Origin of the sequence: Kitasatospora indigofera (genome assembly GCF_014655955.1) — a bacterium.
Lineage (GTDB): Bacteria > Actinomycetota > Actinomycetes > Streptomycetales > Streptomycetaceae > Kitasatospora > Kitasatospora indigofera.
Genome location: NZ_BNBO01000016.1, coordinates 1 through 56391 on the forward strand (window position 1 = coordinate 1; position 56391 = coordinate 56391).

Here is a 56391-nt window from a genome sequence, read left to right on the forward strand (position 1 = left end):
CACCACCATGGTCGACGCCTCCAGCTGGAAGAGCGCCGGAGTCACCTGCAGCTGACACCGCCCCGAACCGGGCCGGTGCGGTGAGAACCTCCCGGACACACCGCACCGGCCCACCGGTCCGCCCATGCCCTCCCCGCGTCGCCGTGCCGCCGTGCCGCCGCCTCCGGGGAGACCCCCTGACCGCACCCGATCCCCGAGCCGGCCTGTCCGTCGCGGGAGTCGACAAGCCTTTCGGAGGCCTTCGGCCGCTCGACGGCGTCACCGGGCGGGTGCTCCGCGGGAGCGGGCCACGGCCACCTTGGAATGTCGCCGTCGCCCCGCGCCGGACGTGCCCGGCCCGTCCGCGGTCCGACCCGGCGGGACGTCCGGAGGACACCGGCCGCCCCGAGGTCGTCGGGCGCCGCCCCGGACGACGCGGCGGGCCGGGCCGGCAGGTCGCCGGTACCGGACCTGCCGGTCGCCGGGGGTTCCGTCACGACACTCCGCGCGCGGAGAGGAGTTCCAGCACCTCGCATCCCGCGGCGGTGAACCGCCGGACGAGGCCGCGCGCCTCGCTGTCGTCCAGGGAGAAGACGAACGGCCCCGGGACCAGCACCGTGCGGTAACCGCCGTCGGCGGTCAGGCGCAACAGGTGTTCCAGTGCCGGCAACGGCGCGTGCGAGCGGAACCCGTTGTCCAGGTAGAGGTGGGGCCGGGCGAGCCCGAGCCGGACGGCCTGGCCGAGCAGAGCCTCGTGGTGGCAGGCCATGCGCCAGGTGTCGTACGGGTAGCAGCGCAGGTACATCGCGGTGGCGCCGGTGTCCCGCGTGCGGCCCGCCGTCCGGTCCTCCTCGTGCGGGACCCCGCCGGGGCGGGCGACGGGCCCGGACCGGGGGCTCCCGGGGGCGGCCCGGGACGACAGGCCGGCCCGGATCACGTCCTCGTCCTTCCCGGCTCGGTCCGCCGGTCGGCGTCCGGCGGCGCGGATCCTCCCCCGCCGGGCGGGGGCAGCGTCAGGATGCGCCGGCAACCGGCAGCGGTGAGCAGGCGCACCGCGAGCCGCGCCTTCGCGTCGTCGACGGAGAAGACCCACGGCCCGGGCACGATGAGCACCCGGTGGACGCCGTCCAGCACGGCCCGGGCCAGTTGTTCGAAACCGGGCCGGGGGCCGGTGGAGCGGCGGCCGTTGTCGAGGTAGACCGCGGGGGAGGGCAGCCCCAGGCGGCCGGCGAAGCGCTCCAGGGCCTCGCGGTGGCAGTCCACCGCCGAGCGGTTGTGCGGGTAGTACCGCAGGTAGGCAGCCGGGAGGAGACGCAGGGGCAGGTCGGGTGTGGTCATGAGAATCGTCCCTGGGTGGTCGTACGGACCGGCCGGGGCGGCCGGCGTCGTTCGGACAGGGGTTCGGGCCGGGGGTCGGCCGGGCCGTCAGAAGGTGTTCAGGTCCGCCCAGTGGCTGGCGCCGGAGGGGAGCGGGCGGCTGCCGTGCGCGAAGGCGAGGACGTCGATGATGCCGCCGCCCCGTCCGCCCTCCTCCGGCGCTCGGCCCGCGCACCACGCCCCCTGCACGGAGGCCGGCCCGCCGTCGTCGACCTCGATGTGCACGGTGCGCCCGGAAGGGCGCTCCACGTGCAGGGCGACCGGCGGCAGCGCGTGTTCGACGGCGTTGGTGACGAGTTCGGAGACGACCAGCAGAGCCAGCTCCGTGGTGTCCTCGTCCACGCCCCACTCCCGCAGGGCGGTACGGGCGATCCGGCGGGCCGCGCGCACCGAGCCGGGGTGGTGCGCAATGGCCCGGACCACGGGCAGCGCGCCCGCCGCGGCTCGGCCGCGCCCCGTTCGCGGGTCGTCGACGGTGGTGGTTGTCCCGGGGCTCGGTCCCATGATCGCCTCCTGCTGGGTGTCATCGAGGCCGCTGGTCCGCATTCCGTCGGCAGTGCAATTGCCTCTGATTCCAGAAAACGGCACAGGACGGGTCAAAAGCCACCGAAAAGAGGCTTGTCCTGATAACGAATGGAGCCGATGGCAGGCGACCCCTGGGTAATTCCCGGGCCATTAATAGGGGATGCCTGGGTAGTGCCGCGCGCCGGGTACGGGGATGGGTAGGTAGTCGCCTCGTACGACGGACAGCCCCGCGAGGACGGGGCGGCCGCTTCGCCGCACCCGCGGGGGCGGAGGCGGACCGCCGGCGCCCCCCTCCGGCCCGAAGGCCAGTCTGACATGGGTCGATGGTACTCGCGGCGGCCCGCTCCGGCCCGGCCTCCAGCCGGTCGGGCCCACCGGCCCCGCAGTCCGGGGGACCGGCGCCGGCCGGCCCGGGGCCGGGCCGCGCCGACGGGCGACCGGAATGCCCTCACCCCGCGAAATGCCCCGGCGGATCACCGGCCGGGAATTCGACAGGTCTACGGAGTGCGCCGAGCCGGAATTCCGGCGGGCGTCGGAAGCGGCGATTCCCTGGAAACAGGACGGCCCGGACCACCCGGGCGGTTGCTGCGCCGGATCGTGCCGTCCGACGGGCCGCGCGGCACGATCGGCCCACCGAACGTTGCCGGTGAGCACCGACCGGGCGTGGCTGTCCGGCCGGTGGTCGGTGGCGAAGTGGTGGACCGCCCCAGGGCCACGTCCTCGCGCCACGCCGGCCAGGTCCTCGCGCCACGCCGGCCCCGGCCGAGGCCGGGGCCGACGCAGGTCCTGCTCGGTCACCTCCGGCCGGCCGGCCCGGATGCGCGCACCCGGGCCGGCCGTGCCCGCTCAGCGGCAGGTCAGAGCCGGGGCCGCCCAGTCGGCGTGGTCGTAGAGGGCGGACCCGTGCGGGTCGACGTGCAGCCGGAGCCAGGTCAGGCCGGTCAGGTTCGCGGTCACCGCGACGGGTGCCGAGGCGCCGGTCACCGCGCCGCTGTCGGCGACCTTCGTGTCGTCCCCGAAGACCTGGAAGATGACGTCGCCCGGGTGGCCGGCCATCTCGTCGTCGACACCGACGGTGCTGGTGAAGGAGGAACAGGCGCCGCCGAGGTAGTACAGGATGTCGCTGGTGGCGTTGGTCCCGAGCCCCTTCGGATAGGTGGTGCCACGGATGCTGAGCGGCTTTCCGTCACCGGCGCCCTTCCCGCCGTTGCTCCGGTCCTTCTCCACCGGGCCCCAGCCGTTGGTGGCCGACACCCAGGTCACCGCCGACAGCCCGACCGTGCCGGTGGGCGGGGCGGGGAGCACCTGGACGCCGATTTCACGCCGGGCCACGGTCACCGTGTGCCCGTCGCCCCAGGCGTAGGTGACGACGAGTGGGATCAGGTAGCTCCCCGGGGCCGCCCCGGCGGGCGCGGTCACGTTCCAGGTCGTGGTCAGTGTCTTCTCGCTGGCCAGGGTGGCCCTGGACCACGCGTTCGACGAGCTGACGCTCCAGCCGCCGGACGGGGCGCCGGTGACGCGTACGTCCGACAGGGTCGCCTTCCCGTAGTTGGTGACCGTGCTGGTGAAGGTCGCCGACCGGCCCGGGGCGACAGCGAGGTCGGTCCCGACGGGGTTCGCGGGCGCCTGCGCCGACACCAGGACGAGCGGCTGGACGGTGGAGAAGTCCCCGATCGCCTTGACCCGGTAGACGGCGGTGCCGTGCGCCGGCACGTCGGCGCTGATGGTGCCGGCGGTCTCGAAGGTGCCCTTCGACCACAGGTCCTTGACCCGATAGGCCGCCGAGGCCGGCAGCCCGAGCTGGCCGCTCCGGATGCTGATGCCGGCCGGTGCGTCGGTGGGGTTGTAGAGGGCCACCGCGCGGTCGCCGTTCGCCAGCGGCTTGCTGAGGACCATGGTGCCGTTGGCGGAGGCGACGATCTGTCCCTGGACACCGAGGCTGTCCTGGTCGACGGCGATGAGATCGGCGTTGGTGAGGATCGCCATCGTCTCGGGGGTCGCGGTGCGCAGGTCGGTGCCGATCAGCAGGGGCGCGGCCATCACCGCCCACATCGCGAAGTGGGTCCGGTACTCGGTGTCGGTCATGCCGCCGTTCCCGACCTCCAGCATGTCCGGGTCGTTCCACGCGCCGGGCCGGGCGTACTGGGCGAGTGAGGCGTTGGCCGCGATGATCTTCTTCACGCTGGCCCAGCCGTCGTAGATGTCCCCGGTGGTGCGCCACAGACTGGCCATGGAGCTGCCCCAGGTCCAAGGGTTCTGCACACCCCACTGGCACAGCGAGTAGACGATCTTCCGGCCGGACTTCCCGAGCGCGTCGGCCATCGCCTGGTAGCGGGCCATGTGCTGCGCCTGGGTGCTGGAGTTCTCCTTGGTGGTACCGCAGTTGTCGTACTTGAGGAAGTCCACGCCCCAGGCGGCGAAGTCGTTCGCGTCGGTCTGCTCGTGGCCGAGGCTGCCCGGGAAGTGCTGGCAGGTCTCCGTTCCCGCCGACTCGTAGATGCCCAGTTTGAGACCGAGGCCGTGCACGTAGTCGGCCGTGCCCTTGATCCCGTCGGGGAACTTGACCGGGTCCGGCACGAGGTGGCCCTGGGCGTCGCGGGTCTTGGTCATCCAGCAGTCGTCGATGTTGACGTAGGTGTAGCCGGCGGCCTTGAGGCCCTTGTCGACGAACAGGTCGGCGGTCTGCTTGACGAGCTGCTCGTCCACGTCGCAGCCGAAGGAGTTCCAGTCGTTGAACCCCATCGGCGGCGTCTTGGCGTAGCCGACCGGCACGGCCGCGGAGGCGGACTGGGACTGGACGACCTGGAGCGTGCCGACGGCGCTGAGCGCCGCCAGCACCATGGCCCCGGAGGTGAGGACCGCGGTCCCCCTCCTGCGGGCAGCCGCCGGCCGGCCGGCCGGCAGCGGGTGAGGGGCGGGGGCGGAATCTGCCGCCCGGAATCTGTCGGCCCGGAATAAGCGCATGAGGACTCCTCAGGTGGGGGTCTTGAGCGGCCTGGTGAGCCAGGGGGCGGCCGGGGGCCCGGGGGTGGACGTGGTGTGCGTCGCGACCGGGAGCCCGGGGCCTTGGCGGCCGCTCGGGTGCGGATCCGGCAGGGCGGGGGCCCTGTCCGTGATCGGATCTGTTGTTTTCCGCCCGCTTGCCGATGCCTTGCGTCGCCGCCTCCCTCCGGTCACCCGGTGGGTGACCGCCGCGTCGGCAGGCCGTGCGCCGGCGGGGCGAGGTGGGTCGGAGGTTCCGCGGTGGCCGTCGACGGTGGGTGGGAATGCCGGCGGCTGGCCCTCGGTGGTCAGGGTCAACCTGGCCGGGCACGCCGCCGACGTCCCGTCATCGGGTGCGAACGAGGCGGTTGAGCGCGTGCGCCGTGCGTCGGTGGTGACGGACGAGGACCTCGGGGGAGTGCGTGCGGGGCTCCTCGGTGAGGCCGGTGAGGCCGAAGGCGACGGGCGCCGGCGGCCGGGGGCTGAGCGGGGATCGGCCGGGCGGGACGCTCCCGGCATGGGTTCCCCCGGGTGCGGCTCCTTGGCTGACACCCCCTGGAAGCATTCGCAGTCCTCCCACAAGAGTCAACATTAAGCGTCGGATACCGACAGGATGAGACGGTATTCCCACCGCTATCGCTCAGGCAAGAGGGCGTCGTCGATCGATTCCCGGATTTCGATGTTGGTTTCTGTTCGAATGGCGTGCCGGGGTGGGCGTCGGTCGAACCCGGGGTGAGCCGGCCACGATCCGGGTGACGCCGTGGATGTGCGACCCCGAAGGCTCCGGGAGCCGGGGCCACCTGCGAGAAGGGTTCGCCGGGCGCCTCGGCGCACTTCCACGCGAAGGCGGCGGAGCCGTTCCTCGTCCTCGACGGCACGACGCGCATCCTCATCGCGGGCGAGGTACTGACACCGGGGAAGGGAGGCTTCCTCCGGGTGCCGCCCACGGTGCCGCCGGCCCGGCGTGCCACCGGTGTTGGAACGCGTTGGACGTGAGCCGGGACCGCGGTCCTCAACCGGCTGCCGGGCCGGCGTCCGGCACAGCGCCGGTCACCGGTCGCCGGGCGGCCGGCGGGGCGATGTGGGCGAGGACACGGTTGCGGCCGGGTTCGGCCCGGCCGGCCCGGGTACGTTCCCTGCCGGAGCGTACGGGGGTGCGCCGTCGGGCGGCGTGGGGGAGGAGCGGACCGGTCATGGCGGTGGTGATCCTGCTGCTTCTGCTCGGCGCCGGTGCGGGCCTGGTCCTGACCGGCGTCGGCAAGCTGCAGACCGAGGTGCCCACCTGCTACGGCCGGCCGATGGCACCGGGCGACACCTGCGTGGCGCACTCCACCGGTCCGGTCACCGACGGCATGCCCACGCCCCAGGACAGCACCTACCAGGAGCAGTTGGACAGCCTCACCAGTGGCGGCTGGACCTCGATCGGGCTCGGCCTGGTACTGCTGGCGCTCGGCGTGCTGATCGGCGTCACCTGGGCGACCGGCGCCGGCCGCGACCGGCCGCGCTGAACGGGTCCGCGGCGGGCCCCGGTGGGCGGGAGCCGGCCGGTGCCGACCGGGGCGGGGGCGCCCCGACGGACAGGGTTCACGCTCCCGCCACCGCCTGACCATCCTGCGGCCACCGGTTGAGCCGTCGGTACTGGCTGGATGTGCGCCAGCACCGATCGCTGTCAGCCGCAGACCCGCAGGAGAGCCCATGAGCACCGGCCCCGCCCCCGCACCGTTCCCGCAGCGTCGCCGCCCGGGCCTCGGGGTGCTCGCCGCCGCCGCGGCCGGCGCGCTCGCGCTGGGCGGCCTGAGCGGGCTCACCACCCCCGCCGCCGCGGCCGGTGCGCCCGCCGCGGCGGCCGCCCTGCGGGCCCAGCCCGGTGATCTGCTGGACGTGACCCTGGACCAGGTGCGTCCCACCCAGTCCTCGATCGGCTACGACGAGGTCTACTACAAGCTCGGCCGCTACACCTCGCCCAAGGACGAGCTCAACGGGAACATCAACAAGCGCTTCGACGACTGGTGCGAGACCAACGGCCAGGGCGTCGCGGCCTCGGTGCAGCCGGGTGCCCGGCTCGCCGACCCGTCCAGCTTCACCTGCACCATCGCGCTGGGCGAGGAGACCGACGCCGCCCGCGCCGAGATGAAGACCGTCGTGGTCGGTCCGGGCGGCGCGCTCTACCTGACGGACGGCCACCACACCCTCACCTCCTTCCTGGAGGCCCCGGACGGCGGCCCGCGCCTGCACATCCGCCTGAAGGTGCAGGCGAACCTCGCCGACCTGTCGCCGGCCGCGTTCTGGCAGGCCATGCGGGACCGCAACTGGGTCCGTCTGGTGGACGAGAAGGACCAGCCGGTCACCGTCGACCAGCTGCCGCAGCGCCTGGGCCTGGCGTACTTCCACGACGACCCGTCCCGCAGCCTGGTCTACTTCACCCGCGACATCGGCTACTCGGTGCCGGACGACGCGGCCGAGTACCTGGAGTTCCTCTGGGGCGACTGGCTGCGCGGCCAGGGCATCGCCCTGCCCGGCTCCTACGACCCGGCCGACTCCGCCTCCTACCTGGCGGCGGTCCGGACGGCCTCGCAGGCGATGTCCGCCGTGCCCGGCGACACGGTGATCGCGGACGGCCGTACCGCGGACCAGCTGGGCCGGCTGACCCCGTGGAACGCCGGCAAGAAGCCCACCGGCGGCGAGTTCGGCAAGCTGAGCGCCCCGATCACGGACGCCAAGCCCGGCAAGATCGCCTACGCCCTGGACCTCCGCGCCGAGGTCCCGGCGGGACCGGCCTGCACGACCACCGTGACCGGCAGCCACACCGGCCCGCTGGTGGTCGCCACCGGCACCACCTGCCTCACCGCCGCCCGGCAGACCGGCCCGGTCGTGGTCCGCGCCGGGGCGAGCCTGGTGGTCCGGGGTTCGGAGCTCACCGGCCCGGTGCAGGCGGTCGGCGCCGGCACCGTGCAGTTCTGCGGCACCGTCCTCAACGGCCCGCTGAGCGTGGTGAACACCCGCGACCACCTGACCCTGACCGGCCCCGGCTGCACCCCGAACTCCCTGAACGGCCCGGTCCAGCTGGTCGGCAACCACTCCTGAACACCGCACCGCACCTCGCCGACGGCCGCTCCGCACCGGGGCGGCCGTCGGGCGCCGCGCCCCGGCACCCGGGCCCGGTACAGGAGTTGACGGGCGGGCGGGTTCAGGGGCTGACCGGCAGGCGCCCGCCCAGCCGGGTGGTGAGTTCGTCCACCAGGGCTTGGACGAGGGCCGGCCGGGGGCCCGGGCGGGTGGCGCAGTACCAGGTGCGGGTCATCGGCTCGGCACCGATCCGGACCAGGGCCAGGCCGTGCGAGGCGACGTACGGGGCGGCGACCCAGCCGGGCAGGACGGTGGCGCCCTGGCCGCCGGCCACCATCTCGATCACCAGGTCGGTGATGACCGGCATGGTGGTGATCCGGCCCGGGCGGGCGCCGTGCGGGAGGGGGAGCGGGGTGGCGGGGACCCGGCTCTGGTCGTAGAGGTCGTAGAGGACCAGCCGGGAGTCGTCGAAGTCCCGTGCGGTGAGGTGGGGGAGGGCGGCCCAGGGGTGGGTGGCCGGCACCACGGCCACCATCTCGTCCTCGAACAGCCGGACCAGGTCGACCCGGTCCATCTCGGGGTCCGCCTTGGTGATCAGGGCGACGTCGAGGCGGTCCTCCAGCAGGGCGGTGATCAGGGTGTCGCCGGGGAGCGTCTCGATCCGCACCTCGGCGTCCGGGCAGCGGTCGCGGAAGCCGTGGATGACGGGCGGCAGCCACTGGAAGGTGGTGCTGCACTGGACGGCGAACCGGACCCGGCGGTCCCGGCCGTCCCGCAGCTCCCGCACGTCACGGGTGGCCGAGGCCAGCTCGGCGATGACCTGACGGGCCGCCAGCAGCATCCGCCGGCCGGCCGCGTTCGGCACCAGCCGGCGTCCCTGCCGGTCGAAGAGCTGGACGCCGAGCCGCTCCTCCATCCTGGTCAGCCGCTGGCTCAGGGCGGGCTGGCTGACGTAGAGGCGTTCGGCGGCGGCGGTGAGGGATCCGGTGTCGGCCACCGTGTCGAGCAGTTCGAGGTCGCGCAGATCGACATCCATAATGTGAGGTTATCTCAGACTCCAATTTACGTCGTGGTCTTATGGATCCTGCGAGCCTACGGTTTCACCAACACCCCACGTAAGCATCGACGGAGGCTCCATCATGACCACGCCCGTACCCGCCACCAGCAGCACCGCCGCGACCGCTGCCGCCCGCACGGCGAAGGCCGCGCCCACCGTCGTCGTCACCGGCTCGTCCAGCGGCATCGGCCTGGACATCGCCCGCGGCTTCCTGGAGCAGGGCGCCAACGTGGTGCTCAACGGCCGCGACCCCGAGCGGCTCGCCAAGGCCGCCGCCCTCCTCGGCCAGCCGGACCGGGTCGCCCCGGTGGCGGGCGGCATCGGCTCCGCGGCCACCGGCGAGGCCCTGGTCCGTACGGCGGTCGAGCGGTTCGGCCGGGTCGACGTGCTGGTCAACAACGCCGGCACCTTCGCCGCGAAGCCGTTCACCGACGTCACCGAGGAGGAGCTGGACGGGTTCCTGAACGGCAACCTCAGGGGCACCTACCTGACCACCCAGGCCGTGGTGCGCCGGCTGCGCGCCCAGGGCGGGGGCGGCAGCATCGTCAACATCGGCACCGTCCTGGTGGAGCACGCGATCGGCGGCTTCCCGGCCTCGGCGCCGGTGGTGAGCAAGGGCGGCGTGCACGCCCTGACCGTCAGCCTGGCCGCCGAACTCGCGGCCGACGGCATCCGGGTCAACCTGGTGGCGCCGGGCATCGTCCGGACCCCGCTGCACAGCGGCGCCGACGTGGACGCCTACGGCGGCCTCGCCCTGCTCGACCGGGTCGGCGAGGTCTCCGAGGTCACGGACGCGGTGCTCTACCTGGCGGGCGCGGCCTTCACCACCGGGCACGTGCTGCGGGCCGACGGCGGCTACGTCACCGGCCGGCCCTGACACCGGTCTTCGGCGACAGCCCGTGGCCGGCCGGTCGGCCGACCACGGCTGTCCCGCGGCCCGGCCGAACGCGTTGTTCGAACGGCCCGGCGCGATGCCGTCTCCGCACGGGTCGGTGAAGACCCGGGCCCCTGGCCGGCCTGAGGCCGGTGCCTGAACGCCGGCGTGGACACGGTGCTCCCGGGCCCGAAGCGGTCGCGATCAGTCGGGCGCGGGCCCCGGGCCGGCGGCGGCGCCGGGCCCGGTCGTCGTGATCCCCGCGAGCATGTGGTCCTGCAGCCGGATCAGGACATCGGCGGCCCGGCCGAGTTCACCCGGCGCGGCCTGGGCGAAGGCCTCGGCGAGCAGGTCCCGGCGGGCGGCCCGGACGCGCTCCAGGACCCGTCGGCCGTCCGGGGTGATCGCGATCGTCCCGGACCGGCCGTCGGCCAGGTCGGGTTGGCGGCTGACCAGCCGGTCGGCCTTCAGCCGGCGCAGTTGCAGCGAGACGGTCGAGACGTCGACCCGCAGGCAGTCCGCGATGTCGGACACCCGCATCGCGCCGGCGACGTCGAAGTGTTCCAGCAGCCGCAGGGCGCTCGGCGGTACGTCGCAGCCGGAGAGGCGGGTCACCTCGGCCCGGGTGTGCTTGCTCTCGCTCCAGCGCACCAGTGCCGAGAGCGCGACCTCCAGGCGGGCCAGTTCCGGTGCGGCGGCGGGTTCGACCGGCGTCCCACCGGATGCCGTCCTGGATGAGGTCATCCGTCCAGGCTACAAGGCCCCGGTGGGCCCGGGCCTCCGCTCCGTCGTGCCCGTGGCCGGACGGTCCGCCCCGGGCCCCCGGTCAGCTGCCGGCACGTCAGATGTGGCTGCTGCCGGCCGCGTTGGGATCTGCTTTGATTGCTAAAACTAAATACCTGGGCTCCCGTACCGGGCGGCCCGCGTCCGCACCGCCGACGGGGTTCCTGCCGCACCCGTCGGCACGAGCCCCCGGCCGCCGGCCGGCCGAGAGGGAACCATGGCCACAGCAGTCATCACGGGCGGGACCGACGGCATCGGCCGCGCCCTCGCCGACACCTACCTGGCGCGCGGCCACGAGGTGCTGGTCCTCGGTACCAGCGCCGAGAAGGGCCGGGCCTTCGTGGACGCCGCCGCCCGGAGCGGCGCGGGGGACCGGGCCCGGTTCGTCCGGGCCGACCTGAGCCGGGTGGCGGAGAACCGCCGCGTGATCGACCTGATCACCGAGACCTGCCGGGCGGTCGACGTCCTCGTCCTGGGCGCGCGCTACCACCGCTCGACACGGGTGGAGACCCCGGACGGGTTCGAGAGCAACTTCGCGCTGTTCTACCTCAGCCGGTTCCTGCTCAGCCACGGGCTGGTGGAGCTCCTCGGCCGCGCCGAGCGGGGGACGGTGCTCAACTTCGGCGGGGCGGGCCTCACCGGGCCGGTCCGCTGGAACGACCTCCAGCTGCGCCGGAACTATCCCGGCACCGGGGCCCTCGGCCACAGCGGGGCGCTCTGCGACCTCCTCGGTGTCCACTTCGGCAGGGTCCACCGCGACACCCCGGTCCGCTACGTGCTCAACCACCCCGGGGTGGTCTCCACCAGCTTCGCCGGCGAGTACGACAGCTCCACGGCGGCGCACGTCGACCGGCTGCGGACGTCGGGCAAGCCGGTCTCGCTGGCCGTCGCCCAGATCCTGCCCTTCCTGGACGCCCCGCCCGCCCGGCTCACCGCCGTCCTGGAGGGCCGCCAGGTCAGCACCCGGGGTCCGGGGTTCGACCCCCGGGACGCCGCCCGCCTGCACCAGGAGACCGAGAAGCTGCTGGCCGGCCTGCCCCGCTGAGCACCGGACCGCCCGTGACCGGGCGGTCGAGGGATTGCCCGCACCCGCCCGGCGCGAAGACCCTGCCGGAGGCGGGGCCTCGCCGGTTCAGTCGGCCGGCACCACGGCCACCGGGCACTCGGCGTGCTGGACCACGGCCTGGCTGGTGGACCCCAGACGGCCCAGCGGTCCTCGCGGCTCGCCCCGGCGCCCCACCACGACCAGCTGGTGCTCCCGGGAGGCCGACACCAGCTCCTTGGCCGGGGTGGCCCGCAGCGAGGTGGTGCTGACCCGGGTGTCGGGGAAGCGCTCGCGCCAGTCGGCCAGCACCTCGGCCAGCAGCCGGTCGTGGTCCGCCGCGATGTGCCCCTCCTCGTACACCAGGGGCAGTTCGTGGCCGGGGCCGCTGATCAGCGGGTAGGTCCAGGTGTGCAGGGCGAGCAGCGGCAGGTTGCGCCGTTGGGCCGACTCGAAGGCGAAGGTCAGCGCCGGGTCGTCGTGGCCGTTGCCCTGGATCCCCACCACCACCCCGCCCTTGCCGGGACCGTGCGCCGGCGGGTGGACCACCACGACCGGGCAGGTCGCGTAGGCGGTGGCGTGCAGCGTGGTGGACCCCAGCAGGAGCCGTGCGAAGCCTCCGGACCCGCGTGCGCCGACCGCCAGGAGCGCCGCCCGCTCCGACACCGACGCGAGGGCCTCGCGGGCGTGGTCGTCGACCAGCTCGGTCGTCACGCTCAGGCCGGGGCGGCGCTTCAGGGCCTGCTCGCGCGCCGCGACGAGCACCCGTTCGCCGTCCTGCTGGGCGACCCGCAACTCCTGCCCGGCCGGCACCCGCGAGGTCTCGCCGAACCAGGCGTGCAGCACGTGCAGGGGCCGGGACCGCAGCCAGGCCTCGTCGGCGGCCCAGTCGAGCGCGTGCCCGCTCGATTCCGACGCGTCCACCCCTACGACCACGGGGTCATTCATCGCGGCTCCTCCGGATCCCGGGGACGGTGCGGTGGGACCGGCCGCCCCGGTCGCGGCCTTGGACCCAGGCTAAGCCGCGGCAGGCGCCCCAGCAGCGCGTGGTCCGCCCGACGGGGTGGGGGGCTCCCGGCCCCGGGGTGCCGTGGCGGCCGGCGGCCTCCGGACGGATCCTGGAGTCGGACGGTGGAGCCGGCCCGCCGGCCCGCCGGCCCGTCACCGGGGCGGACGCCGGCGGGAGTGAGCGTGGCGGGCCGCCGCCGGCCCACCGCGGCCCACCGCGGCCCACCGCGGATCGGTCCGGATCGGTCCGGATCGGTCCTGAGCCGACCGTCGAACCGGGGCGACGTCCCCGACGCCGAGACCTGAGCAGTGCGGAACCCCGGCCGAGGAGGAACCCCCGTGAACAGCCGAACCGATGGCAGCGCGCCGCCCCCGTCCGGGCCCGACCCGGCCCACATCGCCCGGCGGATCGCCGAGCGCCGGGGCCGGCTCGACCTCACCGAGGACGACCTCGCCACCCGGGCCGGCATGGCCCCGTCCTACCTGCGGCACCTCGTCCAGGCGGGGCCGGACTTCGACCGGGCCGGGTTCCTGCGGATCGCCGCGGCGCTCGGGCTCAGCTACCCCGAACTGCTCGAAGGCCGCAGCGACCGGCCGCCCGGCCAGGGCGGGGCACCCACCCATCCCGTCCTCGTGCACCTCAGCGACGAGGAGTGCTGGGACCGGATCGGCGCGCGGGGCGTCGGCCGGATCGCCCTGCCGGCCCGGACGGGCCCCTTGGTCGTCCCCGTCAACTACCTCGCCGACGCCGGGACCCTGGCCTACCGCACCGCCCCGCACGGCGCCGCCGCCCCCGAGCCCGGCGCAGCCGTGTCCTTCCAGGTCGACCGCGTGGACGACCGCCTCACCCGTGGCTGGAGCGTCCTGGTCACCGGCACCGCCGACCACGTCCACGACCCGGCCGAGGTCGAGCGGCTGCAGCAGCTCGAATCCGCGTACGGCACCCTGCCCTGGGCCGGCGGCGAACGCCCCCTGTGGGTCCGGATCACCCCCGAGCAGGTCACCGGCCGCCGCATCGGCGCCGTCGGCCCGGACACCGGCCTGAGCGCCCAGGCCTGAGCGGTCGGGAGCCGTCATGATGCCGCGGTTCACCCGCCCGGGTGAACCGCGGCCGGCCGGCCCACCACGACCGGGCCCGGCCCGGCACCAGGGGTGCCGGGCCGGGTGACCCGTGGGATCAGGTCAGCAGCCAGCGCCGGAAGTCGGCGTCGTAGCGGGTCCCGATGGTCTGCTTGACGTAGCTGCGCGCCGTCTGCCAGGAGCCGGCGCGGTAGAGGCCGAGGATCTTCGCCACGTCGGCGGGGTGGTTCTCCACCAGGTAGTAGACGGCGAGGTAGCCCCAGGCGTAGATCCGGTTCTGGTCGTTCTGCTGCGTGGTGTCGAACAGGGTGCTCAGCGCGTAGGTCTGCCTGGACGCCTCGCCCGCGGCCCAGGAGTTGAACACGCCCCGGTAGCCGTAGGAGACGTACTCGGCCAGGCCCTCGATCCACCACAGGGTGGGCGTGGAGACGTTGGCGTTCCAGTCGCCGTACATGTCGTACCGGCCGTCGAGGTAGTGCGTGTACTCGTGGTTGAGGTTCACCACCGCGAAGGTCTGTGCGGTCTCGTCGCGGTAGGCGACGAAGCGGGCCTGGTTCCCCGCCGCGGCCGGGTTGCCCTCCAGGTACACCCCGCCGTTGTTGGTGCTGACCCCGTAGAGGCTTCCGGCCAGCCGCACGTATTCCGCGCGGGAGTCGAACACCACCACCTCCAGGGAGGTGTTCCGGTCGTCGCGGACCGGCTGTCCGCTGTCCTTGACCACGTTGTGGAAGTACGTGTCCTGGCCGGCGAGGCTGTCGCAGGTGTTCTTGAGATCCTGGGCGGTCATCCGCTGGGCCCGGATGCGCAGCGTGGTGCTGCAGGTGTGGTTGACCGGGAGGGTGGCGTCGGCCGCCTGCGTCGCGACCGGGCCGGCCACGCCGGCGCGGGCGGGCAGCAGCGCCGCACCGGGTGCCCCCGGGTGCGGCGCGGAGCCCCTCGGGGCCTGGGCGCCGGCGGGCCCGGCCGGACCGGAGGTGCCCGCAACGGTGGTGGTGCCGGTGGCGGCCGAGGCCGGGACGGCCAGGACGGCGGTGGCGGCACACATCGCCAGCAGCGACACCGCTGCCTGCACGAGGGTCCGTCTGAACGGTATGTCGGACTTGGACATGGCTCTCCTTGGGGTGATGCGCCGGCCGGGGGCAGGCGAAGGCCGGCCGTGGGGGTGGGGGAGTCGCGGTCGGACCGGGGAAGTCGCGGCAGTGAATGCCAAGTCCGGTGTCCCGCTTGGCCGGAACCATAGGTCCGGCTCTGCGGCGGGTTCCATCCGGATGCCGGATTTACGGATACGCAGAATCGGCGGCGGGCCGGTTGCCGGACGACGGCCGGGCCTGCGGCGCACCGGTGGCGGGACGACGGCCGGGCCCGGGGCGGCCACCGTACGGGTCCGCCACGCGGTATCCGCGCGGCTCGCTGACCGGGCGTCATCCGCACGGGACGCGGCAGGGGAGGCGGCGGGGGGCGCGGCAGGGGAGTGCGGCGCGGGGCGCCGGACGTCGGCAACCGGCCGACGGCGGGGGGTGCGGCCACGTCCGGTCCCGGGCCGGTCGTCCGGGGCCCCGAGCAGGCCGTCCCCGTCGCCCCTGAACCTCCGGAGCCGGTCGACGGGCCTCGACGGGCCTCGGCGGGCTTCGGCGGGTCTCGGCGGGCCTCCGTGGGTCGCATTAATGAGGTATCCGGGTCCGCGCCCCTACGGATGGTCGAGGCGCGCGCCCGCACCGTAGATTCCGGCTGTCGGCCGACCGGACGTGCAGGAGCCACCAGGGGATCCCTGGCCGCCGCCGCGGTCGGCCGGCACCCGTGCACGGGCATGCGGACCGAGCTGCGTCACCGACTTCCGGCCCACCAGGCCGACCGGCAGGGCGCACTGCTTCCCGGCAGCCGTCCCGCAGCTGCTCAAGCGGCACCTGCGGGACGGAGGTTCCTCCGCATGCCCGGGCACCCCGTACCCGCCGCCCACGGCTGGGCAGGCGGTGCACGGGCCGGCCCCGACCCGTCCCGCCGGGCCTGGGCCGGCTCCGGCCGGCCCCCGGGGCGCCGGCAGCGGCACCGGACGGTTCGGCACCGCACTTGTCAGCGGGGCCCTGCTGCCTTTCCATGAGGGTCCGCGCACGCGCCGCCGGCGTCCGCGGCGGACCGGAGACCGAGAGCGAGGGCGGTGGCATGACGACGACGCACGGATTCGACCGGCAGCCCCTGCTACGGCGTGCCCTGGCCGCCGGTGCCGGCGGGCCGGTGCTGGTCTGGGTGGAGGGCACCGCCGGCGCGGGCAAGAGCCACCTCCTGCGCGAACTGGGCGCCCTGGCGGGGACGGCGGACGCGGCCCTCGTGGAGTGGCGCTGCGGCGCCCCCGGTGCCCGGCCGGAGGAGGGCCCGCCCGGCGGGGGCCGGTGGGAGGGGCCGGTCCTGCTGCTGGTGGACGACCTGCACCGGGCCGACGAGGACGAGCGGGGGCGGCTGCGCCGGCTGCTGGAGGGGGCGTGGCCCGGCCTGGCGGCCGTGGTCAGCTACCGCCCCGAGGAACTGTCGCACCCGGGGCTGCCTCTCGGCCCGCCGGCGGCGCGGTACCCGGCCGGGTCGACCGTGCTGCGGCACCGGCTGGTCGCCTGGGACGAGGAGCGGGTCCGCCGGGCCGCGGAGGAGGCGCTGGGCGGGCGCTGCACGCCCGAGGCGGCCGGCCGGCTGCTGGAGCGCTCCGGCGGCGTGCCGCAGGTGGTCGTCGACCTGCTGGCCGTGCTGCGCGAACGCCCGGGGGAGGCGTGCACGGCCGGCGACGTGGACTCGGCGGGCGTGCCGGTCCGCCTGGCCGAGCTGGTCCTGGGCCGGACGTCCGCCCTGCCCGCGGCCCGGCGGCCGATCGTCTGGGCGGCTGCCGTCCTCGGTGAGCCCGCCGGCCGGGACGAACTGGTCGCCGTCTCCGGGCTCGGACCGGGGCCGGGCCGGAGCGCCCTGCTGGCGGCCCTCTCGGGGGCGGCGCTGGCGGAGCTGGACGAGGGCTCCTACGGGTTTCCCGTCCCGCTCGCCGCACCCGCCGTGCGCGGAGCCGTCCCCGGTCCGCTCCGCCAGGAGCTGCACCGGCGGGCGGCGGACGTGCTGACCGGCCGGCAGCCGGTGCCCTGGGCCGCCGTGGCCCGCCACCGCCGGGCCGCCGGCCAGGTCGGCGGCTGGCTGCGGGCGGTGGAGCGGGCGGCCCTGGCCGCCGCGGACGCGGGCCGCCACCAGGAGGCGATCGGCCTGCTGGAGCAGGCCCTCGCCGCGGCCCTCGTCCCGCCGCGGACCCGGGCCCGGCTGGCACCGCTGCTGGCCCGCAGCGCCGTCCTCGCCCTGCGGTCGGACCAGACCGTCGAGGTGCTGACCCAGATCGTGCGGGACCCGAGCCTGCCCGCGACCGTCCGCGGCGAACTGCGACTCGACCTGGGACTGATGCTGTGCAACCAGGTCGGCCGGGTCGCCGCCGGATGGCAGGAGCTGGAGACCGCCGCGGCCGAACTCCGTGACCTCCGGCCCGACCTCGCGGCCCGGGCGATGTCCGCGCTGGCCATGCCCTACTGGCCGGGCCCCGCGATCGACGTCCACCGGGGCTGGCTGCGCAAGGCCGTGGCGGCCACCGCCGACAGCGGGGACGCGGCCGCGCTCGCCACGGCCGCCGTCGCCCGCGCCTCACTGGCCATGAGCTGCGGCGACCGGGACGCCTGGGAGCTGGTGGCGGCGCTGCCCACCGGCAGCCCGGACCCGGTCTGCCGCCGGCACGCCGCGCGCGGCCTGTGCAACGCGGCGGACGCCGCGGTCTGGCTGGGCTTCTACGCGCGGGCGAGGGACCTGCTGGCCGAGGGCCTCGACCTGTCCGCGACGAGCGGCGCCCCGTACAGCGAGCACACCGCGCTGGGGACGAGCCTGTTGCTGGCGTGGTGGACGGGCCGGTGGGCCGGCCTGGCCGAGCGCTGCGAGCGCCTGGTCACCACGACCGCCGACATGCCCTTCATCGCCTCCGACGCCCGGGTGGTGCGGGGCCTGCTCGCCTTCGCCGAGGGCGACTGGGGCGCGGCGTTCTCCTGGCTGTCCGGGCAGGGCGCGATCGAGCCCCGGAGCATGCCGACGGCGCTGGCCGCGACCGCGTCGGGCGCCCTGGTACGACTGGCTCTGGCACGGCAGGACCTGGCAGCCGCGGCCGAGCAGGCCCGCAGGGCCTGGGCGGACGTGGCCGGCAAGGGCGTGTGGGTGTGGGCCGCCGAACTGGCTCCGTGGGCCGTGGAGGCGACCGCCCGCGCGGGGGACCTGCCCGCGGCCCGGGCCATGGTCCGGGACTTCGCCCAGGGCATCGAGGATCGTGACGTGCCCGCCGCCCGGGCCTCGCTCACCTGGAGCCGGGCCGTCCTGGCGGAGCTGGAGGACCGGCAGCAGGAGGCCGCGGACCTGTACGAGGAGGCCGCTGCGGCCTACCGGACGCTGAGCCGGCCGTACGCCCGCGCGCTGACCGCGGAGGGCGCGGCGCGCTGCCTGTTGGCGGTCCCGGCCGGCCCTCCGGACGGCGCCGAAGGGGCGGCGGCGCCCACTCCGGGCACCTCGTCCGATCAGCCGGCCGGCGCACCCGCGGCGGACGGGGCCGGCGGCCCGGCGGCCGACGCCACGGCGCGGGTGGTCGCCGCGCTGGACTCCTGCACGCGGGAGTTCGGCGACCTCGGCGCGGTCTGGGACGCCGCCCGGGTCCGGGCGCTGCTGCGCACGCAGCAGCCGGCCAGGAAGGGCCGCCCGCCCGGCCGCCCCTCGCACGCGGACGAGCTCTCGCCCCGGGAGGGCGAGGTGGCGCAGCTCGCGGCGAGCGGGCTGACGAACCGGGAGATCGCGACGACCCTGCACCTCTCCTCCCGGACGGTGGAACAGCACGTGGCCCGCGCCATGCGCAAGACCGGGGCGCTCTCCCGTCACGACCTCGCCCGCTACACGTAGCCGCCATCGGGTCGCACGACGTGACGAGACGCTGGGGCCGCCCCCTCCCCGGAGGGGGGGCGGCCGGCTGCCCGTCCGGCTGCCCCTACCGTCGCCCGTCCGGTCGTCGGTCCGGCGGTCCGCCCGGGCCGTGCACCGGCCCGGTCACCGGGTGACCGCCCCGTCCGGCCGGAGGTGGTCCCGCACGTCGTACGACCTGAGGAAGCTGTCGCACTCCCAGGACACCACCGTCGCGTCCGCCCAGTCGAAGGACCAGCCGGGACGTACGCCACGGGCGCCCCAGCCGTCCGGCTGTCTACGGGGGACGGCGGTCCCCGCCGCGTGCGCGGCGAGCGCCGCCTCGCAGGTCCGGCGGGCGATCCGGACGGCTTCCGCCCCGGTCTCGGCCGGGCCGGTGAAGACGTGCAGGCCACGCTGCTCGGGCCGGACGGTGTTCCTGGTCGGGACGCTGACCTGGAAGTAGAACGGGTTCATGACGCCATCTCCCTGTGTCGCGCGGGTGCTGGGTGCCGGCGGCAGCCCCACGGTGCCTCGCGCGGCGGGCCAGGGCTGTACGGGCGGGCCGGTCGTCCGGCCGGCCGGCGTCGGATCAACCTACGGCGGGCCCGGTGCGGTGAATATGCGGGTGCCGGATCTCGGCATACCCGATTAATCCGGGGCACCCCCGGCGTGCCCTCCGGGCGATCCGGGCCGGCGGCGGAGCGGTGGCGAGGCGGGGCGGCGGCGGTCGCCGGGGGCGTCCCGAGCCCCGGGGGCGCGTCAGCCGACGTGCAGGGTGAACTCCGCGGTGTGCAGCTGTCCGGCCGTCCGGAACTGCAGGAAGACCCGCCAGTTCCCGGGCTTCCCGAGCAGGGCGTAGAAGGTCAGGGCCGGACCGCCGTGGTCCCCGGTGACGGGCGTGATGGGGTGGAGATGGGCGAGGGCCTGGTCGCCCTCGTGGAAGGCGCTGAGGTGGGCGTAGCTGTCGAGGTACGGCTGCAGGTCGGTGACCGGCCGGCCGTCACGGCTGAAGGTGACGGTGAGCGGGCCGGCCTTGCCCGCGGTCAGTTCGCCCTGGACGGTGGCGGTGCAGCCGTCGACGGTGGCGCTGCCGCCGACGGCGGGGAGCGGTACCGAGGCGGCCGTGCCGGGCACGGTCAGGGTGCGGCCGAGGACGAACTCCTTGCCCTTCCGGGGGCCGGTGTTCGGGGTGAAGGAGGCGTACAGCCGCCAGTCGCCCGGGTCGAGGGCGGCCGGATCGGCGGTCCAGGTGCCGTCGGCGGCCATCGTCGGGTGCAGGTGCTGGTAGCCGGTGAGGTCCGCCCGGATCGCGTAGAAGTGCAGCTTCTCGGTCTGGACCTCGGCGAAGTCGGTGACTGCCCGGCCGTCCGGCCCGGTGATGGTGAACGGGTAGCTCGCCGGCCGGCCGGCCGGGAGTTCGCCGGCGGGGGAGTCCAGGCGGTAGCCGTCCCGTTCGGCGGTCAGGCCGTCGTCGGTGGTCATGCCCGCCGTGCCGGGCCCGCCCGAGGGAGCCGCGCCGGGGGTGGCCGTCGTGCCGTGGTCCATCCCCGGCATGCCCGCCATGGCCGGCATGCCGGAGTGCGTGGCGTGCTCCGGGCCCGGGGACGAACCGCGGGCCGCGAGCGCCAGCAGGCCGACGGCGCCGGCCGCCAGGGTGAGCGAGCAGAGCTGGAGGAGGCGGTGTCCGGCCGGAGTCACGGGCGGCCCTCCCACGCGGTGCCCGGTGCCGCGCAGCCACGGGGGAGGGCGGTGCGGGGCCCGGAGGCCGTCAACGGCCCCGGCCTCGCCGGTTCTTCGTGCTCTGTGCGTGTGTTCACTCTGTCCGCCCTGGTGTTCCTGTGGTGCCGGTCATGCGGGTCACGCCGGTGGTTCCGGTGGTTCCGGTGGTGCTTTCGGTGGTGCTTTCGGCTGTGCGGGCCGCCCTGTTCAGGAGACCCGAGGGGCCGGCTCCGATAACGGAAATGCCCACGTCCGGGAGGTTCCGTTCGCGGTCCGGCGGCCGGTTCGGCTCCGCCCACGGCTTCAAGTCCCGGTGCGGGCACGGCGGGCGGGCGGTTTCCGGGGGTTGCCGGACGGCGGGGACGGACGGATGCGACGATGGGTGCCATCGTGACGACCTGGCGGCCCCGGATGCTCCGCGCCGCGGTCTTCGCCACCGCGTGCGTGGCGATGTCCGCCACCGCGCACTTCGGCATGTCCGGCTCCGAGGCCGCCCTGCCGTGGCCCGCACTGGTGCTGGCGTTCCTCGGGACGGCCGCCGGCAGCTGGCTGCTGGGCGGCCGGCGGCGCGGATTCGCCGTGGTCGCCGTGTGGATGGCGACCGCTCAGATCAGCCTGCACCTGCTCTTCGAGTACGCCTCGGCCGGGGCGGCCGCCGCCCAGGAGCGCGCGGCGGCCGCCACCGACTGGATCGGTCTGCTGCTCTGCACCCGGGACCCTGCTTCGGTCGGGATGGACCCCGCCGAGCTGGCCCGGATGGCCGGCCTCGATCCCGGCCTGGTGATCGCCTCCCCGCCGGGGCACTCCGGCCTGGCGGGGGCGGCGCACGGGCACGCCATGGGCGCCATGTCCGGCCCGGCCGGGGCGGGTTCGGCCGGCACGCTGGTCCACGACCTCTCGGCCGGCATGCTCCTCGGGCACCTGTTGGCCGCCCTGCTGTGCGCGGTGCTGCTGTGGCGGGGGGACGCGGCCGTCGCCGGCCTGTTCGACCTGCTGAAGGTACTGGCCCGGGTCCTCGTGCCGGCCCTGCTCCTGCTGGGCGCCTGGACCGGTCGTCCGGTGTCCGTGCTGCGGCCGGCCACCGGCGCCGTCCTCCCCGTCCTCCGGCCGGCCCTCCTGGTCGAGGCGCTGGGGCGGCGCGGCCCGCCGGGGTTCCGGCCGGCCGTCTGATTCGCCCGTCCCGCCGGTGTTTCCGGCCCGCCGCGAGCCCTGGGGCCACGGCGGGCGCTCGCCGGCGCGCCGGGCCGGTCACCCCTGCCGTCCGCGCCCGACGGTGCGTACGTCGCAGGGGCCTGGCCCTCGGCACCCCTGAGCAGTGATTCCGGTCGACGCCCGCCGTCGCCGCCGGCCCCCTCGACGGGCCGCGGTGGCGTGCTTCGGGCTGCCGGGATCCGGCCGGGCCGGTGCCCGGGCCGTCGCCTTCGGTGGCATCGGGCTTGGTGCCGCCGTCCCTTGACGTTCCCTCAGGACCTCTCATGTGCAACGGAAGATCTCCCTTCAGCGCCGCCGCCGGCCCGCTCGCCGGCCCCACCCGTACGTCTTCGGCCCCTCGGCTGCGTACGCCCGCGGCACCGCGGCTTCGTACGCCCGCCACCCGCCGTCGCCGGTCGGACCCGGCCGTGCCGCCCGACACCGGCCGGGCCCGGGTGCAGGGGGCCGTTCATGGATGACGAGCAGGTGACCCGCCTCGCCCTGGCCGCGGCCGGCGGCTGCCGGACGTCCGTCGAGGCGTTCGTGAGCGCGACCCAGCGCGACGTGTGGCGGTTCGTGGCCCACCTCACGGACGTCGACGCCGCGGACGACCTCGCGCAGGAGACCTTCCTGCGGGCCCTGAACGCCCTGCCCTCCTTCGCCGGCCGTTCCTCGGCCCGCACCTGGCTCCTGTCGATAGCCCGCCGGACGGTGGTCGACCGTTACCGCAGCCTGGCCGTCCGCCCGCGCCGGGCCGCCCTCGCGACCTGGGAGGAGGCCGCCGACCACCCGTCCCGGGCGGGGCGCGGCTTCGAGGACGGGCTGGTGCTGAACGACCTGGTGGCCTTCCTGCCCGCGCAGCGGCGGGAGGCGTTCGTGCTGACCCAGGTGGTCGGGCTGACCTACGCCGAGGTGGCCGCGATGTCGGGGTGCCCGGTGGGGACGGTCCGGTCGCGGGTCGCCCGGGCCCGGGACCAACTCGTCCGCCTGGTGCGCTCGGCGGAGACCGACGCGGATACCGACGCGGAGCCCGATGCGGAGCCCGATGCGGCCTCGGAGCCGGTGCGGGCCGCCACGGCGCTCCCGACGGCGGTGCCGACCGCGGCACCGTCGGCGGCCCCCGCGGCCGTCCCCGCTGTCCCCGTCCCCGCTGTCCCCGCCTCCGTCGTCCCCGGCGCCGCCGACCCGCCCGGCTCCCTGCGGCTGGCCACGGCGCGATGACGGAGGCCCTTCCCCTCCGGGCCGTGGCCGGCCCGATCCACCCCCTGTCCGCCGGAGCCCCGTACCGGGAGCTCCAGCGGCTCCTGCCACACGGAGTTGCCATGACCTCGGTGCGAACACCCGCGCGGACGGGCCGGGCCCCGGCGCGTCCGGCCGTGCTCCTGCTCGGCTTCGTCCTCCTGCTGGCCGCCCTCTTCGGCGGCGGCTTCGCGGCCGGCTCCTTCGTCGGCCCCGCCGGGCCCGGCCCTTCCGGGCCGGAGCGGCGCCCGGCGGTCGACGAGATGCCCGGCATGCCCGTGCAGGGCCTGCGCCCGCCGGCCGGCGGCGGGGTGCCGCGATGACCGCCCGTCCCGAGGGCCTGCTGGCCGACGGCCGGCCCGACGGCCTGGTGACGACCGACCTCGCGGTCGGCGGAATGACCTGCGCGGCCTGCGTGGCGCGGGTGGAGAAGAAGCTGGGCCGTCTGCCCGGGGTCGGCGCGGGCGTCAACCTGGCCACCGGACGCGCCCGCGTCCTGCACCCGGCCGGTGTCACGGTGGCCGAGCTGGTGGGTGCGGTGGAGGCGGCCGGGTACACCGCCGAGGAGGTCACCGGGCGGGAGCCCGCCCCGCCGGACCGGGCGGATCCGGACGAGCGGCTCCTGCTGCTCCTGGTGGCGCTGACCTCGGCCCCGGTGATCCTGCTGTCGATGGTGCCCGCGCTCGAGGTGCCCGGCTGGCAGTGGGCCTGCCTGGCGCCGGCCGCGTTCGTGGTGACGATCGGGTCGCGCACCTTCCACCGGCGGGCCTGGCAAGGGCTGCGGCACGCCACCGTGACGATGGACACCCTGGTGAGCCTCGGCGTCCTCGCCTCGTTCGGCTGGTCCGCGTACGCGCTGCTGTTCGGCGGCGCCGGGCAGCTCGGGATGCGGATGCCGTTCTCGCTGACCGCCGGCGCGGGCGACGGCGCGCACGTGTACCTGGAGGCGGCGGTCGGCGTGCCGCTGTTCGTGCTCGGCGGCCGCCACCTGGAGGGCAGGGTCCGCCGGCGCACCGGGTCGGCGCTGCGGGCCCTGGCCGAGCTGGGGGCGAAGGAGGTGTGCGTCCGGGAGGACGGCGTCGAGCGGATGATCCCGGTCGGGCACCTGCTGCCGGGGCGGGAGTTCGTGGTCCGCCCGGGGGAGCGGATCGCCACCGACGGGGTGGTCCTGGACGGCGCCTCGGCCCTGGACACCAGCCTGCTGACGGGGGAGAGCACCCCGGTGGAGACCGGCCCCGGCGACCGGGTGACCGGTGCCACCCTGAACGTCGGCGGCACCCTGCTGGTCCGGGCCACGGCGGTCGGCGCCGACACCCAGCTCGCCCGCATCACGGCCCTGGTGACGGCGGCCCAGGCGGGCAAGGCCCGGGCGCAGCGCCTCGCGGACACGGTGGCCGGAGTGTTCGTCCCCGTGGTGCTGGGGATCGCCGCGGGCGTGCTCGGGTTCTGGCTGGGCCGGGGCGCCGGCGCGCAGGAGGCGCTGACCGCCGCCGTCGCCGTCCTGGTGGTCGCCTGTCCGTGCGCGCTCGGGCTGGCCACGCCGACCGCGCTGCTCGCCGCCACCGGGCGGGGCGCGGAACTCGGCGTCCTGGTCCGGGGACCGGAGGTGCTGGAGAGCCTGCGCCGGGTGGACACCGTGGTCCTGGACAAGACCGGCACCCTCACGGCGGGCCGGATGCGGCTGACCGCCTGCACGCCCGCCCCGGGCTTCGAGCCGGCCGAGGTCCTGCGGCTGGCCGGCGCCGTCGAGCAGCGCTCCGAGCACCCCGTCGGCCGGGCGCTGGCCGCCGCGGCGGGGCCGGGGCTGCCCGCGGCGGCGGACTTCCGTTCGATGCCGGGGACGGGCGTCCGGGGCACCGTGGAGGGGCGGCGCGTCGAGGTGGTGCGGCCCGACCCGGCCGCTCTGCCGCCGGAGCTGCGGGCCGCGCGGGCCGCCGCCGAGGCGGCCGGGTGGACGGCGGTGGTGGCGGAGCTGGACGGCCGCCCGGCCGCGCTCCTCGCCCTGGGCGACACGCTGCGCCCGGGTGCCTACCGGGCCGTGCACCGGCTGCGGGCGATGGGCCTGGAACTCCTGCTGGTCACCGGCGACCAGCCCGGCGCCGCCCGGGCGGTGGCCGAACAATTGGGCATCAGCGAGGTGCACGCGGGGGCCTCGCCCGAGCGCAAGGCCGGGATCGTCGCCGAACTGCAGGCCGCCGGCCGCAGTGTGGCGGTGGTCGGCGACGGGGTGAACGACGCGGTGGCGCTCGCCGCCGCCGACCTGGGGATCGCGATGGGCGGCGGCACCGACACGGCGATCGGGGCGGCCGGCCTGACCCTGGTGGCGGGCGACATCGAGTCGCTGGTCGTCGCGGTGCGGCTGGCCCGGCGCACCCTGGCCACGATCCGGACCAACCTGGTCTGGGCGTTCGGCTACAACGCGGCCCTGCTCCCGCTCGCCGCCGCCGGGCTGCTCAACCCGATGGTCGCGGCGCTGGCGATGTCGGCGAGTTCCGTCCTGGTGGTGGCCAACAGCCTGCGGCTGCGGGCCTGGCGGCCCGTCACCCGGGGGAGCGGCCGGGCCCGGCCCGGTCGCTGACCGGCCGTCCGGGCCCGGTCCGGGGTCACGCCGTCCCGGCTCCGCCGGGGAGCCGGGACGGACCCGGACCCGAACCCGGACCCGAACCCGGACCCGGACCCGAACCCGGACCCGAACCCGGACCCGGACCCGGACCCGGCCCGAGAATCATCCGGATGTTCGGGAACTTCCGCGGCTCCGCGCCCGACTGCTGTGTCGGACTCCGTCAACCGGCGGGGTCCGACACGACCGAAGGATGAACTCATGCGGCCGCACGGGCTGACCTCCCCGCAGCGCGGACCGGGGGAGACCCGGTGACCCGGACGGCGGACCCCGCCCCGGCGGCGGTGGCGGACCGCTGGAGCCTGGTGGCGGTCGCGGGGATGCTGTCCTTCGTCGCGATGCTCGACATGAACATCGTCAACATCGCCCTCGTCGACATCGCCCGCGACCTGGGGACGTCCGCCCGGACCGCCCAGTGGGCGGTGCTCGGCTACCAGCTCCCGCTCGTCGCCCTGCTGCTGCCGGCCGGGCGGCTGCTCGACCGGGCCGGCGTCCGCCCCGCGCTGCTGACCGCGGTCGGCGGCTTCGCGCTGGCCGGCGCGGCGGCCGCCACGGCGCCCTGGGCCTCCTGGCTGATCGCCGCCCGGCTCGTCCAGGGCGCCTTCGGGGCCGTGCTGTTCGTGCTGATGCCGGTGCTGGCGATGCGCTCCGTCCGGCCCGGGCTGCGCGGCCGGGCGATGAGCGTGCCGGCCACCCTCGGCCCGCTCGGCGCGGTCACCGGACCGGCGCTCGGCGGCCTGCTGCTCGATCACCTCGGCTGGCGGGCGGTCTTCCTGGTGAAGCTGCCCGTCTGCCTCGCCGCCTGGGTCCTCGCCCGCCGTCACGCACCGCCCGGCGGACGGCTCGGCCGGCCCGATCCGGCCACGCTCGCCGACGCGGGCCTGGCCGGCGGAGCCGTCGCGGCGCTCCTGCTGGCGCTCAGCCTCTCGCCCGGCTCGCCGGCCTGGCTGCTGCTGGCCGTACCCGCCGTACCGCTCACCCTGTGGTGGCTGCGCGGGCCCGGCGGCCGGCCGGTCCTGGCGGTGCTGCGCGAGGGCCGTACCCACGGCCTGCACACCGCCGTGCTCGGCCTGGCCGCGGGCTTCGCCGCCATGCACTACCTCGTCGCCCTGCACCTGCAGCGCGACGAGGCGCGGAGCGCCACCGCCACCGGGCTGACGGTGCTCTGCTTCCCGCTCGCGATGGGCCTGGCCGGGCCGGTCGGCGGCCGTCTCGCCGACCGTTTCGACGCCCGCAGGGTCGCGGCGGCCGGCGCGGGTGTCACCGCGCTCGGCCTGACGCTGCTCGTCCCGCTCGGCGCGGACTGGTCGCTGCCGGCGGTCGGGTGGCGCCTGGCGCTCGCCGGCGCCGGCATGGGCCTGTACGGGGGGCCGGTCCAGGCCCTGGTGATGACCGGCGCGCCACCGGGCGCGACGGCCACCGCCGGGTCGGCCGTCCAGCTCGCCCGCAGCCTCGGCTTCACGCTCGGGCCGGCCCTCGCCGCCGCCGCCTGGGGCCTGGGCGGCGGGGGGACGGGCGGCACCCGCACCGGACTCGCCCTCGCCGCGGCCGCCGCCTGCCTCGCCGCCGGCCTGATCGCCCGCCCCGGCAGGCCGGCCGCCCGCCCGACCGCCGCCGCCTGACGCGGCGCGCCGGACATACCCGGTACCCGAAACCGCCCGGTACCCGAAACCGCCGGCACCCCACCCGCCCCGGCGTGCGACACGCCCACCGTCCGACGTTTCGTCACCACCCCAAGGGAGAGCACGCGCATGTGCGGAATCACCGGCTGGGTCTCCTTCCACCAGGACGTCCGCGACACCGCCCCGGTCATCGAGGCGATGACCGCCACCATGGCCCGGCGCGGCCCCGACGCCGGCGGCGTCTGGCTCGGCGCCCATGCCGCCCTCGGCCACCGCCGGCTGTCCGTCATCGACCTCGACGGCGGCGCCCAGCCCATGACCGACCGGCCCGACCGCCCGCAGGTGGTGCTCAGCTACAGCGGGGAGGTCTACAACCACCACCGGCTGCGCGCCGAACTCCGCTCCCGGGGGCACCGGTTCACCACCCGCAGCGACACCGAGGTGGTGCTGCGCGGCTACCTGGAGTGGGGCGGGAGCCTGGTCGACCACCTGGAGGGCATGTTCGCCCTCGCGATCTGGGACGAGCGCGCCGAGCGGCTGCTGCTGGCCCGTGACCGCCTCGGCGTCAAGCCTTTGTTCTGGGCCGAGGCCGACGGCGGCCTCGCCTTCGGCTCCGAGCCCAAGGCCCTGTTCGCCCACCCCGGGATCAGTCCCCGGGTCGACGCCGACGGCCTGCGCGAGGCGTACGGCCTGCTGTTCAACACCGGCCCGACGGTGTGGGCGGGGGTCCGCGAGGTCCAGCCCGGCGGCCTGCTCACCTTCGACCGGTCCGGCCGCGTCGAGCGCCGCTACTGGCAGCTGGAGGCCCGCCCGCACACCGACGACCGGGACGCCACCGTCGAACAGGTCCGCTCCCTGGTCGACCGCGCCGCCCGGGCTCAGCTGGAGGCCGACGTCCCGCTCTGCAGCCTGCTCTCCGGCGGCCTCGACTCCACCGTCCTCACCGCCCTGACCGCCGACGAGCTGCGCCGGACCGAAGGCCCCGGGGCGCGCCTGCGCTCCTACGCCGTCGACTACAGCGACCAGGCCGAACAGTTCACCGGCGACGTGCTGCGCACCGGCCACGACACCCCGTTCGCGACCGAGGCCGGCGAGTTCATCGGCACCGACCACTCCACCGTCGTCCTCGACCCCCGGGCCCTGCTCGACCTCGACCACCGCCGGGCCGTCGTCGCCGCCCGGGACTCCCCGATCGGCGTCGGCGACATGGACACCTCCCTCTACCTCCTGTTCGGCGAGATCCGCGAGCACTCCACCGTCGCCCTCTCCGGGGAGGCCGCGGACGAGGTCTTCGGCGGCTACCCGTGGTTCCACGCCCCCGAGGCACTCGCCGCGCGGACCTTCCCCTGGCTGCTGGTCACCGGGGACGAGGCCGCCATGCCGCTGGACCCGGGCCTCGCCGCCGCGCTGCGGATGGGCGAGTTCCGCGCGGACACCTACCGCGACGCGCTCGCCGCCGTACCGCACCTGGACGGCGAGAGCCCGGTCGAGCACCGCCAGCGCGAGATGCAGCACCTGTCCCTGACCCGCTGGCTGCGCCAGCTGCTGCACCGCAAGGACCGCCTCTCGATGGCCCAGGGGCTGGAGGTCCGAGTCCCCTACTGCGATCACCGGCTGGTCGAGTACGCCTTCAACACCCCCTGGGAATTGAAGAGTTACGACGGGCGGGAGAAGAGCCTGCTGCGCGCGGCCGGCCGGGGCATCGCCCCCGCATCGGTGCTGTGGCGGCCCAAGAACCACTACCCCAGCACCCACCACACGGACTACAACCGTGGCCTCCAGGACCTCGCGCGCGAGGCCCTCGACGTGCCGCAGGTGCGCGACCTCGCCGACGGGAGCGTCCTGAAGGCCACCCTCGACACCCCCGCCGACCAGCTCCGGTGGGGGCACCGGCTGCGCCTGGAGCGGGTCGTCGACCTCGCCCTGTGGCTGGACGTCCACCGCCCCGCCCTCGCCCTCTGACCCACCCGTCGCACCCGAAGGAGCCCTCCGATGACCTCCCCCGAGCACGCCCCGGCGGCAGCCGCCGGCGCACGCTGCCCCGTCACCGGCGTCACCGCCGCCGAGCCGGTGCCGCTGTACGGGAGCGCCTACAAGAGCGACCCCTACGACCTCTACCGCGAGCTGCGCGACGCCGGCCCCGTCCACCGGGTCCGCTTCCCGTCCGGCATCGCGGCCTGGCTGGTCACCGGCTACCAGGCCGCGCACAGCACCCTGAACGACCCACGCCTGGGCAAGAACCACGCACTGGGCAACGACAACTGGCGCGCCCTCGCCTCGATCATGCCCGAGCCCCAGCACTCCCAGCTGCAGGTCCACCTGCTGCACCAGGACCCGCCCAAGCACACCGGCATGCGCCGCCTCGTCCTGGACGCCTTCGCCCCCCGCCGGATCGAGGCGCTGCGACCGCGCTTCCAGCAACTGGCGGACGCTCTCGTCGACGCGCTGCCCGAGGAGGGCGGCGCCGACCTCGTCCAGGGCTTCGCCGCGCACTACCCCTTCCAGGTGCTCGCCGAGGTCATCGGGCTGCCGCCCGAGCTGGCCCGCCGGTTCGACCGGGACTGGGGCAAGGTCGTCCAGCCCGTCGGGCCCAACGACCCCGGCCGCCCCGCCTACGAGGGCCGGCTGCGCGCCCTGCAGGGCTACATCGCCGAGATCGTCGCCCACCGGACCTCGCACCCCGGCGACGACCTGCTCAGCCGGCTGGTCGCCGCCCGGGAGCACGGCGAACTCAGCCGGGAGGAGCTGGACTCGATGATCTTCCAGCTGCTGGTCGCCGGCCAGGAGCCCGTCACCAACCAGATCAGCACCATGCTGGTGACCCTGCTGCGTCACCCCGGCCAGCTCGCCCGGCTCCGCGACACTCCTGAGCTGTTGCCCCGGGCGATCGAGGAACTCCTGCGCCACGACAGTGCGTTCGAACTCACCACCTGGCGCTTCCTCGCCGAGGACGGCGACCTGCACGGCACCCGGGTACCGGCCGGCGACTCCGTGATCGTCTCCCTCTGCGCCGCCAACCGCGACCCGGAGCAGTTCCCGGACGCCGACACCCTCGACTTCGACCGCACGCCCAACGCGCACCTCGCCTTCGGCCACGGCGTCCACTTCTGCCCCGGCGCCGCCCTCGCCCGCGCCGAACTCCGGACCGCCGTCGGCACCCTGCTCCGCCGGCTGCCCGGCCTGCGTCCCGCCGGCGACCTGGACCAGCTGGCCTGGATCCCGGCCGTGCTGGCCCGCGGGGTCAACAGCCTGCCCGTCGTCTACGACCGGCGCTGCTGAATCGAACCAGCAACCCCTGACCCAATGACCCCTTGATCGCGTCCGTCCAGGGCGCCCCGGCACCGACCGCCGCCGGGGCGCCGAACAGTCATGCCCTCGTGGAGGAACCCATGCCGCCCGTCGGCACCGTCATGCCGCCCGCGCCGTCCGTCGGACAGACCTGCGCCGCCGTCCTGGAGCTGCTCCTGCCGCACCGCCGGGCCGCCGACCCGGACACCCCGGCCACCGCCGCCGACTTCCCCGAACAGCTCACCCAGCTGGCCGAGTTCGTGACGGCCGGCGATCAGATCCTCTTCACCCTGCCCGGCTTCCCCTGCAAGTCGCCCAGCCCCGCCAAGGTCCTCGGCCACCTGCCGGACGAGGGCGAACGGCTCTCGCTCACCTTCCTCGACGACCTCTGCGCCGCGGTGGGCGCGGTGTACCGGCCGGGTGCCCGGATCGCCATCTGCTCGGACGGGCACATCTTCGGCGACCTGATCCGGGTCCCCGACCACCACATCGACGCCTACGCCGACGAACTCGCCGCCATGATCCGCCGGGAGGGCCTCCAGCACCTCTCGGTGTTCGACCTGCGCGACGTCCTCGGCGACCTCCCGCACGCGGAGAAGCGCGCCCGGGTGCACGCGGCGTACGCGCCCACCGTCGAACAACTCCGGGCCGAGGTACGGTCGGACGAGGCGACCCTCGCCCTCTACCGCGGTATCACCCGCTTCCTCACCGAGGACACCGCCGGCTTCACCGGCACCAGGTCGGCCCTCCAGCGGGAGTGCCGGCAGCGCGCCTACGGCGTCATCCAGCGCAGCCGCGCCTGGGGCGACCTGATCGCCGAGCACCACCCGCGCTCGGTGCGCCTGTCCATCCACCCCCAGCGGCGCGGCGCCGCCAAGTTCGGCATCCGCCTGCTCGACGCCGAGGACGCCTGGACCACCCCCTGGCACTCGACCGTGCTGCACCGCCCGGACGGCAGCTGGGAGTTGCTGCGCCGCTCGGAGTCCGAGCGGGCCGGCCGCCTGGTGCTCCGCGACGGACGGCCCAGCCACTTCGAAGCGGTGTAGACGGTCGTAGGTCCCGGTACCCGCACCGAGGGGGCGGGCACCGGGACCTACCTGCGTGCCCGGACCTACTGCGGCGCCGGACCTACTGCGGCGCCGGCCCTACGGGTGGCCGGACCTGCTGACGAAGGCCCGGCCGGCGCCGCCGGACGGGTGCGGACCGGCCGGCTCCCGGTGGTCGAAGGCGATCAACGGGTCACCGGTGAGCGGGTGTTCCACCACCGCCGCCCGGACACCGAACACCTTCGCCAGCAGCTCGGGGGTGAGCACCTCGCGCGGAGTGCCGGAGGCCACGACCGCCCCCTCGTGCAGGACGTGCAGCCGGTCGCAGAGCGAGGCCGCCGCGTTGAGGTCGTGCAGCGAGATCACCGTGGTGCGCCGCTGGGCCCGCAGCAGGGCGAGCAGCTCCACCTGGTGCTGGACGTCGAGGTGATTGGTGGGCTCGTCCAGCACCAGTACGTCCGGTCGCTGGGCGAACGCCCGTGCCAACAGGACGCGTTGACGCTCACCGCCGGACAGGGCCGCGAAGCCGCGGCCCTCGTACCCGGCCAGGCCCACCTGGTCGAGGGCGTCGGCCACCGCCTCGTGGTCGGCGGCGTCGTCCCCGGCGAACGCCCGCTTGTAGGGGGAGCGGCCCATCGCCACCACCTCGCACACCGTGAACTCGAAGTCGCCGCCGCGCTCCTGCGGCAGCGCGGCGATGTGCCGGGCCGTCTCGGCCGTGCTCATCGAGCGGATGTCGCGCCCGGCCAGCAGCACCCGCCCGGTGCGCGGCCGCAGGTGCCGGTACACGGTGCGCAGCAGGGTGGACTTGCCGCTGCCGTTCGGCCCGACCAGCCCGGCGATCTCGCCCTCGGCGGCGACCAGGGTGACGCCGGAGACGATGTCGCGGCCGGCCAGGGTGACGGTGACGTCGTCGATCGAGATCCTCATCCGCGCTCCAGGCGTCGGTCCAGCAGGAACAGCAGGACGGGTGCGCCGATCAGTGCGGTGACCACGCCGATCGGTACCTCCTGGGTGTCCAGGGCGGTGCGGGCGAGGGTGTCGACGACGACCAGCAGGACGGCCCCGGCCAGGGCGGAGACCGGCAGCAGGCGGCGGTGGTCGCCGCCGACCAGCAGCCGGCAGACGTGCGGGACGAGCAGTCCGACGAAGCCGATCGCCCCGGAGACCGCGACCAGGACGCCGGTCAGCAGGCTGGTGACGGCGAAGAGTTCGCGGCGCAGCCGGGTGACGTCCACGCCGAGGCCGGCCGCCGTCTCGTCGCCCATCAGCAGGGAGTTCAGGGAGCGGGCCCGGGCCTGGAGCGCGAGCAGCGCCAGGCAGACGGCCGCGGCCGGGACGGCCAGCTGGCTCCAGGTGGCGCCGCCGAGGCTGCCCATCAGCCAGAACAGCACCCCGCGGGTCTGCTGCTCGTCGCCTGCCTGCAGCACCAGGAAGCTGGTGAACCCGGACAGGAACTGGCCGATGCCGACCCCGGCCAGCACCAGGCGCAGCGGCGAGAAGCCGCCACCGCGCCGGGCCAGCGCCCAGACCAGGGCGAAGGAGGCCAGGGCGCCCGCGAAGGCGGCCGCGGACACCCCGAGGCCGAGCCCCGAGCCGACGCCCGCGCCGAGGACGATGACGGCGACGGCGCCGAGCGAGGCCCCGGAGGAGATGCCGAGCAGGTAGGGGTCGGCGAGCGGGTTGCGGACCATCGCCTGGACGGCGGTGCCGACCAGGCCGAGTCCGGCGCCGACGACGGCCGCCAACAGGGCCCTGGGTGCGCGCAGTTGCCAGACGATCAGGTCCCGGGTGCCCGGCTCGGGCGCCTCGCCGGCGATCCGGCGGCCGACCACGGTCCAGACCTCGCCGACCGGGATGTCCACGGCGCCCAGCGAGACCGCCAGGGTGAGGGCGGCGACCAGGGCCGCGGCGAGGGCGGCCGCGACGAGGCCGGCCCGGGCGGCGCGCACCGGCCGGCCGGCGGCGGGGGCGGCGGACAGGGCCGACATCTACCGCCCGCCCTTCACCAGGTCCGGGTGGACGGCGGCGGCGATCAGCTGGACGGTGTCGGCGTTGCGGACCCCGCCGATGGTCGTCACCTCGGAGCCGATCCGCAGGAAGTGCCCCTCCTGGACGGCCTTGAGCCCCTTGGTGGCGGGGAACTCGCGCAGGAACCTCTCGGCCTCGTCGAAGGCCTTCGCGTTCTCCGCCTCGCTGCCCCGGTCGCGCACCCCGAGCTGGATCCAGTCGGGGTTGCGGCCGACCACCTCCTCCCAGGCGACGGGCCTGAAGTCGGCGTCGCAGTCGGCGAACACGTTCCGCGCGCCGGCCAGGGTGATCACCGCGTTGGCGACCTGCTTGCCGCAGACCGCGACCGGCTGCTTCGTCCCGGCGTCGAAGTCGAAGAAGAAGTACGTGGGCCGCTGGTCGGCGGCCAGGCCGGCCAGGGCCGCCGTCACCGCGCCGACCTTCTTCTCCATGCCGGCCACCAGCTCCTCGGCCCGCGCCGACGTCCCGGTGACCTGGCCCAGCCGCTTGATGTCGGCCTCCACCCCGGCCAGGTCCCGCTGCGGCCCCTGGGCGGTCGCCGCGCAGGCCGTGGAGGCCAGGAACACCCGCTTGATCCCCGCGGCCGCGTACTCCTGCGCGGTCGGGGCGGAGCCCATGGCGCCGCCCATGCCGCTCATGTCGGCGAAGGTCTCGACGTACAGGTCGGCGCCCGAGCCCAGCAGTTTCTCCTTGGGGATCACCATGTCGCCGAGCACCGGTACTTTGGCGCCCTGGTCGGCGACCGAGGCCGGCAGGGCGCCCTTGCCGGGCGGGAACCCGGTGCCGATCACCCGGTCCCCGGCGCCGAGGTGCAGCAGCATCTCCAGGCCGGCGGCGTTGCTGGTGACGATCTTCTTCGGGGCCGCGGTGAAGGTGGTCCCGGCGCCCGCGCAGTCCTTGACCTCGACCGGGAACCCGTTCGCCGCCGGGCCCGCCGCGGCGGCCGGGCTCGCGTCGCGGGAGCCGGAGCCGCCGTCGCTGCCGCTGCCGCAGCCCGTGACGAGCAGGGCGACCGCGGCAGCGATGCCGCACAACACGCGAGAACGCATGGAACTCTCCTGGGAAATCCGAGTGCACGGGGCCCGCCGGTGCCGGCCCGGTCCAGGTAGTCGTTCCGGTCACGGCCGGAGTTCCCGGGGGCGGCGGGTTTTGTTTCCTTCGGCTGGGTTCGGGCCCGCCGCCGGGCCGGGTCGTGCATGATGGGCGCCGTCGTCAGCCCGTCAGCCCGTCCGCCCGTCAGTCCGTCAGCCTGTCCGCCCGTCGTCCGCCCGTCGTCAGTCCGTCGCCCACCGGTCCCGGCCGGCCCGGCCGGCGGAGAAGCAGGGAGCCCGAAGTGCCCAACCGGCAGATCCGCCGCGCCGCCCGCGCCGCCACCGTCCTGGCGTTCACCACCGGGGCCCTCGCCCTGGCCGGAACCGCGGCGTTCGCGCACGTCGAGGTCGAGTCCGAGACCGCCCAGGCCCTCGCCACCAACGCCACGGTGGCCTTCAGCGCCGAGGCCGAGTCCACCACCGCGGGCCTGGCGAAGTTCCAGGTCGTCCTCCCCGAGGGCATCGCACCGGCGGACGTCACCCTCGCCGACGCCCCGGCCGGGTGGACCTTCGCGGCCACCCCGGACGGCTACACCGTCGGCGGCGCCGCCCTGGCCCCGGGCAAGGACGCGACCTGGAAGATCACCGTCCGGCAGCTGCCCGACGCGAAGGAACTCGTCTTCAAGACCCTGGAGACCTACGGCGACGGCAAGATCGAACGCTGGATCGAACTGCCGAAGGACGGCGCCGCGCCCGAGCACCCCGCGCCCGTCCTCAAGCTGACGCCCGCCGCCCCCGGCGCCACCCCGGTCGCCCCGGCGGCGCCGAGCCCCACCGTCGCCGCCCCCAGTCCCAGCCCCAGCCCCACGGTGTCCTCCACCGCGCCGGTCCCGGCCGCCTCGCCGACCGCCTCGGCCACCACCGCCCCCGCGGCGGCCACCACCAGCAGTAGCGGGGACTCCTCCTCCCCGGTCGTGCCGGTGGTCATCGCCGTCGCGGCCACCGCCGTGCTGGCGGCCGTCGGTACCTGGTGGTGGCGCCGCCGGACCCGGGGCACGGAGAGCTGACCGGACTGCCGGAGGCCGGTACCGGCGCGGGCCGTCCCGGACCCGCCGAGGCGGCCCGGACCCGCCCGGGGGCACGCGGCGGGTGTCCGGCCCGAGGACGCGAAGGAGAAGTACAACGCGGGCGAGCCCGCCGACGATTGGGCCACCTACCTGGAGCCCTGGAGCGCCGTGCTCGCGCACACCGGCGGGTACGGCCCCGAGGAGGCCGGGAAGGCGCTGCGCACCGTGCTGCCGGACGTGCTCCGCTTCGACCGTCGCCGGCCGGCCGCCTACCCGAACGGCCGCAAGCTCACCGACGACGTCACCTCGGCCCGGCTGGCGATGGTGTCCGGCGGCAGGATCACCGACGACCACATCGGCCCGCACACCGACCTGCTGCCGTCCTTCCCCTACCTGGGCCACCCGCACCCGGCCGCCTGACCGCTCCGCCGGCCGCCGGGGCGGGCCGTCCGCCGGCACCCGCCCCGGCCGGTCGGCGACCCGGGCCGGCGGCGGGACGGCCCGCCGGGTCACATCCGAGGGTCCGGCTTGAGCAGCGCGAACACCGCGCCGAAGGGGTCCGCGAGCCAGGAGATCCGGCCGACGTCCGGCACGTCCGCGGCCGGCATCAGCACGGACCCGCCCTTCTCCCCGGCCTTCGCGACGGTGGCGTCCACGTCGGTCGCGTGGAAGTACGGGACCCAGCGGGGCCGCTCCGCCCCGCCGCCCGCGCCGTCGCCCAGCGGCGCGACCCCGCCGAAGGAGGCCTCCTGGAGGTCGCCGTCCCGGACGCTGAGCACCCGGTAGGTCATGCCCGGCACTTCCATCTCCTGACTGCGCCAGCCGAAGAGGCCCTGGTAGAAGCCGATGTCGGCGACGGGGTCGGGCACGTGCAGCTCCGCCCAGATCAGGGTGCCGGGAGCGGAGGCCAGCCCCAGTCCGGCGGTCTTCCCGGGCTGCCAGAGCGCGAACTCGGCCCCCTGCGGGTCGGTGGCCTGCGCCAGCCAGCCCTCGCCCATGACGTCCATGGGCTCCATCCGGACGGTTCCGCCGCCGGCCGTGACGGCCGCGACGGTGGCCCGCACGTCCTCGGTCTTGAAGTGCACCATCCAGGCGGAGCTCGCCCCCTCCTCGGTGAGCGGCCCGAGCGCGGCGACGGTCCTGCCGTCGACCTGGAAGAAGCCGTAGCCGCCCGCCTCGGGGCCGGCCGAGACGAACTCCCAGCCGAGGACGGCGCCGTAGAACGCGGCGGCCGCGCCGGTGTCCGGGCTGCCGAGATCGAGCCAGTTGGGTGAGCCGGTAGTGAAGTCGGTGCCGAGCATCGGAGTCCTCCTCGGAGCGGGGCGATCGGGTCAGGGCCACGATGCCAACCCACGCCCGGAGCTGTCCGGGTCCGACGGCGGCGGGGCAGCGGTTTCACCCGCACGGCGGCGCCGGACCGGAGCTGCGGGGCCCTCCGCGGTGCGCCGGCACCGGACGAAGCGGCGTAGGACGAAGTGTCCCCGGACGAAGCGGCGCGGGACGAGGCGGCGCGGGACGTGCGCCGGCCCCGGCACCGCTCGGGTACCGGGGCCGGGGCCGACGCGTCGGCACGGTCGCCGGGTGGGTCAGCCCTCGCCGTCCTCGGCGAACGAGCCCGCGTCGCCGCCGACCGCCAGGGCGATGCCACCGGTGGCGGCCGCGTTGCCGCCCACCGCGAGGGCCCAGCCGTCCTCGGCGGAGGCGTCGCCGCCCACCGCCAGGGCGCCGGCCGGCCACTCGGCGGCCTCCTCGGCCTGGACAGCGGTACGCGGGGGCTGGTGGTGCGCCGCGGCGGCGGTGGCGGTGCCGAACAGGGCGAGGCCGGAGACCGCGGCGACGGCGGCGGCCTTGGCGAGGGTGGAACGCATGAAGGTCCTCCAGGAGCGGGGAATGGGACGGCACTCATGCTTCAGCACCCGCCCCCTTCCGCGTACGAACCGCTCCGTGGTCTCACCCGTTCGGACCGCCCGTCCCCGCGAACGGCCCAGCACGCGCGCCGCGCCGCCCCGGCCGCCCGCCGCGGCGGGGCGGAGTCCGGCCGGAGGGTGCGCCGGCCGTCCGGGCGAGGTCCGGGGCGACCGGAGCGGCCGCGGCCGCCCGGCCGGGCGAGCGAGCGGTCAGAAGGCCTGCGGGCCGAAGCGGCCCCAGGCGACGACGACGGCCAGGACGAGCAGGACCAGGCTCGGCGGGACGGCCTTGGCCTCGCCCCGGCGCAGGTGCACGGCGGCCGCGCCGAGCATGGTGACCGCGAGGCCGGTGGCGGCCCAGGGGACCAGGGCCGGGGCTATGTCCAGCGCGGCCGGGAGGATCAGGCCGACGGCGCCCAGGACCTCGACGGCGCCGATCGCCTTGACCGAGCCGGCCGAGAAGTCCGTGGCCCAGGTCATGCCGGAGGCGACCAGCTTCTCGCGGGGCTGGACGGCCTTGAACAGTCCGGCGGCGAGGCAGGCCGCCGCCAGCAGGCCGGCAATGATCCACAAGGTGATGTTCATCAGGTGCTTCTCCACTCGCCGACTTGAATGTTCAACCGGAAGCTACGGGTGATCCACTTGAACTGTCAAGTAAAACGGCAGGCGGGTCGACTTGAAGCCTCAAGTGGAACGAGTCGGTCACCGGATTGAACGGTCAAGCTAAAGTGGTGGGTATGAGCACCGAAGAGCCCCGTTGGCTGGACGACGAGGAGCAGGAGACCTGGCGCGCCATGGCCGGTGTGCTGGTCCGGTTCCCCGCGGCCCTGGACGCCCAGTTGCAGCGCGACGCCGGAATCTCCCACTTCGAGTACCAGGTCCTCGCGGGTCTCTCCATGACCGAGGAGCGCTCGCTGCGGATGAGCGATCTGGCGGACTTCGCCGCGTCCTCGCTCTCCAGGCTGTCCCACACCGCCAAGCGCCTGGAGGGCAAGGGATGGCTGACCCGTACCCCTGACCCCTCCGACGGCCGCTACACCCTCGCCGTGCTGACCGACGCGGGCTGGGACAAGGTCGTCGCCACCGCACCCGGGCATGTCGCCGAAGTCCGCCGGCTGCTCATCGACCCCCTGACGAAGGCCCAGTACAAACAGCTGCGGGAGATCGGCCGCCGGGTCAACGGCGCCATCGGCCCGATGAGCTGCCCGTCGGCGCGGACGACCTGAGCACCGCCGCCGCGTCCCCCGGGCCGCGCCGAACCGGACTCCTATCGCCTGCCGTGGTTCGTGGTCCTCTTCTTGAGCGCCTCGAACTGCCGGGTCAGCCGGTCGGCGTGGGCCGCGGCCTCCCCGGCCCGGGTCGCGGCCGTGGCCGCCTCCTCACGCCGGGCCCGGGCGGCGGCCGAGGTCGTCCCGTACGCGGCACGGGCCTGCTCCAGGGCCGCGCGGGCCCGCTGCACGGCCTCGTCGCTCTCCTCCGCGGCGTACTGGGCCCGGTCGGCCTCGCCCTGGGCGGCGGCAGCGCGCTTCTCGGCCTGCTTCGCGTCCTTCCTGGCCCGCTTCACCTGGCCCGCCAGGTCGGCCAGTCGGGCTTCCTCGGCCGCCTCGGCCTCCGACCGGTCCCGTTCGGCACCTGGCCGGGGCTCGTCGGGCGTGGATTCACCGCGCGTACGGCCTGCACCCGGTGACGAAACGGCTGCGGCCTCCGCCGCGGCTGTCGGGCGGGATTTGGTGCCGCCGGTGGGCAGGCTGGGCTCGGCGCCGGGGCCGAGCGCGGTGCCGAGGCGTCCGGCGGCCAACGCCGCCGCGGCGGACGGGTCGGCGAGCGCGGCCTCCAGAGTCTCCGTCAACTCCTGGGCCGGCCCGTCCCCCGCCGGCCGGCCGGCGTTCCGGGCCTCGTCGAGGGCCTGGGCGACCAGGGCCAGGACGACCTGGTGGCGCCGGACGAGGAGGTCCCGCAGTTCGGCGCCGGCGAGCTGGTCCTGGGCGGCGCGCAGGGCCTGGCCGAGGTCCAGCAGCGCCGCGGTCTCGGTGGGGTGGGCGCGGACGAGGAGGTTGGCGAGCCAGGCCGCCGTGGTGGGCCTGCGCAGCGCGCGGATCCGCTCGGCGAGGGCCCGGTCGCCCGCCCGGCGTGCGCGCCCGGCGGCCTCGTCGCGGGCTGCGGTGAAGTCCGCCGGGGCGAGGCCGTACAGTTCGTCGGCCACCTGGTCGAGGTCCATGCTCCGGTTCCTTCCTGCGGCTACGTACGTCCGGCCGGCGGTCCGGCGCGCGAGCTGCGCGGCGGGCACCCGGGGGCCGCTACTTCCTAGCGGTCGCGCGCGGGTCGGGGGAAGCGGTCCGGGTGCCGGTTCACCCGGGCGGGGCACAAGTCGTACCGGTGGCCTTTGCGTTGCTCCGGTGGTCCGGCGCGGTCCCGGCTCGGTCCGGGCGGTTCGGGGGGGCGACCGGGGGTGGCGATTCCGGGCCTTGCCGGCCCGGTCGAACCGTGCGGCCGTCCGGTCCGGGTGCCGGTGCGGCGTTCGGCGAATCCTTTTCGGATCGCAGGCCTCGGGGTCGCCCGGAACAGCGCCTTCCGGGGCCTCGGCGGGGCCTCGGCCCATCTCCGGCCGCGGCCCGTGACCACGGCGGCGACCCCGTCCTGGCAGGCGCCCAGCAGCCCGTCCACGCCCTCGGCCCAATGGCTCTGACCTGGTGTTTTCCCGAGATTCGCCTAGGCTTTGGAGTTCCGCCGCACACCTTCGGAGGGGATTCTTGTGAGCGAGGAACCGATCAGCTACGACGCCGGCGCCATCGAGGTGCTGGAGGGGTGGGAGGCCGTTCGGAAGCGGCCCGGGATGTACATCGGATCGACCGGTGAACGCGGGCTGCACCAGCTGGTGTTCGCGGTCGCGGACCGGGCGGTGAACGATGTCCTGGCCGGCCGGGCCTGCTCCGTCGGTGTCACGCTCACACCCGACGGCGGGGTGCGTGTGTCCGACGACGGGCCGGGTGTTCCGGCCGACGAGGAGGGGGCCGACGGTGGTCCGGGCCTCGAAGCCCTGCTGACCCGTATGGAGCCAGGGGCCGGGCCGGCCGGCCGCCATGACGTGACCAGCGGTATCTTCCGCCTGCAGCCCTTGGTCACCAACGCCCTGTCACGCCGCCTGACGGTGGAGGTGCGGCGGGAAGGCGTCCGCCGGGTCCAGGAGTTCGCGCGCGGCGTCGCGGTCAGCGCGCTCACCGAGGCGGGACCGGCGGACGGCAGCGGGACCAGCATCACCTTCTGGCCCGACGCCGAGATCTTCGAGGAAGTGCGCTGTTCCTTCCACGGATTGGCGGACCGGTTCCGGGAACTGGCCTTCCTGAACCGGGGCTTGGACATCTCGCTGGCCGACCGTCGTCGGGCGGACGAGCCCCGGTCGGTGCGCCTGCGGTTCCCCGGCGGGGCCCGGGACTTCGTCGCCCACCTCGACGAACAGGCCGGGGCGGCCGTTCAGGGGGACGTCCTCGGCTTCGAGCGGGAGGACCCGCGGATGGCGGGGACGCTGGAGGTGTCCCTGCGGTGGCGCGGCTCCGGTGAGGAACGGCTCCGCAGCTTCGCCAACAGCCGGCCCACCCCGGGCGGCGGCACGCACGAGTCGGGCTTCCGGGACGGGCTGGCGGCCGCGGTCAACGCGTACGCGCGTGAGCAGCGGCTGCTGACGGAGGCGGACCCCGGCCTCGACGCGGAGCGGATCGGCGAGGGCCTGACGGCGGTGGTGTCGGTGAAGCTGGACGACCCCTGGTTCGAGGGCCCCACCCGCGACCGGCTGGGCAACGACCCCGTCCGCGCCTGCGTGGGAGAGGCCGTCCGGGAACAGCTCGGCGGGTGGCTGGCGGAGCACCCGGAGCAGGCCGCAGCCGTCGTCGGCCGGATCGTCCGGGGCGCCCGCCGGAACTGACCGCCCGGACGGAGCGTCGGCCGACCCGTCCTGCCCGGTCCCGGACACCGGACCGGGCAGGCCAGGGCAGCGCACCGACGACGGTGGCGGGCCGCGGAGCGGTCGGCCTCAGCCGTGCACGGGGTGCCGCAGCTGGTACGCCAGCCGCTCGTCGGCCCGGTCGCCGATGCGGGTGAGGAACTCGTCCAGCTCCAGGAACTCCTCCCACCCGGGCCGTCCGCCCGCCCGGGCGAGTGCGGCCACCACGAGGTCCTCCAGGCCGGCGACCCGCTTGTTCTTCCAGACCTTGTCGGCGAGGCTCACCAGCAGGTCCTCGATCCCGATGCCGACGGCGTCCCAGGAGGCGTGGGTGGCGGCGAAGCGGGCCCGTTCGGGGCTCACCCCGTGGGCCAGCAGGAGTTCCTGTCCCGCGGCCTCGTGCAGCGAGCCGGGGCCGGACAGTTCGGCGATGTGCAGGGCCTTCCCGATGTCGTGCGTGGCCGCGCCGAAGAGCACCGCCTCCCGGTCGAAGGACAGGGCGGGGCAGCGCTGTCCGACCCGGTCGACGAGTTGCCGGGCGACGTCGTGGACCGCCCGCAGGTGCGCGACCAGCCGCGGCGGGGCGTCCACGCGTTGCAGCAGCGCGGCCACTTCGGCCGGCAGGGGCCGGAGCGGCGGGTCCTGGACGTCGTCCGACGCGATCGACAGCACGGCAGTGGTGGTCATCGCGCCAGGGTAGCCACCGCTGCCGACCGGCGCCCGTGCCTCACCCACCGGCACGGCACCGGCACCGCACCGGGACCGCACGCACCGGCGCGGCATCGCAGCGCGCCGGCCGGGGACCGTACCCGCGCCGCCGCCCGACCCATGCCCGGGCGGCCGGCGACCGGTCACATTACGTCGGGGTGACCGATGCCCGGCCCGCGGCGGCCGACCTAGGGTCGAAGACGTCGCCCCGAGCGTGACAGAACGAAACGAAAGCAGGCCGTGTGCGTCAGCTCACCTACTACGTCGGCACCACCCTCGACGGCTTCATCGCGGGCCCGGACGGGCAGTTCGACTTCTTCCCCTTCGAGGGGGACCTCGCCGCCGCGCTGCTGGCCGAGTACCCCGAGACCATCCCGGCCCACGGCCGCGGCCCGTTGGGCCTGGACGGGGCCGCCAACAAGCGGTTCGACACCGTCCTGATGGGCCGTGCCACCTACGAGCCGGGCCTCGCGGCCGGCGTCGCCGGCCCGTACCCGCACCTGCGCCAGTACGTCTTCTCCCGCACCCTCGCCCGGCCGGACCCCGCGGTGGAGATCGTCTCCACGGACCCGGCGGCCTTCGTCCGCGACCTCAAGCGGCAGGACGGGGCGGGCATCTGGCTGTGCGGCGGGGCGGACCTGGCCGGGCAGCTGCTGGCCGAGATCGACGAACTGGTCATCAAGCGCTACCCGGTCGTGATCGGCTCCGGCACCCCGCTCTTCCGGGCGCCGTTCCTCCCGGCCGGGTTCACGCTGACCGACTCCCGGGTCTTCAACACCGGCGCGACCATCACCACCTACGCAACGAACCAGAAGTGAGCACCCCCATGCTGTTCCGTCCCACGACCGATGCCGACCTCGACCGCGTGACCGCCGTGACGGTGGACGAACCCGTCGGCCGGATCGACGCCGACCGCTACCTCGAAGAACTGAAGGAGGGCATGTACCGCCCGGAGTGGACCTGGATCGCCGAGGACGGCGACCGGGTGGTGGCCCGCGCCCTCTGGTGGGGCCGGGCCTCCAGCGAGCACCCGGTCGCGCTGGACTGCCTGTACGTCGACCCCTCGGTGGCCGACCGCGCGGCCGTCGCGGCCGCCCTGATCACCGCGGGCCTGCGGGCCTTCGCCGAGCGGGGCGCACCTAGGCCCCCGCTCTACAACCTGACGCTGCCCACCGACTGGCGCGCGGACCCGGCGGTGGTCGCCGCCCTGGCCTGGCGGCAGGAGGCGGCGCTGGCGGCCGGGCTCACCGACGAGGTGGAGCGGCTGCGCCTGGAGTGGACGCCCGACGCCGGGCTGCCGGCCTCCGGCGGGCGGCTGACCTTCACCGAAGGCACCGACGAGGACTTCCTCGACGTCTTCCGGCGGATCGCGGTGGGCAGCCTGGACGGCGAGACGCGCCGGAACCTGGCGCTCATGGGGGCCGAGGCCACCGCCCGCGAGGAGGTGGACTTCTACCTCGGCTGTCCGGGGGAGCGTTCCTGGTGGCGCCTGGCCCGCACGCCCGACGGCCGGGTGGCCGGACTGGCCCTCCCGTCCGCCACGCCCTACAACCGCAACGTCGGCTACCTCGGCGTCGTCCCCGAACTGCGCGGGCACGGGTACGTCGACGAGATCCTGGCCGAGATCACCCGGGTGCAGGCGGCGGCGGGGGCCGGGCTGATCACGGCCACCACGGACACCAACAACGCCCCGATGGCCGCCGCCTTCGCCCGGGCGGGCTACCGGGTGGCCCAGACCCGGATGATCTACTCGGCCCCGGAGCCGGCCCCGGCCGCAGTGCCGGCCCCTTGAGGCCGGAGCCGGCCCCGGCCTCAAGGGGCCAGCAGTGAGGCGAGTTCGGTGCGGGAGCTGATGCCCAGTTTGGGGAACGCCCGGTAGAGGTGGTGCCCGACCGTCCGAGGGCTGAGGAACAGCTGGGCGGCGATCTCCCGGTTGCTCGCCCCGGCCGCCGCCAGCCGGACCACCTCGCGCTCCTGGGGGCTCAGCAGGCTGATCGGCCCGTCCTCGCGGGCGGTCAGCCCGGTCTCCCCGCCCGCGGCGGCCAGTTCGGCTCGCGCCCGGGCGGCCCAGGGCCGGGCGCCGAGCCGGTCGAAGGACTCCAGCGCGCCGCGCAGCTGCTCCCGGGCGTCGATCTGGCGGCGGAGCCGGCGCAGCCATTCCCCGTAGAGCAGCGCGGTGCGGGCCCGCTCGTAGTCGCTGCCGCCCTCGTGCAGGGTCAGCGCCGCGGTGAAGTGCTCCTCGGCCGTGCCGTCGGGGCCGGTCAGTGCCTGGCAGCGGCTGGCCACGGCCAAGAGGGCGGGCTGCCCCAGCGCGGCGGCCCACTCCCCGAGCAGCCGGGCCGGCTCCGCCGCCCGCTCCGGGCGGCCGGCCCGTCCCGCCGCCTCGACGAGGTCCGCCAGCAGGGGCAGCGCGAGCAGCGGGTGGTCGCCCTCGGCCCGGGCCGACTCCAGGTGCTCCAGCGCCGCCCCCGCCCGGCCGAGGCCGAGTTCGAGCAGGCCCAGCGCCCACCGGGCGTCCGCGGTACCCCGTCCGACCCCGCGCGGCCGGGTGTACGCCAGGGCTTCGCCGGCCAGGGCGTTGCCCTGCTCCTCGTCCCCCCGTAGGCCCGCCAGCATCGCCAGGGTGGCGCGCAGATGGGCGGCCCGGTGGGCGAGATCGTAGTACTCGGCCAGTTGCAGGCCCTCGGTGGCATGCGCCGACGCCTCGTCGAGGCGGCCGAGCGCCAGCTCCGTCCGGGCCAGCAGGTGGAGCGTGGTGGGCAGCCATCCGCCGACGCCCTGCTCACGGCAGTGGGCGACCGCTGCGGTGGCGGCCTCGCGCGCGGCCGCGTGGTCGCCGGCCAGCTGGCCGTAGATGCCGGTCATCAGCCGGTCCATCAGGCCGGCCTCGGTGGCCCGGCCGCCCGCCACGAGCGCGCTCAGCGTGCCGAGCGCGTCGAGCGCCCCGGGTACGTCGCACGCGCCGGGCGTGCCAGGCACGTCGGGCGCCCTGGGTCCGTCCGGTCCGCCGGTGACAGCGGGCGCCCCGGACACGTCGCCGGGGAACAGCCGGGCCGGCACGGCGAGCACCGGCAGGCCGGGGGCGCGGGCCGCGACCTCCCCGATCAGCGCCGCGCTCCCCGCGGACCAGGCCGCGTGGACGGCGTCCGTCAGCAGCGACGCCACCATGTCCGGACGGCCGGCGCCGGTCGCCTCCGCGCCGTCCAGCAGGATCCGGGCCGCCGTCTCCGGCCTGCGGTAACCCAGCTCCACCACCGCCCGGGCGCGCGCGAGACTCGCCGTGACGCCCGGGTCCGCGAGCGGCACGGTCACCTGGCCGGCCAGCGCCCCGCACCGCTCGTCCTGTCCGGCGTCGGCGGCCCGCTGCGCCGCCAGCACCAGGCGGCGGGCCCGCAGCAGCGGGTCCGCGGTGAGCCGGGCGGCCCGCTCGTAGGCGGCGGACGCGGACGCCATCCCCTGCCGGCTCCCGGCCCACTCGGCGACCCGCTCCAGCTCCTCGGCGACCAGGTCGTCCGGGCCCGTCGAGGCGGCGGCCAGGTGCCAGGCCCGCCGGTGCGCCTGCCCGTCGGCGCCCAGCACCTCCGCCAGCGCCCGGTGCGCGGCGATCCGCCGGGCGAGCGGCGCCCCCTGGTACGCGGCGTACCGCACCAGCGGATGCCGGAAGCGCACCACCGCCCCGGACAGGAGCAGGAACCCGGCGCGTTCCGCGGGTTCGAGGTCCTCGACCGCCGCGCCCAGTGCCGCCGCCGCCCGGAGCACCGTGGTGAGGTCACCGGTGTCGTCGGCGGCGGCCACCAGCAGCACCAGCCGGGCGGCTTCGGGAAGCCGCCGGATCTGCTCCCGGAAGCCGTCCTGGATCCGGCTCGGCAGCCCGGCGGCCGCCTCGGGGAGCGCCAGCGGGCCGAGCTGCCCGGCGCGCTGGGCGGGGGTGAGCGCGGCCGACAGCTCGATCAGGGCCAGCGGGTTGCCGCGGGCCTCCGCCATCACCCGGTCCGCGACGTACGGCGGCAGGCCCGGCAGCAACTCGGCGGCGGCCGCCCGGTCGAGGCCTTCGACCAGCAGCTGCGGGAGCCCCTTCACGGCGGCCCCGGGGGCCCCGTCGCGGACGGCGAAGAGCATCACCACGCCCTCGGCCCGCAGCCGGCGCGCGGCGAACGTCAGCATGTCCACCGACGGCTGGTCGAGCCACTGCGCGTCGTCCACCAGGCACAGCAGCGGGCCGTCGGCCGCGGCCTCCGACAGCAGCGTGAGCACCGCGAGGCCGACCGTGAAGCGGTCCCGCACCCCGTCGCCGCTCAGCCCGAAGACCGCCCGCACGGCCTCGGCCTGCGGCGGGGGCAGGGTGTCGACGAGGGGCAGGACGGGGAGGAACAGCTGGTGGAGGCCGCCGAAGGCCAGTTCCATCTCCGACTCGATGCCCTCGACCCGCAGCACCCGCCAGCCCTCCGCCCGCGCGGCGGCGTGGTCGAGCAGCGCGGTCTTGCCGATCCCGGCCTCACCGTGCACCAGCAGGACGCCGCTGGTCCCCTGTCGGGCCCCGTCGAGCAACCGCTCGATCCGCTCCCGCTCCGCGCTGCGCCCCTGCATGACCCGCCCCTGTTCCGGTGTCCCGCCCCGCCCGGCCGGACCGTGCGGGAGCGGCGGCCGGCCGCTGTCCCGATGATCTCCTCGCCAGGCATGTCCGGGTCATTATGGCTGGTCAGGGGGAGGATGCCGGAACGGACCCTCCGCCCTGGGCCGCGGTCGGGCCGTGAGGGCGGGGGAGGCCGGAGCGGCCCGGCCGGCCCCGGACACCGTCGTCCCCGTCCACCCGGGATCGGGCGAACGGGGACGACGGCGGCGCGGGGGCGGGTACGCGGCCGGGCGTGGGCCGGTCAGTCGCCGTACTCCTCGAACGAGGCGGCGAGGTCGGCGGCGAGCGCACGGGCGTCGCGGCCCTCGATGCGGTGGCGGGGGATGAAGGCGACGAGTTCGCCGTCCTTGAAGAGGGCGAAGGACGGGTTGGACGGCGGGATGTCGGGGAAGTAGGACCGCATCCGGGCGGTCGCCTCGATGTCCTGCTCGTCGAAGACCGTCAGCAGCTGGTCGGGCCGCTTGGCGGCCTCCTCCAGGGCGATCCGTACGCCGGGCCTGGCCATGCCGGCGGCGCAGCCGGTGACGGAGTTGATCGCGACCAGGGTCAGGCCCTTCTTCGCCTTCTCCATGGCGGCGTCCACGGCGTCGGGGTCGAGCAGTTCGGTGAACCCGGCCTCGGTCAGTTCCTCGCGCATCGGCTTGACCAGCATCGGCGAGTACGGCATGCCAGGGCTCCTCACTTCAAGGGACGGTTCGACTACCCAGTGTAACGACCCCGTGCGGGCGGGGACGTCAACCCGCTGCGACACGCCCGGGTCGCGTCCCTGTCGGGGCGGTGCTCGGGGCGGTGCCCAGGGTGGGCGAGCGTGCGGGGCGGCCGCCGACGTCGTCGCCCGCCGGTGCGGCAGCCGGGCGGACGTCCGCGGTCTCCCGGGAGGGTTTCGCGGCGTGGCCGCTCGCGGCCGGGGAGTGATGCTCGCACACTGACCTCGCGGCCCCGGTGCGAGGAGCCGGCCCGTCCCCGCGTGCGGCGGACCGCTGCCGACGAACCCGTCGGCGTGGACCGGCCGCCGCCGGACGGCAGGACCGCGGACGGCCACCGAAGAGAAGGAGAACCCGGCATGTCGGAGGAAGCAGCTGGTGTCGTCACGTCCGGCGGGCACCCGCCCGTGCGGACCGCCGAGGAGAGTCCCGTCCTGTCGGTACCCTTGCCGCTGCTGGCCGGCGTCGAGGCCGAGGACGACACCGAGCCGCACATCTGGCGGGGCATCGACTGAGGGTCCGGCCGGTCGAGCGAGGATCCGGCCGATGGAGCGCAGACCGGGCCGGCGGCCTCCCGTCCGTGAGGTGGGAGCCCGCCGGTGGCGGCCCCGGCGGCCCTGTCGACGTTGCTGGTCCTGTCGGCCGGGGCCGGTCCGCTGTGCACGGTCCGCTGTGCACGGTTCGTTGTGCGCGGTCAGCCGGGGCGGTCAGCCGGGGACGGTGTCGCGCCGGGCGTCGGCGAGGGCCGCGTCGGTGTCGGCGGTGACCAGGTCGGCGTTCAGGTGGGCACCGGCCAGGGCGCCGGCCGCCGCCGAGGCGCCGACCTGCGCGGCCGGATCGGTGGCGTTGCCGGCCACCCGGACGCCCGCCACCTCGGTGGCGCCGGCCGAGCCGGTGACGAAGTGCCGCCCCATGCCGTCGGGCAGCTCCCGCATCGGCAGTCCCAGGGCCTCCAGGCCCTCGTCGCGCGCCTGCATGGAGGTCGCGACGGCCAGGACGCGGCGGGGGACGAGTCGTCCGTCCGTCAGGCGTACGCCCGCGATCCCGCCGTCGTCGTCGGACACGACCCGGTCGACCGGGGTGTCGACGATCCGGATGCCGCGGGCGGTGAAGCGGGCCCGGGTGTCGGGGTCGAGCCCGGTGCCCCGGGTGAAGTAGACCAGGTCCTCGGTCAACTGGCGGAACAGCAGCGCGTGGTGGACCGAGGCCGGGCCCACGGCCAGTACGCCGACGGGTTCGTCGCGGACCTCCCAGCCGTGGCAGTACGGGCAGTGCACCACGCCGTGGCCCCAGTGCCCGGCGAGCCCGGGGACGTCCGGCAGGACGTCCCGCAGGCCGGTGGCCACCAGGAGGCGGCGGGCGTGCAGGGCGCCGCCGTCGGCCAGGGTGACGGTGAAGCGCGGATCACCGCCGGCGGAGGGTTCGGACGCGACGGCCCGGACCACCTCGCCGGTCCGTACCGTGCCGCCGTACCGGCGGACCTCGGCGCGGCCCCGGGCCAGCAGCTCGGCCGGGGGCGTGCCGTCCAGGCCGAGCAGCCCGTGCACCCCGGCGGCGGGAGCGTTGCGCGGGCTGCCGCTGTCGATCACCACCACCGAGCGGCGGGAGCGGGCCAGCATCAGGGCGCCGTTCAGCCCGGCGGCCCCGCCGCCGATCACCACGGCGTCCACGGTCCCGGCGGGCAGGTCGTCCGCCGTGCGGGCGGCCTCGGTCACGTTCATGTCGTCGTCCCTCGTCGTCGCTGCGCCGTCCGGTCCTCGTACGGCTGTCGTCGCCCGGCCGACGGTGGGGCCGGGCACCTCCGACGCTAGGTGCACCTTGCCACGAGGGCATAGCATCTTGCCCATGACGCAAGACAATGACGAGCTGGACAGCCTGGTGCGCAAACGCATCCGCGCCCTGCGGGTGGCCCAGGGCTGGTCCCTGGAGGAGCTGGCCACCCGCGCGAAGGTCAGCCAGTCCACGCTGAGCCGCATCGAGAACGGCCGACGCCGGCTGGCGCTGGACCAGCTGGTCACCCTCGCACGGGCCCTGGACACCTCCCTCGACCAGCTCGTCGAGACCGCCACCGACGACGTGATCTCCAACCCGATGATCGACGCGGCCCACGGGCAGATGCGCTGGCCCCTCAAGGCGGATCCCGGCATGACCGTCATCCGCCAGCGCCTGACCGGCCCGCCGCCCGACAACCCCGCCCGGATGCGCGCCCACCCCGGCCGGGAATGGCTGGTCGTCCTCTCCGGCACCGCGATCCTGCTCCTCGGCAACCGCCGCCTGCGGATCGAGACCAACCAGGCGGCAGAGTTCCCCACCATGCTCCCGCACGCCATCGGCGCCGAGGGCGGGCCGTGCGAACTCCTGGGCATCTTCGACCGTGACGCCCGCCGGGGGCACCAGCGCGGCGAGGACGCCGAGAAGGCGAACCGGCCGGCGCCGTGACCCCTTGCGCGTTCCGCAGCACCGCGGGCCATCTTCTTGCGCATTCCGGGACTCGTCGGGCCTCAGACGCACGACCCGCTTAGCGTGGGCCCATGAGCCACCCCTCGCCGCACCCGCAGCACGACGTCCACCAGCACGACGTTCACCCGCACGACGTTCACCCGCACGGTGACCAGCACCAGGGCCACGACGGCCGTCCGCACCAGCAGGAGGGTCACCAGCAGGACGGTCACCGGCACGAAGGTCACCAGCACGGCGGTCACCAGCACCAGGGCCCCGAGGGCGACACCCACGACCAGACGGAGCTGCTCGACCTGGACGCCGAGGTGCTCGCCGAGCACACCGCGTCCGTCATCGCCTGGCTCCCGGTGGGGCCCGGCCCCCGCCGGATCGTCGACCTGGGCTGCGGGACCGGGGCCGGCACCCTCGCCCTGGCCGAGCGCTTCCCGGCGGCCGGGCTGACGGCCGTCGACTCCTCCGCCGTCCACCTGGAGCGCCTGCGGGAGAAGGCGGCCGCGATCGGCGCGGCCGACCGGGTGCGCCTGGTCGAGGCCGACCTGGACGCGCCGGACTGGCCCGACCTCGGCAGGCCCGAGCTGGTCTGGGCCTCGGCCTCGATGCACCACATGGCCGACCCCGACCGCACCCTGCGACAGGTCCACGAACTGCTGGCACCGGGCGGGCTGTTCGCCGTCGTCGAGCTGGCCGGGTTCCCCCGGTTCCTGCCCGGGGACGCCCCGGCGGACGCCCCCGGCCTGGAGGAGCGCTGCCACGCCGCGCTCGACCGCCACCACGCCGAGCAGCTGCCCCACCGGGGCGCCGACTGGGGGACCTTGCTGCGGAAGGCGGGCTTCACCGTGGAGGGTGAACGCACCATCACCGTCGACATCGCCGCACCCCGCGCCGACGCGGTCGGCCGCTACGCCCTCAGCAGCCTGCGCCGGATGCGCGGCGGCATCGAATCGGAGCTCTCGCCGGCCGACCTCGCCGCGCTGGACCGGCTGCTCGACACCGACGGCCCGCACAGCATCCTGCGCCGCGACGACCTGAGCGTGCGGACCGAGCGCACCGTGTGGGCCGCCCGCCGGGCCTGACCCCCGCCGCTCCGAGGGGTGGCCACGACGGCCGGCTCCTCGGCCGGCCGTCGTGCGGACCTCCGCGACCAGCCCGGACGGGACGTCCGGGGGCACCCCGGCCGAGGTGCCCCCGGCCCCGCCGGGCCGGAACGCGGCAACGACGCCGCCCCGGGCGACCGTCAGACGAAGGCGCCGATCCCGGTCACCGCCCGGCCGACGATCAGGGTGTTGATCTCCCTGGTCCCCTCGTACGAGTAGAGCGCCTCGGCGTCGGCGACGAAGCGCCCGATGCTGTAGTCCAGCACGATCCCGTTGCCGGCCAGCAGCTCCCGGCCCCAGCCGACGGTCTCCCGCATCCGGGTCGTGCAGTAGGCCTTGGCCAGTGCCGAGTGCTCGTCGCGGAACGTGCCGGCGTCCTCCAGCTGGGCCAGCCGGGTGACCATGCCCAGGCAGGAGGTGGCGTTGCCGAGCATCCGCACCAGGAGGTCCTGGACGAGCTGGAAGCGGGCGACCGGGCCACCGAACTGCCGGCGCTCCAGGGTGTGGTCCAGGGCGATCCGGTAGGCGCCGAGCATCACCCCGATGGCCTCCCAGGCCACCCCGCTGCGGGTGCGGCGCAGCACGGCGGCGGTGTCCCGGAAGCCCTCGGCCAGTTGAAGCCGGTCGCGCTCCGGGACCCGGCAGTCCGTCAGGACGATGTCGGCGTTCTCGACCGTCCGCAGGGCGATCTTGTTCTCGATCCGGGTGGCCGCGAACCCCTCGTTGCCGCCCTCCACGACGAAGCCCAGCACCTGGTCCGTCTCCTCGTCGCGGGCCCAGACCACCACGAGGTCGGCGAAGGTGGCGTTGCCGATCCACCGCTTGGCGCCGTTGAGCACCCAGGTGTCGCCCTCGCGGCGGGCGGTGGTGCGCAGCCCCGCCGCGACGTCGGAGCCGCCCTGCGGTTCGGTGAGGGCGAAGGCGCCGATCTGCTCCATCCGCCCCATCGCCGGCAGCCACCGGCTGCGCTGCTCCGGCGATCCGCAGCGGGCGATGCTGCCCATGGCCAGGCCGGAGTGCACCCCGTAGAAGGTGGCCATCGAGGCGTCGACCCGGGCCATCTCCAGGGCGATGAAGCCGTTCAGCATGCTGCTGGCGGGCTCACCGCCGCACTCCGGGTAGGGCAGGCCGGCGATGCCCAGTTCGGCGTAGCGGGGGATCAGGTGGTGCGGGAAGGCCGCCCGGCCCCACCAGGTGTCCGCGTGCGGCGCCACCTCGGCGCTCAGGAAGTCGCGCAGGCGCCCCAGCACCTCGCTCTCGGCGGGGGAGAGCAACTCCTCGAACCGGTAGAGATCCTCGGCCGGCATGTCCTGCGGCATCGCCGCTCCTCCCTGTTGGCGGTGGTTCCACCCTGGCGGACCGCCTACCCGGAGGCGTGCGGGCCACGCCGCCGTGGGGCACGCGAGGACGCGGGCCCCGGCGTCCGCCCGCCGCGCCTTCCCCCGCCCCGGCCCGCGCCCCTGCTCCCGGCCGGTTCAGCCGCCGCCGCCCGCCCCCGTCGCGTCCCTGACCTGGTCGCGCCGCAGGCCCAGCTTCTTCAGGGTGTTGGCGACGTGGTGCTCGGCGGTGCGGGTGGAGAGCCCCAGGACGCGGGCGATCGCCTGGTTGCCGGCGCCGGTCGCCAGCAGCTCGGCGACCTGACGCTCCCGGGGGGACAGCTCCGGCCCGTAGCTGTGGCGGCGGCCCGGATCGGGGCTCCGGACCCCGGTCCCGCGCAGTGCCTGCCGGCACCGTGCCGCGTCGGCGGTGGCGCCGAGCCGGCTGAACACGTCGAGGGCCTGCCGGAGACGGTGGCCCGCCTCGCCGGGGTCGTGGGCGAGCCGGAGGCAGCCGGCCTGCTCCGCGACGCGGGCGGCGATGTGGACCCGGCCCAGCGCCTCGTACCGGGCCTGGGCCCGCGTCAGGTGGGTCAGGGCGGCCACGGGGTCGGTCGCGGCGGTGGTCATGCCGCGGCACCAGAGCACCTCCGCGGCCGCCGCCGGGGCGTCGCGGCCCTCGATCCCGGTGGCCGCCTCGTCGGTCAGCCGCTCGGCCTCCGCCGGCAGGCCGCAGGCCAGGGCCGCCTGCACGGCGGTCGGCGTCAGGTCGTGGGCCCTGACCCAGACGCCCTTGTGCCGGCGGGCCGCCAGCGGCCGCCGCAGCCGCTCCCAGGCCGCTTCCGGGTCGCCCTCCAGCAGGTCGATCCGGCCCAGCAGGGTGACTCCCGCCTGGCCGACGTCCCAGCTGGCGTTCTCCTCGTCGGTCGTGGTGAACGTCGCCAGGTGCTGCCGGGCGGCGGCCCAGGACCCGCGGGCCACCTCCAGGGCCGCCCGGACCATCAGCGCGGCGATCCTGAACTTGGTGCCCTCGGCCGTCTGCGGCAGGACCGCCGCGAGCCGGTCGTCCAGGCCGGCCCACTGCCCCTCGGCGAGGTCGAGACGGAGCCGGATCACCGCGCAGCCCTGTTCGATGACCTGGTAGCCGGTGCGGCGGGCCGTCTCCTCGGCCTCGTCGTGCAGGGCGCGGGCCCGGTCGTTGCCGCGCAGCATCGCCCCGTACGCGGCGTTGTAGAGCGCCCGGGCGCACTCGCGCTGGACGGCGCGGTCGGGGCTGCTGCGCGGCAGCTCCGCCAGGAGTTGGCCGGCCCTGGCGTCACCGGTCATGCCCATCAGCGTGATCCGGTTGGTCAGGACGGTCGCCCGGGCCAGCGGGTCGTCGCTCCGGGCGACGGTGCGTACGGCTTCGGCCATCAGGGCCTGGTCCTCCGCGGTGGTGCTGATCCGCGAGCCGCGGCCGGAGACCATGCTGAGCGCCGACATGGCGACGGCGGCCAGTCCGGGCCGGTCCGCCAGCTCGGTGATCGCCTGCTGCATCTGTGCGACGCTGTGGCTCCGGTCGGCGCTGCTGTCCACCAGGGCGCGGCTGAGGTTGAAGCGGATCTCGCCGCGGACCACGACGGGCAGCGCCGGGTCGGCGATGATCCGGCCCAGGATCGCCGTGCTGGTCGAGGAATCGGCGCGGTACATGGCGATCCGGCTGAGTTCGAGGGCGGTGCGGGCCCGCTCCCCGGACGGCAGGGCGGCCTCGGCGAGGAGTTGCTGCAGGAGTTCGGCGGCGACCCCGTCGTCACCCACCGCGACCGCGTGGTCGGCGGCGGCCCGGGCGGTGGGCAGCCAGGCGGTGACGTCCCCGAGCCGGCGGGTGTGGTGGGCGATCTGGACCAGTGCGGGTGTCTGCCGGCCGGTCAGCGCCTCGATGGCGCGGACGTGCAGCCGGCGGCGGCGCGGGCCGGGTATCCGCTCGTACACGGCCTGACGGGCCAGCACGTGGCGGAACCCGTAGCGGCCGGGGCCGCGTTCGACCAGGACGTCGGCCAGCAGGGCCGCGGTCAGCGCCTCTTCCGCCTGCTCGTCCTCCAGCCCGGCCAGCAGCGCGAGTTGCTCCTCGCTGGTCGGCACCGCGAGCACCGCGGCGGCCTCGACCACCGCGACCGCACCCGGGTCGAGCACCGCCACCCGGCTGTTCACCGCCTCCTGCAGGGCGCGCGGCACCCCCGCCTCCTCCAGCAGCCAGGAGGTGCCGGTGCGGGCGCCGTCCTCCACCCGGTCCACCCGGTCGGCGAGCACCAGCAGGTCCTCCTCGGCGGCCAGCGGGAGCCCGCCGCTGCGTTCGAAGAGCTTGCGGCCGATCCGGGAGGCGGCGGCCGGGCCGATCGCCGAGGCTGCGAGCTCGCGCACCTGCTCCTCGGTCAGCGGGGCGAGGGTGATCTCGGTGCCGCCGACGCCGACCGGCCGCCGGTACGGCACGCCGAGCACGTTGCGGGCCCCCGACAGGTCGTGCGCACGGTAGGTGAGCACCAGGCGCAGGCCCTTGGGCGGGTTCCGGGCGAGCAGCAGGAGGAGGTCCCTGGTCGCGTCGTCCGCCCAGTGCAGGTCCTCCACCACCAGGACGACCGGGCCCAGCGAGCCCAGCAGGTCCTGCACCGCCCGCATCAGCTGCTGCGGCCCGGCCCCGGGCCCGTCCGTCCCCTCCGGCAGCCGCCCGGCGAGTTCCGGCAGGTAGGGGTGGAGCGCCGCGGTCGCGGGGCTGAGGCGCGTTCCGGGGCCGAACAGGGCGTGCGCGTCGCGCAGCGCGTCGATGACCGGCCCGAAGGGCAGCGGTTCGCGCAGCGGATGGCACCAGCCCCGCAGGACCACCAGTCCTTCGTCGTCCAGCCGTGCGGCGGCCTCCCTGAGCAGCCGGGACTTGCCCACACCGGCCTCGCCCTCGACGAGGACCACCGCCGGACCGTCACGCAGAGTCGCCGTGAGAGTACGCAGCTCTCCGCCGCGTCCGACGAACGCGAAACCCGCACGGCGGCCCGCCCCCGGCCCGCCGACCCACTCACCTGGCACGTCTCACCCTCTTGACCTGATCGACCGGCGGAACCGACCTCTCCACGCTACTCTGCGTCGCGGCGGTCCCGGTCACTCCACGTAGGCCTCCGGGTGGGCTCAGAGGCCGGGGTCACCGCCGGCGCGGATCGCCTCGCCGACCCGTGCGCGGGTGACGCCGAGTTTCTTGAGCGCGTTGGCGACGTGGTGCTCGACGGTGCGCGGGGAGAGCCCGAGGGTACGGGCGATCTCCTGGTTGCCGGCGCCGGTGGCGAGCAGGGTGGCGACCTGACGCTCCCGGGGGGAGAGGTCCGCGCCGTAGGTGCGACGGCCGCGCGGTTCGGGACGGAGCTGCCCGCCGGCGCGCAGGGCCTGGCGGCAGCGGGCCGCGTCGGCGGTGGCGTCGAGCCGGGTGAAGACGTCGAGGGCCTGCTGGAGACGGCGGGCGCCCCGCCCGGGGTTGTCGGTGAGCTGGAGGCGTCCGGCCTGTTCGGAGAGGAGGGCCGCGGTGTACGCCCGGCCGATGGCCTCGTACCGGATCCGGGCCTGCTCCAGCAGGTCGAAAGCGGCCCCGGGGTCGGAGCGGGCGGCCAGCAGGCCTCTGCACCAGAGGATCTCGGCCTCGGCCCCGGGACTGTCCTGGCCCTCGATCCCGGCGGCGGCCTCGTCGGTCAGGCGTGCGGCCTCCTCGGACAGGCCGCAGGCGAGCGCGGCCTGCACCGCGGTCGGCACCAGCTCGGTCGCCCACCCCCAGCCGCCCTTGTGGCGTCTGACCGCGAGCGGCCCCTGCAGCCGCTGCCAGGCCCGGCGGGGCTCGTCCTCCAGCAGGTCGATGCGGGCGAGGACGGGGACGCCCTGCTGGCCGAGCTGCCAGTAGGTGTGGCTCTCGTCGCCGGTGTCGAACGGTGCGAGATCTTCGCGGGCCCGGGCCCACCGGCCGCGCGCCACGTTCAGCATGGCCCGCACCATCACCGTCTCGGTCTGGAAGCCGCTGCCGTCGGACGTCTCCGGGATCATCGACTCGA

General features: G+C 75.7%; 47 protein-coding genes (1 of these 47 only partly in view). 23 read left to right on the plus strand and 24 right to left on the minus strand.

Annotation, left to right across the window (positions count from 1 at the left end; all coding sequences use genetic code 11):
• Positions 1-472: 472 nt before the first annotated feature.
• From IE329_RS16225 to IE329_RS16240, 4 genes are all read right to left on the minus strand, one after another.
• Complete coding sequence (locus tag IE329_RS16225; RefSeq protein WP_190211588.1) at positions 473-916, minus strand: hypothetical protein; 444 nt, start codon at positions 914-916, stop codon at positions 473-475.
• A complete protein-coding gene (locus IE329_RS16230) occupies positions 913-1317 on the minus strand; it encodes a recombinase family protein (protein WP_190211589.1) in 405 nt (134 codons plus the stop codon). The genes IE329_RS16225 and IE329_RS16230 overlap by 4 nt, the downstream gene beginning before the upstream one ends.
• A gap of 87 nt (positions 1318-1404) precedes the next feature.
• Positions 1405-1860 (minus strand): ATP-binding protein, encoded by a 456-nt coding sequence (locus IE329_RS16235; RefSeq protein WP_190211590.1) that lies wholly within the window; start codon positions 1858-1860, stop codon positions 1405-1407.
• Positions 1861-2727: 867 nt separating this feature from the next.
• On the minus strand, positions 2728-4722 hold the full coding sequence (locus IE329_RS16240) for an NPCBM/NEW2 domain-containing protein (protein WP_229927487.1): 1995 nt from the start codon (positions 4720-4722) through the stop codon (positions 2728-2730).
• A gap of 1334 nt (positions 4723-6056) precedes the next feature.
• Between IE329_RS16240 and IE329_RS16245 the strand changes: the two genes are divergently transcribed.
• Entirely contained in the window at positions 6057-6371 is a 315-nt protein-coding gene (locus IE329_RS16245) for a hypothetical protein (RefSeq protein WP_190211592.1), read from the plus strand.
• A gap of 187 nt (positions 6372-6558) precedes the next feature.
• Positions 6559-7947: a ParB/Srx family N-terminal domain-containing protein gene (locus tag IE329_RS16250; RefSeq protein WP_190211593.1), complete on the plus strand. Its 1389-nt coding sequence runs from the start codon at positions 6559-6561 to the stop codon at positions 7945-7947.
• A 103-nt stretch (positions 7948-8050) separates the two neighbouring features.
• Here the strand turns inward: IE329_RS16250 and IE329_RS16255 are convergent, their stop codons facing one another.
• Positions 8051-8965: a LysR family transcriptional regulator gene (locus IE329_RS16255; RefSeq protein WP_190211594.1), complete on the minus strand. Its 915-nt coding sequence runs from the start codon at positions 8963-8965 to the stop codon at positions 8051-8053.
• 103 nt (positions 8966-9068) lie between these two features.
• Between IE329_RS16255 and IE329_RS16260 the strand changes: the two genes are divergently transcribed.
• On the plus strand, positions 9069-9863 hold the full coding sequence (locus IE329_RS16260) for an SDR family NAD(P)-dependent oxidoreductase (protein WP_190211595.1): 795 nt from the start codon (positions 9069-9071) through the stop codon (positions 9861-9863).
• Between the two features lie 201 nt (positions 9864-10064).
• Here the strand turns inward: IE329_RS16260 and IE329_RS16265 are convergent, their stop codons facing one another.
• Entirely contained in the window at positions 10065-10604 is a 540-nt protein-coding gene (locus IE329_RS16265) for a MarR family winged helix-turn-helix transcriptional regulator (protein ID WP_190211596.1), read from the minus strand.
• A 256-nt stretch (positions 10605-10860) separates the two neighbouring features.
• On the opposite strand from IE329_RS16265, the gene IE329_RS41520 reads away from it, so the two are divergent.
• On the plus strand, positions 10861-11688 hold the full coding sequence (locus IE329_RS41520; protein ID WP_190211597.1) for an SDR family NAD(P)-dependent oxidoreductase: 828 nt from the start codon (positions 10861-10863) through the stop codon (positions 11686-11688).
• Positions 11689-11775: 87 nt separating this feature from the next.
• Here IE329_RS41520 and IE329_RS16275 read toward each other — a convergent pair whose 3' ends face one another.
• Complete coding sequence (locus tag IE329_RS16275; RefSeq protein WP_190211598.1) at positions 11776-12633, minus strand: universal stress protein; 858 nt, start codon at positions 12631-12633, stop codon at positions 11776-11778.
• A 399-nt stretch (positions 12634-13032) separates the two neighbouring features.
• Here IE329_RS16275 and IE329_RS16280 point away from each other — a divergent pair, with 399 nt between their 5' ends.
• Positions 13033-13752, plus strand: coding sequence for a helix-turn-helix domain-containing protein (locus IE329_RS16280; protein WP_229927488.1), 720 nt, complete (start codon positions 13033-13035; stop codon positions 13750-13752).
• Between the two features lie 118 nt (positions 13753-13870).
• On the opposite strand, the gene IE329_RS40635 is transcribed toward IE329_RS16280, so the two are convergent.
• Positions 13871-14881, minus strand: a complete 1011-nt coding sequence (locus IE329_RS40635; protein ID WP_308438375.1) for a collagenase — start codon at positions 14879-14881, stop codon at positions 13871-13873.
• A 1052-nt stretch (positions 14882-15933) separates the two neighbouring features.
• On the opposite strand from IE329_RS40635, the gene IE329_RS16290 reads away from it, so the two are divergent.
• A complete protein-coding gene (locus IE329_RS16290) occupies positions 15934-18717 on the plus strand; it encodes a helix-turn-helix transcriptional regulator (RefSeq protein WP_190211600.1) in 2784 nt (927 codons plus the stop codon).
• A 144-nt stretch (positions 18718-18861) separates the two neighbouring features.
• On the opposite strand, the gene IE329_RS16295 is transcribed toward IE329_RS16290, so the two are convergent.
• Together IE329_RS16295 and IE329_RS16300 are read right to left on the minus strand one after the other, a co-directional pair.
• Positions 18862-19191: a hypothetical protein gene (locus tag IE329_RS16295; protein WP_190211601.1), complete on the minus strand. Its 330-nt coding sequence runs from the start codon at positions 19189-19191 to the stop codon at positions 18862-18864.
• Positions 19192-19476: 285 nt separating this feature from the next.
• Positions 19477-20415, minus strand: a complete 939-nt coding sequence (locus IE329_RS16300; protein ID WP_190211602.1) for a hypothetical protein — start codon at positions 20413-20415, stop codon at positions 19477-19479.
• A gap of 399 nt (positions 20416-20814) precedes the next feature.
• On the opposite strand from IE329_RS16300, the gene IE329_RS16305 reads away from it, so the two are divergent.
• The 8 genes from IE329_RS16305 (at position 20815) to IE329_RS16340 (ending at position 31442) form a co-directional block, all read left to right on the plus strand.
• On the plus strand, positions 20815-21606 hold the full coding sequence (locus IE329_RS16305; protein ID WP_190211603.1) for a hypothetical protein: 792 nt from the start codon (positions 20815-20817) through the stop codon (positions 21604-21606).
• Between the two features lie 492 nt (positions 21607-22098).
• On the plus strand, positions 22099-22848 hold the full coding sequence (locus IE329_RS16310; protein ID WP_190211604.1) for a sigma-70 family RNA polymerase sigma factor: 750 nt from the start codon (positions 22099-22101) through the stop codon (positions 22846-22848).
• A gap of 101 nt (positions 22849-22949) precedes the next feature.
• On the plus strand, positions 22950-23189 hold the full coding sequence (locus IE329_RS16315; RefSeq protein ID WP_190211605.1) for a hypothetical protein: 240 nt from the start codon (positions 22950-22952) through the stop codon (positions 23187-23189).
• Positions 23186-25444 (plus strand): heavy metal translocating P-type ATPase, encoded by a 2259-nt coding sequence (locus tag IE329_RS16320; RefSeq protein ID WP_190211606.1) that lies wholly within the window; start codon positions 23186-23188, stop codon positions 25442-25444. Before IE329_RS16315 ends, IE329_RS16320 begins: the two co-directional genes overlap by 4 nt.
• 293 nt (positions 25445-25737) lie before the next feature.
• Positions 25738-27108: an MFS transporter gene (locus tag IE329_RS16325; protein WP_229927489.1), complete on the plus strand. Its 1371-nt coding sequence runs from the start codon at positions 25738-25740 to the stop codon at positions 27106-27108.
• Positions 27109-27237: 129 nt separating this feature from the next.
• Positions 27238-29070, plus strand: coding sequence for an asparagine synthase (glutamine-hydrolyzing) (gene asnB, locus IE329_RS16330; RefSeq protein WP_190211607.1), 1833 nt, complete (start codon positions 27238-27240; stop codon positions 29068-29070).
• A 30-nt stretch (positions 29071-29100) separates the two neighbouring features.
• On the plus strand, positions 29101-30387 hold the full coding sequence (locus IE329_RS16335; RefSeq protein ID WP_190211608.1) for a cytochrome P450 family protein: 1287 nt from the start codon (positions 29101-29103) through the stop codon (positions 30385-30387).
• A gap of 110 nt (positions 30388-30497) precedes the next feature.
• Positions 30498-31442 (plus strand): L-tyrosine/L-tryptophan isonitrile synthase family protein, encoded by a 945-nt coding sequence (locus IE329_RS16340; protein ID WP_229927490.1) that lies wholly within the window; start codon positions 30498-30500, stop codon positions 31440-31442.
• 99 nt (positions 31443-31541) lie between these two features.
• Here IE329_RS16340 and IE329_RS16345 read toward each other — a convergent pair whose 3' ends face one another.
• Genes IE329_RS16345 through IE329_RS16355 form a run of 3 tightly spaced genes read right to left on the minus strand, consistent with a single transcriptional unit; the run spans position 31542 to position 34522 of the window.
• Positions 31542-32372, minus strand: a complete 831-nt coding sequence (locus tag IE329_RS16345) for an ABC transporter ATP-binding protein (RefSeq protein WP_190211609.1) — start codon at positions 32370-32372, stop codon at positions 31542-31544.
• Positions 32369-33433 carry a FecCD family ABC transporter permease gene (locus IE329_RS16350; protein WP_190211610.1) on the minus strand — a complete coding sequence of 355 codons (1065 nt, stop codon included), beginning with the start codon at positions 33431-33433 and terminating at the stop codon, positions 32369-32371. Before IE329_RS16350 ends, IE329_RS16345 begins: the two co-directional genes overlap by 4 nt.
• Entirely contained in the window at positions 33434-34522 is a 1089-nt protein-coding gene (locus tag IE329_RS16355; protein WP_190211611.1) for an ABC transporter substrate-binding protein, read from the minus strand.
• 284 nt (positions 34523-34806) lie between these two features.
• On the opposite strand from IE329_RS16355, the gene IE329_RS16360 reads away from it, so the two are divergent.
• Both IE329_RS16360 and IE329_RS16365 read left to right on the plus strand, forming a co-directional pair.
• Entirely contained in the window at positions 34807-35571 is a 765-nt protein-coding gene (locus IE329_RS16360; RefSeq protein WP_190211612.1) for a DUF1775 domain-containing protein, read from the plus strand.
• 168 nt (positions 35572-35739) lie between these two features.
• Entirely contained in the window at positions 35740-35991 is a 252-nt protein-coding gene (locus IE329_RS16365; protein ID WP_229927491.1) for a DUF4331 family protein, read from the plus strand.
• An 89-nt stretch (positions 35992-36080) separates the two neighbouring features.
• Here the strand turns inward: IE329_RS16365 and IE329_RS16370 are convergent, their stop codons facing one another.
• The 3 genes from IE329_RS16370 to IE329_RS16380 all read right to left on the minus strand — a co-directional run bounded on the left by IE329_RS16370 (position 36081) and on the right by IE329_RS16380 (position 38063).
• Positions 36081-36872 carry a VOC family protein gene (locus IE329_RS16370; RefSeq protein WP_190211613.1) on the minus strand — a complete coding sequence of 264 codons (792 nt, stop codon included), beginning with the start codon at positions 36870-36872 and terminating at the stop codon, positions 36081-36083.
• Positions 36873-37157: 285 nt separating this feature from the next.
• Positions 37158-37439 (minus strand): hypothetical protein, encoded by a 282-nt coding sequence (locus IE329_RS16375; RefSeq protein WP_190211614.1) that lies wholly within the window; start codon positions 37437-37439, stop codon positions 37158-37160.
• 249 nt (positions 37440-37688) lie between these two features.
• Positions 37689-38063, minus strand: a complete 375-nt coding sequence (locus IE329_RS16380) for a DoxX family protein (protein WP_190211615.1) — start codon at positions 38061-38063, stop codon at positions 37689-37691.
• A gap of 152 nt (positions 38064-38215) precedes the next feature.
• Here IE329_RS16380 and IE329_RS16385 point away from each other — a divergent pair, with 152 nt between their 5' ends.
• Entirely contained in the window at positions 38216-38704 is a 489-nt protein-coding gene (locus IE329_RS16385; RefSeq protein WP_190211616.1) for a MarR family winged helix-turn-helix transcriptional regulator, read from the plus strand.
• Between the two features lie 41 nt (positions 38705-38745).
• Here the strand turns inward: IE329_RS16385 and IE329_RS16390 are convergent, their stop codons facing one another.
• Positions 38746-39696, minus strand: coding sequence for a hypothetical protein (locus IE329_RS16390; RefSeq protein ID WP_190211617.1), 951 nt, complete (start codon positions 39694-39696; stop codon positions 38746-38748).
• Between the two features lie 534 nt (positions 39697-40230).
• Between IE329_RS16390 and IE329_RS16395 the strand changes: the two genes are divergently transcribed.
• Complete coding sequence (locus IE329_RS16395) at positions 40231-41397, plus strand: DNA topoisomerase subunit B (protein ID WP_229927492.1); 1167 nt, start codon at positions 40231-40233, stop codon at positions 41395-41397.
• Positions 41398-41505: 108 nt separating this feature from the next.
• On the opposite strand, the gene IE329_RS16400 is transcribed toward IE329_RS16395, so the two are convergent.
• The gene (locus IE329_RS16400; RefSeq protein WP_190211618.1) at positions 41506-42102 is read right to left on the minus strand and encodes an HD domain-containing protein; all 597 of its coding nucleotides are present in this window, start codon (positions 42100-42102) and stop codon (positions 41506-41508) included.
• A 263-nt stretch (positions 42103-42365) separates the two neighbouring features.
• On the opposite strand from IE329_RS16400, the gene IE329_RS16405 reads away from it, so the two are divergent.
• The gene (locus tag IE329_RS16405) at positions 42366-42941 is read left to right on the plus strand and encodes a dihydrofolate reductase family protein (protein WP_190211619.1); all 576 of its coding nucleotides are present in this window, start codon (positions 42366-42368) and stop codon (positions 42939-42941) included.
• A complete protein-coding gene (locus IE329_RS16410) occupies positions 42938-43915 on the plus strand; it encodes a GNAT family N-acetyltransferase (RefSeq protein WP_308438376.1) in 978 nt (325 codons plus the stop codon). Before IE329_RS16405 ends, IE329_RS16410 begins: the two co-directional genes overlap by 4 nt.
• A 20-nt stretch (positions 43916-43935) precedes the next feature.
• Here the strand turns inward: IE329_RS16410 and IE329_RS16415 are convergent, their stop codons facing one another.
• The gene (locus IE329_RS16415; RefSeq protein ID WP_190211620.1) at positions 43936-46710 is read right to left on the minus strand and encodes a helix-turn-helix transcriptional regulator; all 2775 of its coding nucleotides are present in this window, start codon (positions 46708-46710) and stop codon (positions 43936-43938) included.
• Positions 46711-46997: 287 nt separating this feature from the next.
• Positions 46998-47423, minus strand: a complete 426-nt coding sequence (locus tag IE329_RS16420) for a BrxA/BrxB family bacilliredoxin (protein ID WP_190211621.1) — start codon at positions 47421-47423, stop codon at positions 46998-47000.
• 396 nt (positions 47424-47819) lie between these two features.
• Here IE329_RS16420 and IE329_RS16425 point away from each other — a divergent pair, with 396 nt between their 5' ends.
• Complete coding sequence (locus tag IE329_RS16425) at positions 47820-47975, plus strand: hypothetical protein (RefSeq protein WP_190211622.1); 156 nt, start codon at positions 47820-47822, stop codon at positions 47973-47975.
• A 192-nt stretch (positions 47976-48167) separates the two neighbouring features.
• Here IE329_RS16425 and IE329_RS16430 read toward each other — a convergent pair whose 3' ends face one another.
• On the minus strand, positions 48168-49181 hold the full coding sequence (locus tag IE329_RS16430; RefSeq protein ID WP_190211623.1) for an NAD(P)/FAD-dependent oxidoreductase: 1014 nt from the start codon (positions 49179-49181) through the stop codon (positions 48168-48170).
• 124 nt (positions 49182-49305) lie between these two features.
• On the opposite strand from IE329_RS16430, the gene IE329_RS16435 reads away from it, so the two are divergent.
• Positions 49306-49899: a helix-turn-helix domain-containing protein gene (locus tag IE329_RS16435; protein ID WP_190211624.1), complete on the plus strand. Its 594-nt coding sequence runs from the start codon at positions 49306-49308 to the stop codon at positions 49897-49899.
• Between the two features lie 92 nt (positions 49900-49991).
• Positions 49992-50993 carry a class I SAM-dependent methyltransferase gene (locus tag IE329_RS16440; RefSeq protein WP_229927493.1) on the plus strand — a complete coding sequence of 334 codons (1002 nt, stop codon included), beginning with the start codon at positions 49992-49994 and terminating at the stop codon, positions 50991-50993.
• A gap of 161 nt (positions 50994-51154) precedes the next feature.
• On the opposite strand, the gene IE329_RS16445 is transcribed toward IE329_RS16440, so the two are convergent.
• The 3 genes from IE329_RS16445 to IE329_RS16455 form a co-directional block, all read right to left on the minus strand.
• Positions 51155-52333: an acyl-CoA dehydrogenase family protein gene (locus IE329_RS16445; protein ID WP_229927494.1), complete on the minus strand. Its 1179-nt coding sequence runs from the start codon at positions 52331-52333 to the stop codon at positions 51155-51157.
• A 156-nt stretch (positions 52334-52489) separates the two neighbouring features.
• Positions 52490-55387 (minus strand): ATP-binding protein, encoded by a 2898-nt coding sequence (locus tag IE329_RS16450; RefSeq protein ID WP_190211625.1) that lies wholly within the window; start codon positions 55385-55387, stop codon positions 52490-52492.
• Positions 55388-55486: 99 nt separating this feature from the next.
• A protein-coding gene (locus IE329_RS16455) for an ATP-binding protein (RefSeq protein WP_190211626.1) crosses the window boundary here: on the minus strand, positions 55487-56391 show its end. The gene runs 1984 nt beyond the window's last position; the window shows 905 of its 2889 coding nt (coding positions 1985-2889); its start codon lies beyond the right edge, outside the window — the gene reads right to left on this strand; it ends in the stop codon at positions 55487-55489.

What these genes read in the sequence shown, in the direction of transcription:
- IE329_RS16295 (WP_190211601.1), bottom strand. Translation starts at nt 19,191, where the DNA reads ATGAACCCGTTCTACTTCCAGGTCAGCGTCCCGACCAGGAACACCGTC.
- IE329_RS16235 (WP_190211590.1), bottom strand. Translation starts at nt 1,860, where the DNA reads ATGGGACCGAGCCCCGGGACAACCACCACCGTCGACGACCCGCGAACG.
- IE329_RS16310 (WP_190211604.1), top strand. Translation starts at nt 22,099, where the DNA reads ATGGATGACGAGCAGGTGACCCGCCTCGCCCTGGCCGCGGCCGGCGGC.
- IE329_RS16390 (WP_190211617.1), bottom strand. Translation starts at nt 39,696, where the DNA reads ATGGACCTCGACCAGGTGGCCGACGAACTGTACGGCCTCGCCCCGGCG.
- IE329_RS16320 (WP_190211606.1), top strand. Translation starts at nt 23,186, where the DNA reads ATGACCGCCCGTCCCGAGGGCCTGCTGGCCGACGGCCGGCCCGACGGC.
- asnB (WP_190211607.1), top strand. Translation starts at nt 27,238, where the DNA reads ATGTGCGGAATCACCGGCTGGGTCTCCTTCCACCAGGACGTCCGCGAC.
- IE329_RS16400 (WP_190211618.1), bottom strand. Translation starts at nt 42,102, where the DNA reads ATGACCACCACTGCCGTGCTGTCGATCGCGTCGGACGACGTCCAGGAC.
- IE329_RS16335 (WP_190211608.1), top strand. Translation starts at nt 29,101, where the DNA reads ATGACCTCCCCCGAGCACGCCCCGGCGGCAGCCGCCGGCGCACGCTGC.
- IE329_RS16345 (WP_190211609.1), bottom strand. Translation starts at nt 32,372, where the DNA reads ATGAGGATCTCGATCGACGACGTCACCGTCACCCTGGCCGGCCGCGAC.
- IE329_RS16370 (WP_190211613.1), bottom strand. Translation starts at nt 36,872, where the DNA reads ATGCTCGGCACCGACTTCACTACCGGCTCACCCAACTGGCTCGATCTC.
- IE329_RS16445 (WP_229927494.1), bottom strand. Translation starts at nt 52,333, where the DNA reads ATGCCGCAGGACATGCCGGCCGAGGATCTCTACCGGTTCGAGGAGTTG.
- IE329_RS16340 (WP_229927490.1), top strand. Translation starts at nt 30,498, where the DNA reads ATGCCGCCCGTCGGCACCGTCATGCCGCCCGCGCCGTCCGTCGGACAG.
- IE329_RS16420 (WP_190211621.1), bottom strand. Translation starts at nt 47,423, where the DNA reads ATGCCGTACTCGCCGATGCTGGTCAAGCCGATGCGCGAGGAACTGACC.
- IE329_RS16240 (WP_229927487.1), bottom strand. Translation starts at nt 4,722, where the DNA reads ATGGTGCTGGCGGCGCTCAGCGCCGTCGGCACGCTCCAGGTCGTCCAG.
- IE329_RS16430 (WP_190211623.1), bottom strand. Translation starts at nt 49,181, where the DNA reads ATGAACGTGACCGAGGCCGCCCGCACGGCGGACGACCTGCCCGCCGGG.
- IE329_RS16350 (WP_190211610.1), bottom strand. Translation starts at nt 33,433, where the DNA reads ATGTCGGCCCTGTCCGCCGCCCCCGCCGCCGGCCGGCCGGTGCGCGCC.
- IE329_RS16290 (WP_190211600.1), top strand. Translation starts at nt 15,934, where the DNA reads ATGACGACGACGCACGGATTCGACCGGCAGCCCCTGCTACGGCGTGCC.
- IE329_RS16315 (WP_190211605.1), top strand. Translation starts at nt 22,950, where the DNA reads ATGACCTCGGTGCGAACACCCGCGCGGACGGGCCGGGCCCCGGCGCGT.
- IE329_RS16230 (WP_190211589.1), bottom strand. Translation starts at nt 1,317, where the DNA reads ATGACCACACCCGACCTGCCCCTGCGTCTCCTCCCGGCTGCCTACCTG.
- IE329_RS16375 (WP_190211614.1), bottom strand. Translation starts at nt 37,439, where the DNA reads ATGCGTTCCACCCTCGCCAAGGCCGCCGCCGTCGCCGCGGTCTCCGGC.
- IE329_RS16440 (WP_229927493.1), top strand. Translation starts at nt 49,992, where the DNA reads ATGAGCCACCCCTCGCCGCACCCGCAGCACGACGTCCACCAGCACGAC.
- IE329_RS40635 (WP_308438375.1), bottom strand. Translation starts at nt 14,881, where the DNA reads ATGTCCAAGTCCGACATACCGTTCAGACGGACCCTCGTGCAGGCAGCG.
- IE329_RS16260 (WP_190211595.1), top strand. Translation starts at nt 9,069, where the DNA reads ATGACCACGCCCGTACCCGCCACCAGCAGCACCGCCGCGACCGCTGCC.
- IE329_RS16415 (WP_190211620.1), bottom strand. Translation starts at nt 46,710, where the DNA reads ATGCAGGGGCGCAGCGCGGAGCGGGAGCGGATCGAGCGGTTGCTCGAC.
- IE329_RS16275 (WP_190211598.1), bottom strand. Translation starts at nt 12,633, where the DNA reads ATGAATGACCCCGTGGTCGTAGGGGTGGACGCGTCGGAATCGAGCGGG.
- IE329_RS16425 (WP_190211622.1), top strand. Translation starts at nt 47,820, where the DNA reads ATGTCGGAGGAAGCAGCTGGTGTCGTCACGTCCGGCGGGCACCCGCCC.
- IE329_RS16435 (WP_190211624.1), top strand. Translation starts at nt 49,306, where the DNA reads ATGACGCAAGACAATGACGAGCTGGACAGCCTGGTGCGCAAACGCATC.
- IE329_RS16385 (WP_190211616.1), top strand. Translation starts at nt 38,216, where the DNA reads ATGAGCACCGAAGAGCCCCGTTGGCTGGACGACGAGGAGCAGGAGACC.
- IE329_RS16265 (WP_190211596.1), bottom strand. Translation starts at nt 10,604, where the DNA reads ATGACCTCATCCAGGACGGCATCCGGTGGGACGCCGGTCGAACCCGCC.
- IE329_RS16255 (WP_190211594.1), bottom strand. Translation starts at nt 8,965, where the DNA reads ATGGATGTCGATCTGCGCGACCTCGAACTGCTCGACACGGTGGCCGAC.
- IE329_RS41520 (WP_190211597.1), top strand. Translation starts at nt 10,861, where the DNA reads ATGGCCACAGCAGTCATCACGGGCGGGACCGACGGCATCGGCCGCGCC.
- IE329_RS16355 (WP_190211611.1), bottom strand. Translation starts at nt 34,522, where the DNA reads ATGCGTTCTCGCGTGTTGTGCGGCATCGCTGCCGCGGTCGCCCTGCTC.
- IE329_RS16245 (WP_190211592.1), top strand. Translation starts at nt 6,057, where the DNA reads ATGGCGGTGGTGATCCTGCTGCTTCTGCTCGGCGCCGGTGCGGGCCTG.
- IE329_RS16250 (WP_190211593.1), top strand. Translation starts at nt 6,559, where the DNA reads ATGAGCACCGGCCCCGCCCCCGCACCGTTCCCGCAGCGTCGCCGCCCG.
- IE329_RS16305 (WP_190211603.1), top strand. Translation starts at nt 20,815, where the DNA reads ATGGGTGCCATCGTGACGACCTGGCGGCCCCGGATGCTCCGCGCCGCG.
- IE329_RS16380 (WP_190211615.1), bottom strand. Translation starts at nt 38,063, where the DNA reads ATGAACATCACCTTGTGGATCATTGCCGGCCTGCTGGCGGCGGCCTGC.